Origin of the sequence: Flavobacterium sp. 38-13 (genome assembly GCF_001899155.1) — a bacterium.
Lineage (GTDB): Bacteria > Bacteroidota > Bacteroidia > Flavobacteriales > Flavobacteriaceae > Flavobacterium > Flavobacterium lindanitolerans.
Genome location: NZ_MKVG01000016.1, coordinates 1 through 57,671, shown reverse-complemented (window position 1 = coordinate 57,671; position 57,671 = coordinate 1). Strand labels below are relative to the sequence as shown.

Genomic DNA, 57,671 nt, shown 5'->3' with positions numbered 1-57,671 from the left:
GGTCAACCTTACTCGGATCTTTTCCTGAAAAAGCCCCGCCACCGTGAGCACCTTTTCCACCATAGGTGTCAACAATAATTTTTCTTCCTGTTAATCCCGTATCGCCGTGTGGACCACCAATCACAAACTTTCCTGTAGGATTAATGTGGTATTGGATTTTATCGTTGAACAGGTGTGCATATTGCGGATTATTTTTGATGATTCTTGGAATCAGGATTTCAATCAGGTCTTTTTTGATTTTAGCAAGCATGTTTGCCTCATTGTCAAAATCATCATGCTGTGTAGAAATTACAATAGCGTCAATACGTACCGGTTTGTTGTTGTCATCATACTCAAGAGTAACTTGTGACTTGGCATCCGGACGAAGGTATTTGATTTCGTTGTTCTCACGACGTAAAACAGCTAATTCCTGTAATAGTTTATGAGATAGATTCAGTGCCAGGGGCATGAAATCTTCCGTTTCATTTGTAGCATAACCAAACATCATTCCTTGGTCACCGGCACCCTGATCTTCTTTACTAGCACGGTCAACACCTTGGTTGATGTCCTGAGATTGCTCGTGAATAGCAGATAATACACCGCAAGAATTTGCTTCAAACATATACTCGCTTTTTGTATATCCTATTTTTTTGATGACATCACGGGCAATTTGCTGTACATCCAGGTATGTTTTTGATTTAACTTCTCCCGCCAGAATAACCTGTCCAGTAGTAACCAAAGTCTCGCATGCCACTTTTGAATCGGCATCAAAAGCCAAAAAATTATCGATTAGTGCATCTGAAATTTGGTCAGCAATTTTATCCGGATGTCCCTCACTCACAGATTCTGACGTAAATAAATAAGCCATATTTTTTTATGTTTTTAGGAATCGGAAAAATTGCAGGGAAAGGCTAAAGAAGGGTTTCTGCTTTAGCATTTTTATGATGTCTGTTTTGACAGCATCAGAGGTTGCAATCAGTACAAATTTTTCCTCTTCTCGATTTTGAATGCAAAGGTATAAAAGCATATTTAATTGACAAAATAGTTCTCGAGGAAACAGGAGCGGTTTCATGTATTCTAAATCTTGTAAATAATTCTTATATTTGGTTTGTTTTTTGAAACATGTCTAACTTTTTAATTAAAAAATTATGAAAAAAACTTTACCCTTTCTTTTTTTCGTTTTGGCTTCAGGATTTGCTAATGCCCAAAATGTTTACAATTTTGGTTTTAGCGGTACAACAACAGAAATGGAGACGGCCGGTTGGGTAAGAACCAACCAAAGCTCCCCGTCAACTACTACATTATGGACGGTAGCTAGCTATACTCCTGTTACAGTAAATCTGGCTGCGACACCGGCAGTTCAGGGAAATCCTTTCAATGACAGGGAATATGCCACAGGCGAAGTCAGCCCGGTACCTAATGGGCAGGCGGGTGGTGCCAATTCCTTTGCCCTGGTTAATTTTACCAGTACTACAGGAGCAGGAAATATCAGCAACTGGTTAATCAGTCCTGTGGTTACAGTAGAAAATGGTGATGTTGTTTCTTTCTGGTCAAGAAAAGGAACTTCAGGGACAACAGATTATGCAGATCGTTTGGAACTTAGAATGAGTACGGCTACTACGCATACCAATCCAACAGGTGGCTCTACCAATGTAGGCTCGTTCACCACAGTTGGGGTTACTGTTAACCCGACATTAGCAACCGGTTTCGTATACCCTAAAGTTTGGACAAGATACAGTTTTACTGTTTCCGGACTTACCGGTCCAACAGCTGTAAAGTTTGGATTTAGATATTTTGTAACAAACGGTGGGCCTAGCGGGGCTAATTCAGACATCATCGGAATTGATACTTTTGAAGTCAGCAGGGCGTTGAGCAGAGATGATTTCTTCGCAAACAACTTTAGCATGTATCCTAACCCATCTACAGGAATTGTTAACTTGTCTGGTAAGAATAATGTAGCCATTAATACAATTCAGCTTACAGACCTTAATGGAAGAGTGGTAAGAAATATAAATGCAAACGGTGTTTCTGAAACGCAAATTAATATTTCTGAACTGACTTCAGGAGTTTATTTCCTGAACATACAAACTGATTCTGGCACAGGTAGTACAAAAATAGTGAAGAACTAAATGGTTATAATGAAAAATAAAAGGGTTGGTTTATAAACCAACCCTTTTTTGTTGAAAACAAACTAATTTTGTAAAATAAATATTTTTTGTTATATTTGTTAAGTATTAACTAAACTTTTATAAAGATTGCTTTTTTGCTTGCAAGAGGCTAAATGATCAAAATTATACTTTGAAAAAGCCTGCTTTTGTAGGCTTTTTTTATTTCTTAAATCTAAGTAAACTTTATTTAACTTTAAATAATACATTATGAAAAAAACATTACTTATTTCTTTTTTAGTTTCTGTGTCAGGAATTGCCAATGCACAAAATATTTACAATTTCGGTTTTAGCGGTACAACAACAGAAATGGAAACCGCAGGATGGGTAAGAACAAACCAAAGTTCTCCTTCCACCACTACATTATGGTCTGTTGCCAGTTATACTCCAGTTACTGTAAATACTACTGTTACACCACCTGTCCAGGGGAACCCTTTCAATGACAGGGAATATGCCACAGGCGAAGTCAGCCCTGTACCTAATGGGCAGGCGGGTGGTGCCAATTCCTTTGCTCTGGTTAATTTTACCAGTACTACAGGAGCAGGAAATATCAGCAACTGGTTAATCAGTCCAGTGGTTACAGTAGAAAATGGCGATGTTGTTTCTTTCTGGTCAAGAAAAGGAACTTCAGGAAATTTGGATTTTGCAGATCGTTTGGAACTTAGAATGAGTACGGCTACTGCACACACAAACCCAACAGGAGGTCCTACAGATGTGGGCTCATTCACCACTCTTGGTGTTTCTGTCAATCCAAATTTAGCCACCGGATTTGTATATCCTAAAGTCTGGACAAAGTATAGTTTTACGGTTTCTGGACTTACAGGGCCAACAGCTGTAAAATTTGCTTTTAGGTATTTTGTTACCAATGGGGGGCCTACCGGTGCCAACTCAGATATTATTGGAATAGATACTTTTGAAGTTAGCAGAACATTAAGCCGAGATGATTTCTTTACAAACAATTTTAGCATCTATCCAAATCCAACAACAGGAGTTGTTAACTTAACTGGTAAAAATAATATAGCTATTAATACGATTCAGGTTACGGATCTGAATGGTAGAGTTGTAAAAACTTTTACTACAGATAATGTTTATGAAACCCAGATTAATATTACTGACCTAACTGCAGGAATGTACTTTCTTAATGTTCAGACAGATTCTGGATCAGGATCTTTTAAGGTTGTAAAGTATTAAATATTAATGGATTATATTTGTTGAAACTCCTGTCTTTAAGGCAGGAGTTTTTTGTTTGAAAATAAAATAAATGTTAAATTTTTATTTTTTGCATTGTCAATTCAAAAATAGTTCTGAAGTTTGTACCATCAAAAAGAAATAAAAATGAGAACTATTATTTGTCATACGTACTGCAAGATGTGGAAAATTTCCGCGGGAGGTACTATTGCCAAATTTTAAGTTTTTTAAAATATATAGCAAAAAAGCCTCTGTTGAATTACAGGGGCTTTTTTTTTGAAAATAATTCTTTGAGAAAATAAAATAAATGAACACGATGACAACGATTATTTGTAAAAAACACATGTGGATGTATTGCCACCTTAAATTCCATTGCCAAAAGCGAACGACGTAATCTCTTTATATATTCAAGTGTTGAAGTCCTTTTGGTAAACCGTCCAAAAGGACTTTTTTGTTTTAAGTCTCAATTATAAATCTCAAAAAAAAATAAAAATATGAAAGCAATAAATGTATTAGGATACTCAAGAAATAATGAGCAATTCGTAGTGAAAACACAAAATTCTGATGTCAGAATAAGCAGGAATGAAAAATTTCCGGAACTGGAAGGTCCAAGCCCGTTCGAATATATCCTTGCAGGATTCGCAGGATGTGTCAATGCGGTGAGCCAGCAGGTAGCTGCAGAATTAGGCATCAACCTAAAGTCGTTACAGGTAGAAATAACCGGAGTTATAAGTCAGGAAGAAAGAGTAGGCTTCAGCAAAATCGAAATCGTGCTAAAGCCAACAACAGATACTTCGCTTCAGGTACTCCAGAAGTGGTTAAAATTAGTACAGCAAAAAAGTCCGGTTTATGACAACCTGGTCAATTCAACACCGGTCGAGCTGATTTTATACAAAGAATATAATTATGCAGCATAAGGCATAAATCGCATTTGTTTAGTTTGTTTTATTTGTTTGTTTGTTGAAAGACTGCTTTTGATTGCCAGTCAAAAGCAGTTCTTTTAATCAAAAATCTTCAGAACCATGTCAGTTAAAAAAATAAATATCATTCTCTTTGGAATAGAAGAGACAGGGAGTTCCCTCATAACTGAGGTGCTTTCCAATCAGGAATCACTTCTTGAAAATAACAATCTTGATTTGAGATTGCCCGTAATAACCAATTCCACCGTAGCCTTCTTTGAAAAACCAACAGTAAGAAATTCCTGGGAAGCCAATTTTATCCAATTTGCAGTTCCTTTCAAAATAGCAGATATAATTAATTTCGTTCAGGAAAACGAACTCGAAAATCTTATTGCTGTCGATACCTCAAATACAGAAGACATCCTTCCTGATTATTTCGACCTGCTCCAGAATGATTTTGATATCATTAGTGCTAATCCATTGGTGCAGGCATTTTCGGCAGATTTCAAAATGGCATTAAACAATAGTATTAAAAAAACGGAAAAAGATTTTGTCTTCGTAAACCCAAATGAGAAGCATCTTTCCCCAAAACTGCTTGAACAAATCCTAAAGATGGCGGCCAAACAAAATTTTAGGATAGCGGTATAATTTCTGCAAACTATTGCAAAAACCAAACATATTGCATTACTTTGCAGTGTTCTTAAAAATATTGATTGTTATCACGAAAGGCGGAGGGATTAGACCCGATGAAGCCTTAGCAACCCTTTAAGCTTTAAAGAAGGTGCTACATTCTACCATATTATTGGATAGATAACACACGAAAAATCTACTTTTTTTCTCCCTTTTCCTGACAACATATCGATACTTTTTTTCAACCATTCATGGCCTGGGATTGTTTTTTCTATGCCATCGATTTTTGAAAAATACATTAGGACTTTTAGATTCATCAGAATCTTGAATAATTTAATAATAGTAAAAAATGTCAGGCATACAAAAAGCTATCAAAGAAAGAATTCTCATCCTTGACGGAGCAATGGGAACCATGCTCCAGCGGTATAATTTTTCGGAAGAAGATTTCCGTGGTGAAAGATTCAAAGAATTTCCATATCCGCTGAAAGGGAATAACGACCTCCTTTCATTAACCCAGCCAAAAGCAATACAGGAAGTCCACCGTCAATATTTTGAAGCCGGAGCAGATATTGTAGAAACCAATACTTTTTCGGGAACGACTATAGGTATGGCTGACTATCATCTCGAAGAACTGGTTTATGAGCTAAACTTTGAATCGGCGAGACTGGCCAGAGAAATAGCAGATGAGTTTACGGCAAAAAATCTGGATAAACCACGTTTCGTGGCGGGTTCTATAGGACCCACTAACAGAACGGCAAGCATGTCTCCGGATGTAAATGACCCTGGTTTTCGTGCCGTGACCTTTGATGAATTGCGCATTGCCTATAAACAGCAGGTCGAAGCCCTGATTGATGGAGGTTCCGATATTCTGCTAGTAGAAACCATATTTGATACCCTGAATGCAAAAGCAGCGCTGTTTGCCATCGAAGAAGTCAAAGAAGAAAGAAATATAGATATTCCGGTCATGGTTTCCGGCACGATAACAGATGCTTCAGGAAGAACACTCTCCGGTCAGACTGTAGAAGCATTCCTGATTTCCATTTCTCACATTCCGCTATTGAGCGTAGGATTTAATTGTGCTTTAGGAGCAGACCAGTTAAAACCTTATTTACAACGACTTTCGCACAATACCACATTCAATGTTTCGGCACATCCCAATGCAGGTTTGCCCAATGCTTTTGGGCAATATGACCAGACACCGGAAGATATGCAGGTTTTGATCCGGGAATATCTCGAAGATAATCTCATTAACATAATTGGAGGATGTTGCGGAACAACCCCGGAACATATCCGCCTGATTGCAGAAGTAGCAAAAGAATATTCACCCAGAATTGTAGAACCGGTTTAGACTGTAGAAAAGAATAAGAAAATGGCAGATGTCGATTGTAAAAAATACTTAAGATTATCAGGTCTTGAACCTTTAATCATAACACCCGAAAGCATTTTTGTAAACGTAGGAGAACGTACGAATGTTACCGGTTCCCGAAAATTTTTACGCCTGATAAAAGAAGAAAAATACGAAGAAGCACTGGATATTGCCAGGGCTCAGGTAGAAGGAGGCGCGCAGATTATTGACATTAATATGGATGAGGGAATGCTTGACGGTGTTCGCGCCATGACAATTTTCCTGAATCTGATCGCTTCTGAACCAGATATTTCCCGCGTTCCGGTAATGATTGACAGTTCAAAATGGGAAATTATCGAAGCAGGACTAAAAGTAGCCCAGGGGAAAAGTGTTGTCAACTCTATCAGTCTAAAAGAAGGAGAAGAGAATTTTATCCGCCAGGCAAAACTGATAAAAAAATATGGTGCAGCAGTCATTGTTATGGCTTTTGACGAGATAGGACAGGCAGATACCTATGAAAGAAGGATAGAAATCTGTAAGCGTTCGTATGATGTTTTGGTAAACAAGGTAGATTTTCCGGCAGAAGACATCATTTTTGACCCGAATATTTTTCCCGTTGCAACCGGAATGGAAGAACACCGCCGGAATGCAGTAGATTTCTTCAGGGCTACCAAATGGATTAAGGAAAATCTTCCCTATGCAAGTGTCAGCGGTGGTGTGAGCAATGTTTCATTCTCATTCCGCGGTAACGACAGGGTACGTGAAGCAATGCATTCGGCGTTTTTGTACCATGCTGTCAATCACGGTATGACTATGGGAATCGTAAATCCGGAAATGTTGGAAATCTATGATCAGATTCCCAAAGATTTGCTGGAATATGTTGAAGATGTCTTGCTTGACAGGAGAGATGATGCCACAGAAAGACTTTTGGCATTTGCAGAAAATATAAAAGGAGATACAAAAGAAGTTTCAGAAAAGCAGTCACAGGAATGGCGTTCGCTTCCACTTCAGGAAAGATTGACACACGCTTTGGTGAGAGGAGTTGATGAATTTATTGATGCTGATATTGAAGAAGCCAGACAATTGGCTACAAAGCCTATTGAAGTCATAGAAATCAATTTAATGACAGGAATGAATGTAGTAGGAGATTTATTCGGAAGCGGGAAAATGTTTTTGCCGCAAGTAGTAAAATCAGCACGTGTCATGAAAAAGGCGGTTGCTTATCTGTTGCCGTATATTGAAGCAGAAAAAGACGGAAGTTCCAGTTCAGCCGGAAAGGTTTTGATGGCAACCGTAAAAGGTGATGTTCATGACATAGGGAAAAACATAGTGGCGGTGGTTTTGGCTTGTAATAACTATGAAATCATTGACCTTGGTGTCATGGTACCGCCCGAGAAAATTATTCAGACAGCCATTGAGGAAAAAGTCGATATAATAGGACTAAGCGGATTAATCACACCTTCTCTGGATGAAATGGTTTATCTGGCAAAACAGATGGACAGGCAGAATGTCAAAATTCCTATAATGATTGGTGGAGCAACCACTTCAAGAGCCCATACAGCCGTAAAGATTGCTCCGGAATATAGGGAAACAGTCGTTCATGTCAACGATGCTTCGCGAGCTGTTACTGTAGCCGGAAATCTCATAAATAAGAACACCAATCAGGAATATTTCAAGAGCCTGCGTATGGAATATGATGAGCTTCGCGAAGGTTACCTAAGTCGAAGCCGTGATAAAAACTTCTTAAGCATAGACGAAGCCAGAAAAAATAAGCTGCAATTGGACTGGACTAATTTCACTCCGGTAAAACCAAACACAATAGGAACAAAAGTCATCGATGTAAAATTAGGAGAATTGGTCGATTATATCGATTGGACACCTTTTTTCAGAACATGGGACCTGCATGGAAAATTTCCGGAAATACTAAAAGATGAGATTGTTGGCGAACAAGCCAAAGTGTTGTTTGCGGATGCTCAGGAAATGTTGCGCCAGATTATACAGGAAAACTGGTTAGAATCAAAAGGTGTGTATGGAATATTTCCTGCCAACCAAATCAATGATGATGATATTGAATTACGGGATGAAAATGGAAAACTTCTGCAAACTTTCCTGACTTTAAGACAGCAGTCTGCAAAAACAAAAGGAGCACCCAATATTGCCCTGTCTGATTTTATAGCGCCAAAAGATTCCGGAATTACAGATTATATGGGAGCATTTTGTGTAACGACAGGTTTTGGAGTAGATGAAAAAGCAGCGGAATTCGAAAAAAATCTGGATGATTATAATTCCATTATGGTCAAAGCATTAGGTGACCGATTTGCAGAAGCCTTTGCCGAATACTTACATGAAAAAATAAGGAAAGAAATCTGGGGATATGCATCAGACGAAACATTGAGCAACGAAGCCCTGATTAAGGAAGAATATAAAGGAATACGTCCGGCACCAGGATATCCGGCTTGTCCGGACCATTTGGAAAAACCCACTATTTGGAAACTGTTAAATGTAGAGCAAAATATAGGAGTGACCTTAACAGAAAGTATGGCTATGTGGCCCGCTTCTTCGGTTTCAGGTTATTATTTCGGACATCCGGAAAGCAAGTATTTCGGACTCGGAAAAATTAAAAAAGACCAGGTCGAAGACTACGCAAAACGCAGAAATGTTTCCTATGAATATGCTGAAAAATGGCTAAACCCGAACATTGCGGATTAAATTAGTCGTCAAGTCATCAAGTTGTCAAGTCATCAAGTCGTCAAGTCAAAAATCTGAAATCAAAAATCAAAAAACGAAGATCAGAAATCTAAAATCTGAAATCAAAAACAAATGAAAGTAACAGAACATATAGAAAAAGCCAATGGCAAATCGCTTTTTTCTTTCGAAATACTACCACCATTAAAAGGACAAAACATCCAGTCAATTTTTGATAGCATTGACCCTTTAATGGAATTCAACCCGCCTTTTATTGATGTGACTTACCATCGTGAAGAATATGAATACAAGGAATTGCCAAGCGGACTGTTGGAAAAAAAGATTGTAAAAAAACGTCCCGGAACAGTAGGTATCTGTTCGGCCATACAAAACAAATACCAGGTAGATGCGATTCCTCATATCCTTTGTGGCGGATTTACGAAAGAAGACACGGAAAACTTCTTAATTGATTTGGATTTTCTCGGAATCCAAAATGTAGTTGCCTTGCGTGGCGATGCCGTGAAAAATGAAACCTATTTTAAGCCGGAAAAAGAAGGAAACCACTATGCTTCGGAGCTGGTAACACAAATTGCCAATCTGAATAACGGTATCTATCTGGATGACGAATTGCAAAATTCTTCAGCCACAAATTTTTGTATTGGCGTGGCGGGTTATCCTGAAAAACATATGGAGGCACCAAGTCTGGATAGCGATATTTATTTCCTAAAGCAGAAAATAAAAAACGGAGCTTCTTATATCATTACTCAGATGTTTTTTGATAACAAAAAATTCTTCGATTTTGTAGCCAAATGCAGAAAAGAGGGAATCACGGTTCCGATTATTCCGGGATTAAAGCCCATTTCAACCAAAAAACAATTGAATCTGGTGCCGCATCGGTTTAAGGTCGATATTCCTGACGAGCTTATTATGTCAATCGTTCGGGCTAAAGATGCAGATGCCGTGAAGCAAATAGGTATAGAATGGTGCATTAGCCAAAGTAAGGAGTTAATTAAAGAGGGAATACCCGTTTTGCATTATTATTCGATGGGGAAGTCGGAAAATATTAAGGCAATAGCCAGAGAGGTATTCTAAATTAGGTCTTGCAAGATTGTTTTAATTGGTTATTTTTGAGTCTTATAAAAAGTTTTGTATGCTGCAAAAATACCTGTCTCAAGAAAAAATCGCCTGGTTTTCTATTGTAATTGCCATTCTGGGAATTTTTATTCCCATGCTTACAATTGACTACAATACCGCTTCAAAAGAAATGGTATATACAATTGGCTTCATAAAATACATTTTCCAGTCAATTCATCTTACCATTTTTAATCTGGAAGATTTTTATACGTTCAAGTTAGGAACAGGTGACGGCATGTATATGCATTACAATCTGTTAAATGCATTTTTTTATGTTTTGCTGATTTTAGGGGCGGTGTTCTATTTGCGAAGTAAAGCCAAAGAAACAAGATTGCTACGCTTTGTTTATTCTGTAATATTCATAACAAAAGTTTCTTCTTTTATTTTGGGTCTTTTTTCCATTGTTTTAATGGAAAATACAACGAATTCTTTGGGCGTTTTCCTATATGTATTATGGTTCATGGACTACGTTGTTATGGCTTTCTATGCTTACCTCGCTTTTTCAATACTCAAGTACATTGAAATGGGAAAAACATTCGAAACCATTGAAAGAACCTATGAAACGCACACCAGTGTTACTCTGGTTGAGGCCGGACGTTGGAGAAGATTTTTCCATCTGATTATAGATGACTTCATAATGATTCTTGTATTTTCTGCCTCATTCGAATTCTTCATCAGAACAGAGAAGTTACAGACTTTTGTATCTGCTTTACAAAATGGATTAGGTGATAGAGTAGCTTTTATTATAATTTTTGCCTTTTTCAGAGTGTTCTATTATGCCATTTTTGAATCCGTTTTAGGAGTAACCGCCGCAAAAATGCTTACGGAAACCCGAGTTACAGATGAGGAAGGAAATAAACCACCTGTAAGTTCTATACTAAAAAGAACATTTTTAAGATTGGTCCCATTTGAAGCACTTACCTTTTTTACACCTTCCGGACTTCATGACAAATGGTCGGAAACCTATGTAATTAAAGAACAAAGAGCAGGAGTTAGCGGAGCATGGTATCTTTTAATTGTTCCGGTTACAATTGTGGTGGGATTACTCATCGTTTTTGGAATTTATAAATATGAATCCCTGCAGGCCGAAAAGAAAGAACAGGCTATTATTCAGCAGAATAAAGAAGTTTTTGCCCACAAACTAAAGAATCTGTCTACAAACGATTTTATAAAACTGGAATCACTGGACTATGCCAATTCCGATATCTATTTAAAAACAGAAGAAATAAAACCGGACGGAATAGTGTTCTCGATTCTTGATGCTCAAAAAGATTATTCAGAGGCAAAAGGGCCAAATTTTAACGAATACTCTGTGCCTGATTTTTTGGAAAAGATTTATGTTATTGAAAAAGAAGGTGCCAAAAAAGTGACCATTTCCAAAGGTCAGCTCGAAAAGGCAATCGAATTAAATGCAGGATACAGTTACTCAAATCAGGATACGGAAAATGCCTTAAATATTGGCGATGGTAAAAAATATTCGATAAAAAGTATTGAAACCTATTTTATGCCCCGTCTAACGCTCATTGATAATTATTCAAACGATAAAATAAAAAATGTCATAGTGACAAATGAAGGCTGGAAGGCAGAACTGATAAAAATTTCCAATGCGCAATTGTATTCCGGACAACCACCAATACTTTTATATAAACAGTCCCAGGCTGTAATTACGATTCCACAGGCTGAAAATTATAAATTTCAGATTACGATAAAAGATACCTTAGGAAGAATATTTTCCTATGAAATATCAAAAGAAAAAGAATTGGAAGCCGTAATTAAAAGGACAAAATAAGTGCTTAAGAAATTATATTTTTTTATTTTTTTGATTCCATTAGCTGCTTTTTCCCAGGAAATAAATGGGAAATATACAGTTGATGTCAATTATTTTTATGGAAACATTTTACCGCACAATAGTACTATTAAGCACCTTATTACGGAGCATCCGGAAGGTGTCCTGATAAGTTTTAACAGAAAAACATTTGGCCATAAAGAATGGGAATCTGAATATAATTTCCCGGATTATGGTGCGTCTTTTCATTATGAAAATACCAAAAATCCCGTTTTAGGTGATTTGTACGGGCTTTATGCACACTACAATTTTTATTTTTTAAACAGGAGCCTGATGTTTCGTGTTGGGGAAGGAATTTCGTATAATACTAATCCCTACGATAAAGATACCAATTTCAGGAATATGGCTTATGGAACACGGTGGATGACATCAACTTATATGATGCTGAATTACCACAAAGAGAATCTTTATAAAAATATAGGCCTGCAGGCGGGAATTAGTTTTTTTCACCATTCTAATTCGAATATGGCCTCGCCTAATACAAGTACCAACACATTGGCTGTAAATCTTGGGGTTAATTATTCTTTTGAAAAAAGTGAGAATCTGAAACGGACGACTATAATGTATGATACAATACAAAATTTTAAAGAACCGGTTCGATTCAATATTTCATTCCGTTCCGGAAGGAATGAAAGCGATATTATTGGGAGTGGAAAATTTCCATTTTACGTATTGTCTGCCTATGCAGACAAACGTCTTTCCAGAAAAAGCGCTATCCAGTTTGGAACTGATTTTTTTATGATGAAATATCTGGAAGAATACATCAGATATAAATCTGCGGCCTATCCTGATTACCATCTTGACCCGGATACGGATTATCGTAGGATAGGAGTTTTTGTAGGGCATGAGCTTTTTATCAATAGACTCTCAATTGAAGCACAGGCAGGATATTATGTATATGCTCCATTTGGTTATTTAGGGCCATTTTATCAAAGAATAGGTTTGAAATATTATTTTAGTGATACTATTTTTGCAGCACTAACGCTGAAAACGCATGCTGCAAAAGCAGAAGCCATGGAAATAGGAGTTGGGATAAGGCTATGATACATTTTTACAAACACATGACGAACAAATTTTTTTACCTGTTATATCTGTTGCCTGTACTGTGCTTTTCTCAAGAGGGAAACAGCAAATACACTCTTGATATCAATAATTTTTATGGAAAGATTTTAAAGCATACCGAGGAAATCTCACAGTTCACAGATAAAAGACAGGAAGGAATACTGATAAGCCTTAACAGGAAAACCTACGGTGAAAAACCATGGCAGTCAAGATATAACTATCCGGATTATGGTCTCTCGTTCCAATATCAAAATATGAATTATGAAGCTTTAGGGCATTTTTATGGCTTATACGGGCATTATAATTTTTACTTTTTTCAAAGAAACCTGATGTTCAGGATTGCACAAGGAGTTGCCTATAATACCAATCCATACGACGCCGTAACCAATCCGGAAAATCAGGCTTATGGAACACATTGGATGCCAGCTACCTATTTTATGCTTAACTATAAAAAAGAAAAAATCTGGAACGGATTAGGTGTTCAGGCCGGATTGTCTTTTTTCCACCATTCCAATGCGAATTTGAGAACACCCAATAAGAGTACAAATACTCTGGCACTTAATATAGGAGCGGTATATGATTTTGAAAGTAAAGAACCGCTTCAGTATATTGAACATAAAGATTCTGTCAGATATACAGAGCCCATACGCTACAATCTGGTTTTCAGAACCGGATTTAATGAAAGCGATTTGGTAGGCAGCGGCCAATTTCCTTTTTATGTATTTTCTGTTTATGCAGATAAGAGGTTGAGCCGTATAAGTGCCATCCATATTGGAGCAGATCTCTTTATCTATAAATATTTAAAAGAAACCGTAAAACGAATTGCTGCAGACCCGAATTTAAACGTCAGTCCTGATACAGATTATCGGAAAGGCGGGATATTTGTTGGTCATGAGCTTTTTGTGAATAGGCTCTCGTTAGAAACACAATTCGGATATTATGCCTATGCTCCGTTGGATTATCTGCCTCCAATTTATCAGAGATTGGGACTTAAATATTATTTGGCAGATGAAATTTTTATGGGTGTCGCTTTAAAGACCCATGCCGCAAAGGCGGAAGCATTAGAATTTGCATTGGGAGTTCGTTTATAAACAGTAATGGATAGAAGTATGATGAAAGCCAAAATAACCACAAGAATAATTGTCCTGTTTTCGATAGCTTTTTTGTCATGCGATTCGGAAAATGCAAATGATTGCTTTCAGACCTCAGGGACTCCAATTACAAGAGAATTTGTGGTTAACGATTTTAAGAAAATCAATATAGGAGAAGGGATTGAATTGATTATAAAACAAGGTCCTGAAAAAAAAGTAGTTGTAAAAACAGGAGAAAATTTGCTTGGAGGAATTACAGCTGAAGTTCAGAATGAAGAACTTTTTCTCCGGAATTCCAATGGTTGCAACTGGGTTCGCGATTACAATACGACTCAGGTTTATGTAACAACTCCAACACTAATAAACGTATATTCGTCTTCACAATTTGGAGTAAAATCCGATGGTGTTTTGGGTTTTCCATCCCTTAGCCTGCAATCAGGAATGTTTAGCGATACAGCTTCCGGAACTTTTGAAGTGGAGGTAAATTGTAATCAACTAACAATAGAAGATAATAAGGATTCTTATTTTGCGGTATCAGGTACTACTCAGGCTTTATATATTGGTTTTTATAATGGTAATGCCAGATTTGACGGTTCTGATTTGACCGCAAAAGAAGTTCATGTTTTCCACAGAAGCTCAAACGACATCATTGTAAGACCGACAGATAAAATTTCTGGAACCATATACAGTACAGGCAATGTTGTTTTAAAAAACGTGCCGCCTGTAATCGAGGTTACGCAGCTTTACCAGGGACGTTTGGTATATCCGTAAGAAGTATTATTTCTTAGTAACATCTCTGAAAATAGCTTCCAGATTCTTGCTCTTCAGATTAAGCTGTAACGTTTTAAGTCCGTTGTCGTGGGCGAAATCAAAAATTGTAGGACGCATATCTTTTGAAGTTGAAAAGGTCAGCTCCCAGGTCATATCATGAGTATTGGTTAAAGTAACCAGGTTGGGTAACGACCTTAATAGTTGCTCTTCTACAGTATGGTCAAATTCAACTTCAATAACCTGCTCCTCTTCATTTTTAAGATTAGTCAGTTTTTTGTCTGTAACAATCTTTCCATGATTAATAATAATGACACGGTCACAAATAGCTTCTACTTCCTGCATAATATGCGTAGATAAGAAAACGGTTTTGTCTTTTCCGATATTTTTAATCAAATCTCTGATTTCTACCAATTGGTTTGGGTCAAGACCCGTTGTAGGTTCGTCTAAAATCAAAACATCCGGATTGTGAAGCAGGGCTGTTGCCAGACCAACACGCTGGCGGTAACCTTTAGACAATTGCCCTATTTTCTTATGGCTTTCAGGAGTCAGGCCGGTCATCGTAATTACTTCCTCAATTCTTGATTTGGCAACTTTATACACATCAGCATTGAAAGCCAGGTATTCGCGCACATACAAATCAAGATACAAAGGATTGTGTTCAGGCAGATAACCAACAGATTTTTGTACTTCCTTTTGTGCCGTTGAAACGTCAAATCCATTTACAGAAGCCTGTCCTTCATCAGCAGTAATAAAGGTAGTAAGGATTTTCATCAACGTTGATTTTCCGGCACCATTTGGCCCCAGAAAGCCCACGATTTCACCTTTTTGAATAGAAAAGGAAATAGTATCCAAAGCTTTTTGCTCTCCGTAATTTTTTGAAATGGAAGTGACTTCGATTGACATGATTCTTGATTTTGAACAAAAGTAATAAATTGGATAATTAAAACGTGTATATGTTCGTTGAATTGCATAGCGGGAAAATTAAACGTCTTTTGAACCATTACTCAAACGTTATAGCTAAAATTTTTCTTAAAAAAAGTTTCAATTTGTAAAACGTAAAACAAAAATTTCTACTTTAGCCGAATAGCAAGACAAAAAAAATGCAAAACAACCGTTTTTATTTTAGCAACTCTTTTTACTTCTGGAAACAGGAAAGGGATTGTCGTGTTGTTATCTAAATAGAAATTATTTAAAATCAATAATAGTAAATCCCGATGCAAATCGGGATTTTTTTTTGCCTAAACTTATGGAAACAAAAATTGCAATTCAGGGAATCAGAGGCTCATTCCACCATCAGGTTGCTAAAGAATATTTTGGTGAAAATCTGGAGCTGGATGAATGCATGTCGTTTGATGCTTTAGTTAACAGCCTGGTCGAAAACAAAACACAGCATGCCGTAATGGCTTTGGAGAATTCGATTGCAGGTTCCATCATACCTAATTATGCGTTAATAGACAGGAATAACCTTCACATTATTGGAGAGCATTATCTGAATATCAATATGAACCTGATGGTATTGAAAGGTCAGAAAATAGAAGACATAAAAGAAGTTCATTCGCATCCAATCGCCTTGCTGCAATGTGGAGAGTTTTTTAAAAAATATCCCCATATAAAATTAGTTGAAAGTGGTGATACGGCTGAAACGGCACATCGGATTCAGGAAAACCAATTGAAGAAGATTGCTGCTGTCGCAAGTCCGATTGCTGCTGAAATGTTTGGCCTGGATATTCTGGCTTCCGGAATCCATACCATAAAAAGTAATAAGACGCGGTTTGTAATCTTAAAGACGCAGAACAAGGTTTTGCCAAAATCGGAAATCAATAAAGCCTCCATAAAATTTGAATTGGACGACACACCCGGCAGTCTGGCTACAATTTTAAATGTTATGAACAATTGCAAATTAAACCTGACAAAAATCCAGTCGATGCCCATTATTGAAACACCCTTTCAATATTCCTTTTTTGTGGATGTGACTTTTGAAAAGTACAAACATTATGAAAAGGCAAAATCAATAGTAGAATTGATGACCACGCATTTTAAAGTTTTAGGAGAATACAGAAAAGGAGATACAATTTAAATCGCGAAAAGATGACAGAGGATATTTTAACGGTAGAAAAAATAGAAAAGAAAGGATTTGCTAAACGATTGGAAACGGTTGAAGAGTATTATTTTTCTACAAAACTGCGACAAGTCCGCCAAATGATTTCTGAAGGGAAGCCCGTGCTGAATATGGGGATAGGCAGCCCTGATTTAACACCACCCCCAAAAGCAATTGAAGCGATGGTTAAGGCTCTTGGAGATGAAAAAGCACATGAATATCAAAGCTATCAGGGATTGCCGGAATTGAGAAAAGGAATAGCCGATTTTTACAAATCTCAATTTGATGTGGCATTAGACCCCAATATTGAAATTTTACCCTTAATGGGTTCCAAAGAAGGAATAATGCATATTTCATTAGCCTTTTTGAATGAAGGAGATGAGGTGCTGATACCAGACCCGGGATATCCAACCTACTCATCTGTCACAAACCTTGTTGGAGCAAAGTCTGTTTTTTATGATTTGAAAGAACAGAACAACTGGATGCCGGATTTGGAAGCTCTGGAAAGTAGAGATTTATCAAAAGTCAAGTTGATGTGGATTAATTATCCGCATATGCCAACCGGAACTGGCGGAAATCTTGAACTTTTCAAAAGACTGGTTGCTTTTGCAAAAAGACATCAGATTGTTTTGGTCAACGATAATCCATACAGTTTTGTGCTGAATGATAATCCGATTTCGATTTTTCAGATAGAAGGAGCCAAGGAGGTTGCTTTAGAATTAAATTCTTTGAGCAAAACTTTTAATATGTCCGGTTGGCGAATAGGAATGGTTTCCGGAAAACAGGAGTTCATCGATGTCATCCTGAAAATAAAAAGCAATATGGATAGCGGCATGTTTTACGGTATCCAAAAAGGAGCAATCGAAGCTTTGAAATTAGGAAGCGAATGGTTTGATTCCCAAAATAAAATATATAAAAGAAGAAGAAAATTAATTTTTCAATTGGCAGAAAAACTGGGCTGTACTTTTAATAAAGAAGCTGTTGGCATGTTTGTATGGGCAAAATTACCTTTTGGAAATCGGTCTTCTGAAACATTTATCGATACATTTTTAATTGAAAAAAACATTTTCCTTACACCGGGAACCATTTTTGGAAAGAATGGAGAAGGATACATTCGTTTTTCGTTATGTATCCGGGAAGAAAAAATTCAGGAAGCAATTGATAGGCTGGACTGATAAGCCTGAAAAATAAAATAACTAATTTTGGCATGAGCCGAAAAACTCAAGATAAAATGGAAAAAAATTCAAAAGAATTAAGAATGTGGCTGGACGATTTCAAATTGTCACATCCATTAATAATTGCAGGACCTTGCAGTGCGGAAACGGAAGAACAGGTATTAAAAATAGCTCATGAATTGAAAGATTCTGATGTTAGTATTTACAGGGCTGGAATTTGGAAACCCAGAACCCGACCGGGAAGTTTTGAAGGTGTTGGAACAGTAGGTTTAAAATGGCTGCAGAAAGCCAAAGCAGAAACGGGTCTTTTAATGGCAACAGAAGTAGCCAATGTTGCACACGTCCAATTGGCTTTGGAACATGATATAGATGTTTTATGGATAGGGGCAAGAACTACTGTAAACCCTTTTGCGGTACAGGAAATTGCAGATGCTTTAAAAAATACAGACAAAATTGTTTTAGTAAAAAACCCTGTAAACCCTGATTTGGCTTTGTGGCTTGGAGGGATTGAGCGCCTTTACAATGCAGGAATCAAAAAACTGGGCGTCATCCACAGAGGCTTTTCCACTTATGAAAAAACAAAATACAGAAACATACCGGAATGGCAATTGGCAATAGAATTGCAGAACCGTTTTCCGGATTTGCCTATAATTTGTGACCCCTCACACATTACCGGCAAGCGTGAAATGATTCAGGAAGTTTCGCAACAGGCTTTAGACTTGAATTATGACGGACTAATAATTGAAACCCATAATGACCCTGATAATGCATGGAGTGATGCCGAACAGCAGGTTACTCCGGAACAATTAAAAGAAATTTTCAAAAATCTGAAAGTAAGGAAAGAAACAGAAGACGGTTCAGACTATAATCAGAGGCTGGACAGGCTCCGTTTGGATATAGACGAGTATGATGCAAAAATCCTTGAGATTTTAGGAAAAAGAATGAAGGTTGCCGATAAGATTGGAGCCTTAAAAAAAGAAAAAAACGTAGCCGTCCTTCAAAACAAAAGATGGAATGAGATTTTGGGCAAAATGATATTGGAGGGCGAAGAAAAAGGTTTGAGCGAAGAGTTTATTTTAAAGATATTCAAAGCAATCCATCAGGAAAGTATCAGTCACCAGGAAAAAATTATTAACGGATAAAAGTGAGTTTTAAATTTAAATGATGAAATTACATTGTTCCGTTGTAAAACAGTAATTTTGTCGTTTAAATTTAATAAAATCAGGAAAACTGAAGTGAATGACAGGAACCGTTTATAAATCTACCGGAAGCTGGTATACCGTGAAATCCGAAAGCGGAGACTTTATCGAATGCAGGATTAAAGGCAAATTCCGAATGAAAGGAATCAAAAGTACCAATCCTATTGCAGTAGGCGATATAGTCGATTATGAACTCGATAAGAGTTCTGATAAAATCACGGGAACGATTCATAATATCCACGACCGCAAAAATTATATAGTCCGTAAGTCGGTTAACCTTTCAAAGCAGGTTCACATTATTGCATCCAATATTGACCGGGTCTTTTTGTTGGTTACGATAAATAATCCGCCCACAACAACCAGTTTTATTGACCGTTTTCTGGTTACTGCCGAAGCCTATGGCATAGAAACTATTTTGGTTTTTAATAAAATAGACACCTATGATGAGGCAATGCTTGACGAGCAGCTTTACCTGCAATATGTATATTCCAATATAGGATATCAATGCCTGAGAGTTTCTTCAACAGAAGGAAAAGGAGTGGAAAAGCTGAAAGAAATGATGATAGGTAAGGTTTCAATGTTTTCCGGTCATTCGGGTGTTGGGAAATCAACTCTTGCCAATGCCTTAGAACCAACACTGCACCTTAAGACATCCGTAATTTCGGAACAAAGCAGACAAGGACAACACACGACTACATTTGCAGAAATGTATGATTTGTCATTTGGAGCAAGAATTATTGATACACCGGGAATCAAAGGCTTTGGGATTGTAGATATGGAAAAATCGGAAGTCAGCGGTTATTTCCCTGAGTTTTTTGCTTTACAGGACCAATGCAAATTCAATAATTGCCTTCACAAGGAAGAACCGCATTGTGCCGTTAAAGAAGCATTAGAAAAGGATGAAATTGCCTGGTCACGCTACAGAAGCTATCTGCAAATACTCGAAGGCGACGAAGAACATTATCGTACTGACGACTACGCCGACGAGAAAGCAGGAAACTAGATTAGTGGATAGTTGATAATCTATAGTCGATAGTTATGAAGTAGATAAGTCATAAAGGCGGAAGTCTTAAGGTCAAAAGACACATGTCATAGAGTAACTACTCACTATCAACTACTCACTATCAACTATCCATTATCCACTATAAACTGTCCACTATAAACTGTCCACTATAAACTATCCACTAAATGAAAACCGTTATTCAAAGAGTTTCCCATGCCTCCGTAACTATTGAAGGAGAAAAAGTAAGTGAAATACAATCAGGACTGTTGGTTCTGGTTGGATTTGAAGATTCCGATACCCAGGAAGACATTCAATGGCTTTCAGCAAAAATTGCCAACCTTCGCATTTTTGGTGATGAGGATGATGTCATGAACCTATCCATTAAAGATATTGGCGGGGATATTATTATTGTTAGCCAGTTCACACTTCATGCCGCTACTAAAAAAGGAAACCGGCCATCTTACATAAAAGCGTCCAAGCCGGATATAGCTATTCCTTTATATGAGAATTTTATAAGTCAGATGGAAGCAGATTTGGGCAAAAAAGTTCAGACAGGAAGGTTTGGCGCCGACATGAAAGTGGCATTACTTAACGATGGTCCGGTTACCATCGTAATCGATACAAAAAATAAAGAATAGGCTAGGAAATCAGTTTTATTATTTTATTTTTGGAAAAATTTAACATTTAATGAAAAATTTACTTTTCCCCCTCACTATTGTTTTATTTTTCACAACAATAGCTGTTGCACAGGATCTTGAGTATACAGTTGCGAACATTCCTGCAGAACTTAAAGAAAACGCAAACGCTGTTATTCGTTTGGACCAAAAAAACATTGTTATTTCTTCCAGAAAGTCAATGATAATGACTAATAAAAGAATAGTAACTGTTCTTAATGAAAACGGATTGTCCTATATGGGGCTTTATGAATATTTTTCAGGTAGAGAGCGTGTCAAATCTATTGAGGCACAATTCTATAATGCATTTGGGAAAGAAATAAAAAAAGTAAAAAGAAAAGACTTTAAAGAAAATTCAGTTTCTGAAGGTTCAATCATAACAGACAATAAGTTGCTGCATTATGATTATACTCCTACTGAATATCCTTTCACAGTAGTTTTTTCAAGCGAGACGGAAACCTCCAATACAGCTTTTATTCCAAGATGGTATCCGGTTCCTGGTTTTTCTGTAAGCGTGGAAAAATCAACTATAAGTATAAAAGCGCCATCTGATTTAGGCTTTAAATACAAGGAATTCAATATGCTGGACAATCATAATATTATAAAGGAGGTTAAGACAGATGGAGTTTCTTTTACTGCAAATAATATGCAGGCTTACAAAACAGAGGATTATTCTCCTTCATTTGATTCCTATACGCCTAATGTAATGATGGGATTGGATTATTTTCATTTGGAAGGAGTTGATGGAAATGCAAAAAGTTGGTTGGAAATGGGAAAATGGTTTACGGATAAAATTTTGATAGGAACATCCGAGTTGTCAGATGAAACTAAAGTTAAAATTAAAACTTTAATAGGAAATGAAGAAGACCCATTGAAAAAAGCCAAAATAGTATATGGATATGTCCAGGAAAAAGTCAGGTATGTTAGTATTCAAGAAGGAATTGGAGGTTGGAAGCCAATGTTGGCAAAAGACGTTGATAGATTAGGTTATGGTGATTGTAAAGCTTTAACCAACTATACAAAATCACTTTTAGATGTAGTTGGTGTTGAGTCTTATTATGTACGGCTATATGGAGATAGGTATAAAAAAAGCGTGATTCCGGATATTGTTTCTATGCAAAGTAACCATGTAATCTTGGCAATTCCTGATAAAGAAAAGTATGTTTGGTTAGAATGTACAAGCCAAATATTACCTTTTGGTTTTCAAGGAGATTTCACGGACGATAGAAATGCACTTGTTCTTAAACCCGAAGGAGGAGAAATTGTCAGGACAAATGTATATGCAACGAAAGATAATACGCAAATTACTAAAGGTAACTATAGCATTTCAGAGGATGGAATGATTTCGGGAAAACTAGAAATTAAATCTAAGGGAATTCAATATGATAAAAAATTAAATATTAATGGAAAATCTATTGATGATTTAAAGAAAATCTATAAAAATTATTTTAATCATATAAATAATTTAAAGGTTGTAAAAACAGATATATTCAATGATAAAGATAATATCGAGTTTACAGAAAAAATTTCTTTAGAAGCGGCAGGATATGCCAATAAGACAGGTAATAGATTGGTTTTTGCGTTAAATGCATACAATCCATCATTTTCTGTTCCCCAACGTTATCGAAACAGAACTAACCCGTTTGAAATTTCAAGAGGATATTATGATTATGATGAGGTCACTATAGATTTGCCAAAAAGTTTTGTTATTGAGGCAAAGCCTGAAGACGTAGAAATAAAAAGTGTTTTTGGGGAATATAAAACAGAATATGTCATTTTGAATGAAAGTCAATTAATTTATAAAAGAATATATCAAATAAATCCCGGATTATACGACAAAAAAGACTACGAAAATTTCCGAAAATTCAGAGAGCAGATTGCCAAAAATGATAACGCAAAAATAGTACTCGTTAAAAACTAATAGACCGACAACCATGAAAAAAAACATTTTTACAATTTGTTTCGTCCTGTTTGCTTTAAACCTGTTTGCACAGAAAAAATGCGAACTGGGAAAAGTAACTGTGGAAGAATTAAAAGAGAAAGTACATCCTAAAGATACATCAGCAGTAGCGGCAATCCTGTTTAAAAAAGGGAATACTTATCTTGATTATGATATGGATGGAAATTGGGTAGCTGTTACGGAAGTCGCAACAAAAATTAAGATATATAAAAAAGAAGGTTATGAGTTTGCTAACGAACAAATACCTTATTATACAGGCGGAAAGCAAATAAAATTGTTTTTTGACGATGCCGTAACCTATAACCTGGTTGGCGATAAGGTTGAAAAAACAAAGCTGAAGAGCGATGGAGAATTTACAGAAAAAGTCAATGAAATATACAGCTTAAAAAAAATAACAATGCCTAACGTGAAGGAAGGGAGTGTCATAGAGTATAAATATACAATGAGAACACCCTATCTGACTTCTCTTAACGATTGGTATTTTCAATATCCTATTCCGGCAGATTATGTAGAATATAGAATTGCCATACCACAATACTTTAATTATAGCGTTTTTATGAAAGGCTATCTCAAGGTTAACAAAAAACCTTCGGTAGTGGCATCAGCAGCAGCCCAAAAATTTAATGAACTGGTGACGGTTTATAACATTGAGAATGTAAAAGCATTAAAAGAAGAATCATATGTCAATAATATTGATAATTACAGGTCTATGCTGCAATTTGAACTGGCCTCTACAGATTTTCCAAATCAGGGGCTGAAAAATTATGCAGCAGATTGGGCATCAGTAACCAAGAATATCTATGAACATAAAGATTTTGGAGATGAGCTAAACTATAAATCCTATTTTGAAAAAGATATTGAACCAATCATAAAAGGCGTTACATCGAGAGAAGAAAAAATAAAACTAATTTTCGACTATGTTAAGACCAGAATGAACTGGAATGAAAAGAACAGTTATTATTGTAATGTTGGGGTGAAAAAAGCATATGCAGAGAAAGTAGGAAATGTGGCTGAAATTAACCTGATGCTTGTAGCAATGCTGAGATATGCAGAGCTTAAAGCCAATCCGGTATTAATCAGCACACGCTCAAACGGAATTGCGGTATATCCTGCACCGTCAGCCTATAATTATGTTATTGCCGGGGTTGAGCTTGACAATAATCAGCAAATACTGTTAGACGCCACATCAAAAAATGCCTTGCCTAATATTTTGCCATTTCGGGCATTAAACTGGCTTGGAAGAATGATAAGAAACGACAAGACCTCTATAGAAGTAGACCTTGCACCTAAAAGCAACTCTAAAGAAATAGTCAATGTCATTGCGGCAATTGATGAAGAAGGTAAAGTTGAAGGAAAGATCAGGGCGCAATATTTTGACTACAATGCTTATGGTTTTAGAGAAATTCATTTAAAAACCTCGAAAGACAAGTACCTCGAAGAAATGGAAAAGCGTTATGGCGGGGTTGAAGTTGGAGAATACACAACAACTAACGACAATGATTTATCAAAACCTATTATAGAAACCTTTAGTTTTGTCAATAATAACTTGGCAGACCGTATCGGAAATAAAATTTATTTCTCGCCAATGCTTCATTATGCAAGACATGAAAATCCGTTTAAGGATGAGGTAAGAGAATTTCCGGTAGATTTTATGTTCCCTTATCAGGACAAGTACTCATATACGATCACTATTCCTAAAGGATATGAAGTGGAGTCAATGCCGGAGCCTATTGCAATCTATATGGAAAGTAACATAGGTTCTTTCAAATACAACATTATAAAAACGGCAAATCAGGTTCAGGTCACCACAATATTGGATATGAATTATTCTAATATTCCGCCGGATTATTATCATACGCTAAGAGATTTCTATAAGAAAATGCTGGAAAAACAAAATGAAAAAGTAGTACTTAAAAAAGTATAACCTATGGAAATAAAAAATGCACAGCTTCAGGTTGACAACTGGATAAAAGAACACGGAGTTCGCTATTTTAATGAACTTACAAATATGGCACAACTCACTGAAGAAGTTGGAGAAGTAGCCCGTATCATAGCCCGTCGTTATGGTGAACAGTCAGAAAAAGAATCAGATAAAAACAAAGACCTGGGTGAAGAATTAGCCGATGTGGTTTTTGTGGTTTTGTGTCTGGCAAATCAAACCGGAATCAATCTTCAGGAAGCTTTTGATAAAAAAATGGACTTAAAATCAAACAGAGATAAGGACCGACACAAGAATAACGAAAAACTCAAATAGCAAATCAATATAAAATGAATCTAAGTCTAAAGCCAGCAACCTGCACTGTCAAATCTGAAATTTCGATAACAGGATCCAAGTCAGAAACTAACAGGTTACTACTGCTACAGGCTTTATATCCTGCGATTGTTCTAAAAAACACTTCAAATTCTGATGATTCTGAAGTGATGACCAAAGCGCTCAATACAAAAGATTCAGTAATAGACGTACATCATGCCGGAACGGCAATGCGGTTTCTGACGGCCTATTTTGCAACTCAGGAGAATAGGGAAGTCATCCTGACCGGCTCGTCAAGAATGAAAGAACGCCCCATTAAAATTTTAGTTGATGCCTTGAACCAGCTTGGAGCTTCCATTACCTACGAAGAGAAAGAAGGTTTTCCGCCAATTAAAATCAATGGACAGCAGCTTTCTAAAAATAAGGTTTCGCTTCCGGCCAATATCAGCAGCCAGTATATTTCGGCTTTGCTGTTAATCGCACCTAAACTTGAAAATGGATTGGAACTTCAATTGGAAGGAAAAATAACATCAGTACCTTACATCAAAATGACTTTGGCGCTGTTGGAGGAAATTGGCGTTGAAACAAATTTTAAAGAGAATACAATTACAATTCAGTCCAAAAAAGAAATTCAGGCACGCCAACTCACGGTAGAATCAGATTGGAGTTCGGCTTCCTATTTTTATGCGATAGCCGCTTTGTCTGAAACAGGAACAGAAATAAAACTCTCCAGCTACAAGAAGCATAGTCTTCAAGGCGATTCGGTATTGGTAGAGATTTATAGAAAATTGGGAGTAGACACAATTTATGAGGGCAACTCCATTATCCTAAAAAAGAGTACGGCCAGGATTGTGGAAACCCTGAAGCTGAATTTGAATGACTCACCGGATATTGCCCAGACAATTGCCGTGACCTGTTTCGGATTGGGAATAACATGTCATTTGTCGGGATTGCATACGCTAAAAATCAAAGAAACAGACCGTCTGGAAGCTTTAAAAACCGAACTCGAAAAATTGGGTGCTGTAATAAAAGTAACCCAGGATACCTTAGAATTAGGCAAGTCAGAAGAAATAAAATCAGGTGTTTCAATAACCACCTATGATGACCACAGAATGGCGATGGCCTTTGCGCCTTTAGCATTAAAGGTTCCAATAATCATAAAAGATGCCGGGGTAGTTTCAAAATCCTATCCTCATTTTTGGGAAGATATAAAGTGCATTGGTTTTCAGATGAGTGAAATCTAAAATCCCAATGTTTATAGGCTTCAACACTTTGCGCTGTAACCAACATGAAAATTTCTGACTAAATAAAAGCAAAAACACTTGACAACGCCTATCGTACCATCGTATATTTGCAGCCGGTTTAAAATTTAGGGCCTTCAGAAAGCCGGTTTTATACCTCAAATCAAAATCCTATTATGAAATTATCACACTTCAATTTCAATTTACCGAAAGAACTTTTGGCGGAATATCCGGCAGAAAACAGAGACGAATCCCGTCTGATGGTAGTAAACAGAAAAACTAAAACTATTGAACACAAGATGTTCAAAGACATAATCGATTATTTCGAAGAAGGTGACGTAATGGTACTGAACAATACCAAGGTTTTCCCTGCAAGACTTTATGGGAATAAAGAAAAAACAGGAGCCAGAATCGAAGTTTTCTTGTTGAGAGAATTAAATGCCGAGCAAAGACTTTGGGACGTTTTGGTTGACCCGGCCCGTAAAATCAGAATTGGTAACAAACTATATTTTGGAGACGATGACTCATTAGTTGCAGAGGTTATCGATAATACGACTTCAAGAGGAAGAACACTTCGTTTTCTTTACGACGGTTCTTACGAAGAATTCAGAAACAAGCTGACAGAGCTTGGAGAAACTCCAATCCCAAAATACATCAACCGTGAAGTGACTCCGGAAGATGCAGAACGTTACCAGACAATTTATGCCAAAGAAGAAGGAGCGGTAGCTGCACCAACAGCAGGTTTGCACTTTTCAAAACATTTATTGAAAAGGTTGGAAATCAAAGGAATTGATTTTGCTGAAGTAACGTTGCACGTCGGATTAGGAACTTTCAACCCGGTTGAGGTAGAAGACCTTTCCAAGCACAAAATGGATTCTGAAGAATTGAAAATTACTCAGGAAGCCTGTGATATCGTTAATAAAGCAAAAGCAAACAAGAAAAAAGTATGCGCTGTAGGAACTACTTCTATGCGTGCAATTGAAAGTTCGGTTTCTTCTGCAAAAACATTAAATCCATACGATGGCTGGACAAATAAATTTATTTTCCCTCCGCATGATTTTAGTATTGCAGACTGCATGATTACAAACTTCCACACACCAAAATCAACTCTTTTAATGATGATTTCGGCTTTCACAGGACATGACCTTATGAAAAAAGCATATGAAGAAGCCATCAAAGAAGGATACAGATTCTATTCTTACGGTGATGCCATGCTAATTCTGTAATCAGAATTTCTAACTATAAAAAATCAAAATCTCGTCAGTAATGACGAGATTTTTTATTTCCAACGAATCCTATTCCGTAATCATCCTAACCCATGCCAGAATCTGCTCCCTGATTAAACTACCACACAAGTTCTCTCAAAAATCTGCGACCCTCCGCGAAATCCGTTTCAATCCGTGTCCAAACAAAATCAGCCTTTTATCCCAAACAACATAATCATCCCAATCTGCGGCAAAAAACTAATTCCGGACTAAACTACCCGCATAAGTTCTCTCAAAATCCGCGTTAATCCGCGAAATCCGTTTCAATCTGCGTCCAAACAAATTCGTCCCTTAACCAAAAAAACAATATAATCTCTTCCATTCGGCATCCAAAAACCTACTTTTTTCTAACTTCAAACCAATCACCATACTACTCAAATCTTTCCAAAATCAATCTTTTTTCCTATTTTTACGCCCATCTAAAAAACAACCAATGACCTTTCAAAATACCCGCGAATTTGCACAAGAACTGGATTCGCAAGACAAACTGCACCACTACAGAAATGAGTTTCTTTTTCCACAGGTAAATGGAAGGAAAGTAATCTATTTTACAGGAAACTCTTTAGGATTGCAGCCTAAAAGAACCAAAGCCTATATAGATGAAGTCATGGATGATTGGGCAAAGCTGGCTGTAGAGGGGCATTTCTATGCAGAAAAGCCGTGGTGGGATTACCATGAAAGATTTGCGGCACCCTTAAGTAAAATTGTAGGAGCGCTTCCGTCTGAAGTTTCCGTGATGAATACCCTGACGGTAAACCTTCACCTTCTGATGGTATCTTTCTATCGCCCAACCGAAAAAAAATACAAAATACTTTGTGAGGCAAAAGCCTTTCCAAGTGACCAATACATGTTGCAAAGCCAGGTACGTTTTCACGGTTACAATCCGGATGACGCTATCGTAGAACTGCAAAGAAGAGAAGGAGAACACAACATCCGTCTCGAAGATATACTTGCCAAAATTGAAGAATTAGGCGAAGAAATAGCTTTGGTATTGATTGGAGGTGTAAACTATTATACCGGACAGGTATTCGATATTAAGACCATAACAGAAGCCGGACACAAAGTCGGAGCCTATGTAGGCTGGGATTTGGCACATGCTGCCGGAAATATAAAACTCGAATTGCACGACTGGGATGTAGATTTTGCAGCCTGGTGCAGTTATAAATACATGAATTCAGGCCCTGGAAATGCTTCAGGATGTTTCGTCCATGAAATGCACCACGACAACTACGAACTTAATCGTTTTGCCGGATGGTGGGGACACAACAAAGAAAGGCGCTTCCTGATGGAGCCAAAATTTTCTCCTGAAACCGGAGCAAACGGTTGGCAGATAAGCAACCTTCCTATATTGTCTTTAGCGCCTTATTTGGCTTCGGTTGAAATGTTTGCCGAAGTAGGAATGGATGCCCTCATTGAAAAACGAAATAAGATAACTTCCTATCTGGAATTTATCCTGCATGAAATCGACAAAGAAGTCGACAGTACATTTGAAATCATTACTCCGGAAAACCCGGAAGAAAGAGCTTCCCAACTATCCGTATTTCTGCATGGCGAAGGACGAGCCCTGTTTGACTATCTGATGAAAAACGGTGTCATAACAGACTGGAGAGAACCAAACGTAATCCGTTTAGCACCGGTTCCGTTATATTGCTCTTTCGAAGACATGTATGAATTCGGACAGATATTGAAGCAAGGAATACTATCTCACAAATAAAAAAGCTAAGAACCGATTTGTTTCGGCTTTCAAAAAATAAATCATGACAAAAGAACAAATTATAAAAAACTTTGACCCAAGTCAGCCGGGTTTGGCAGATGCCAGCATCTTTGGACTTCCATTTTCTGCCGAAGACAGTGAAATCATTATCATTCCTGTGCCTTGGGAAGTAACGGTGAGTTATGGAGCCGGAGCTTCTGAAGGTCCTGATGCCATTTTGGATGCATCGTTTCAGGTAGATTTACACCATCAGGAATTTCCGGAATTGTGGAAACTGGGAATCTATCTTGACCAAACCGAGCAGACAGAAAAATGGGCAAAGGAAAGCGAAAAGTATAAAAGTTTGGCACAGCCTATAATCGAGGCTCTGGAAAGTGGCGAGGTTATCGAAAGCCTTCCGGGATTGCAGTCAGACCTGGATAAAATCAACAAGGTTTGTAAAAATCTGAAAGAAGAAGTAAAGGAAAGAGTATTATACTGGACTAAAAAAGGCAAAAAAGTTGCACTTTTAGGTGGTGACCACTCTACGCCATTAGGCTATTACGAAGCACTGGCCACTCAACATAACGAGTTTGGCTTACTGCATCTGGATGCCCACATGGATTTGAGAATTGCCTACGAAGGCTTTACTTATTCCCATGCCTCAATTATGTACAATGCCTTACAAATTCCAGAAATTACCAAAATTGTACAGGTAGGAATACGCGATTTCTGTCAGCAGGAAGTGGAAACGGCTTTCGAACAAGGAAATCGTGTGTTGGTTCATACTGATATGGATTTAAAAACGGAGACGTTTACAGGCAAAACCTGGGAACAGCAGTGCGAAGCTATTATTGCAGCACTTCCGCAAAAAGTAGCCATCAGTTTTGATATTGACGGTATGTATCCATGGTATTGCCCAAATACGGGAACACCGGTTCCGGGCGGATTCTCTTTTGAACAGGCCGCTTATCTTTTAAGCAAGCTGGGAGAAAGCGGTAAGGAAATCATCGGGTTTGATTTGGTAGAAGTAGCTCCGGGGGATGATGATTGGGACGGGAACGTTGGAGCCAGAATGCTTTTCCATATGTGTGGTGTTTTAGCCAAAAATAATGGACTTCCGGTAGGACAAAAGATTAAATTCAACAGATAAGAATTAAAAAGCGAGCTATTAGCCCGCTTTTTTGTTTAAGGTAAATTCGCAATAAAAGGTGCTTTTTTAAGGAATGTTTTATCACTTAGTTGTCCAATAAGAAAATCCGCCAGACTTGCAGCACTGATTTTATCACCCGGACAATCTTCAAGATTCACCGCAATTGGAGTTTTTTCATCAACAAGCTCAATTTGCGGAAGTCGCACTAAAGTCCAGTTTAGCTCACTTTTGGCTAAAAGCTCATATTCCAATTGTTTGTTTGTTGTTGACACCGGAAAGTTTTCATACATCCAGTTAGTAGCAAATGTTGCTTTTTGTCCTTTTCTGTCAGACGGAGTGTTGACATTCAATCCGGTCGTTACAATATAACGTTGCATATTGAAATGTTGCATCGCCTCAAGAATGTTGGCTGTCGCTTTGCTAAATAAAGTAGGTTCGCTGGGAGGAATGCCTAATCCCAGAGTGCTGATTACGGCATCGCAACCTTTTATTACGTGGACTATTGAATTATAATCAGAAGCATCACCAATAATAACTTCTACATTGGGATAATCTGATTGAAAATTCTTTGGGTTCCGTAACAGAAGCTTGAAAGTATAGCCCTGATTGATTAATGCTCTGACGAGGTATTTGCCGGATTTTCCGGTACCGCCAATGACGGCTATTTTTATATCTTGTTTCATTTTGTTCTTTATAAAATTTTGAAAATAGTAACTTAGCCTGAAATTATCATTTTTGGATAAACAGGCCGGCAAAAGCATAAGCTCTCGCTAAAAATCAATATTTTATAAAGAGATTTTAATAATACAAATGTAGAAGGTAGTCATAACTTATACAAGTAAATTAAAAACTTTTGCCTTAATACTCAATAGAATGGAAATCATAGAAAACAATATTCCGATAGAAATCTATCGGGAACTTCGTGTAAAATCGGGACTTTCAGGTAAAGATATAGAAGCTGCAACAATAGGACTCCAAAATTCGGTTTATTCAGTAATGATAAAAAAAGAAGAAACAATCGTAGGCATGGGACGGATTATTGGCGATGGAGGATGCTTCTGCCAGGTTGTAGATATTTGTGTACTTCCGGAATACCAGGGGCAAGGTATAGGAAAAATAATTATGGAACAGATATCCAATTTCATACAAACTCAATTGCCAAAATCGTGCTATGTAAGTTTATTGGCTGATGGTAATGCCAATCATTTGTATGAAAAATTTGGTTTTAAGGACACCTTGCCACATTCCAGAGGTATGGCTCTGAAAGTTGTATAGTAATCCGCTTTTAGTACTATAACATGAGTAAGGCAATAATCATAGAGAAGTTTGATATAGGCAGTTTGTTTGAAAAAACGGTGACAGTCGAAAGAAATCAATTTCTGAAAAAAGGTGGCAGTGCAGATACGCATATTTATTTTATAGAGAGCGGAAGCCTGAGGATTTTTATCACGGATGGAGAAGAAGAACGTATTGTTCGTTTCGGATATCAAAATAATATTGTTGTTGCACTCGATTCATTCTTTACACAAAAACCATCAGATTTTTATATACAGGCAATCAAAAAAACAACAGTCAAAATTATTTCCAAAGAAAAGTTCATGACTTTCATTAACAGTAATCCGGAAAATCTTAAGATTTGGCTTGAAATATTGGAAGATTTGGTACTGCAGCAAATTGAAAGAGAAAAAGACCTTTTGGTCCAATCACCGCGGGAGCGTTATGAAAGAGTTCTCAAACGGAGCCCGCAATTGTTTCAGGAAATCCCCAACAAACATATTGCGAATTACCTGCGCATGACGGCCGAAACCTTATCCAGGCTCAAAAAATCTTGAGTTCAATCAAGAATTTTTTTTCAGGTTCCCAAGAACTTTGTCCTAAAAAAATGAAGATTGAAACATCCCAACTGCTGCAGCAACTAATTGAGCAGGTAAAGAGCCATATGCAATATGCCGAATTGCTTGAAAAACAACCACAAAAATCACTTAACACCAGGCTAACGCCAGATAGCTGGAGCGTTCTTGAATGTATTGAACACCTCAATCGATATGGCAAATTCTACCTGCCTGAAATTCAAAAACGAATCAATGCATCCCATTCCGCGCCAGAGCCACAATTTAAAAGCGGGCTATTAGGGAATCATTTCGCAGAAAGCATGCTCCCGAAAGCAAAGCTGAACAGGATGAAAACTTTTAAAAATATGAATCCTATTCACAGTAAATTAGATGGGAGCGTACTCCAAATATTCATAAGTCAGCAAAACAAACTGCTTGCTTTGCTTGCAGATGCTGAAAAAGTGAGTCTTAACAAAACCAAAACCAGTATCAGTATCTCAAATTTGATTAAGTTAAAATTAGGTGACACATTCCGGTTTCTTATTTATCATAATGAAAGACATATTCAACAGGCACAAAGAGTTTTACAGACTATCGACTCTAAATTTTGATTTTTAGAAAAGTTATAAAGCACTGATAAGAAAAAGTTAAAGTGATTATTTTTTATTGATTGTGAAATTACGGCATGAAGTTTGTCTTGTGTGTTGCAAAATAATATAAACAGTTATGAAAACATTTAAAAGCTCAAACAAAATGAAACAGATTTTCTCTTTAAAAACGCTATTGCTATTGCTTGGTTTTGCCTTGCTTTCAACACAGGCAAAAGCAGAAAAAATACGAATGACCATCAAAGAAGAATTGGCAAGCTGTACGGGTGTTGCTCCTCAAAACTGCTATCAGGTAAAGTATAAAAAGAGTAAGGACTGGGAATTTTTCTACGATCAAATCGAAGGATTTGAGTATACTCCGGGTTACCGATATGTAATTGACGTGAAGAGAACCAAAAGAAAAAACATTCCGGCAGATGCCAGTGCCTATACCTACAAATTGAAAAAAATCATCAAAAAAGAAAAAATAACAAATGAAGCAGCTACCGAACTGGCTTTCATTACCAAACACAAATGGAACCTGATCCAAATAAACGGAACCATGCCGCCAGCTTCATCAGCCTATCTTATTTTCCAGACCGATGGTAAAAGAATAGCCGGTTCTGCAGGATGTAACAGAATTTCCGGAGGTTTTGAATTGACAAAAGACAAAATCTCTTTCTCAAAAATTGCCAGCACACTAATGGCGTGTCCGGATGAAAACAAAAACAAACTGGAAGGAACTTTATTAAAAATGCTAACCGATACTACTTTCAGATATGACATTGCAGACCAAACCCTAAACCTATACCAGGGAGATAAATTGGTATTGATGTTTGGAATGTCGCCACTGGAATAAAACCCTTTTTGCAACAAAGTACAACAACCTCCTGGAGCTATTTTGAGCTTCGGGAGGTTTTTTTATTGAAATGACACAGAATATTTACGCATACAACTTTCCGGTTTATACACCTTTGTGGAAAGCCGTAATGAATTATAGTGAATTACCTATATGTTTGTTCTGAACTAAACTTGTAATTGATCATGTCTTTGTAAGAGGAATGAATTGTTTATGGAAATTGGGATAGTCATATTTTTCATCATAGTCTTTTTTATAGCCTTTATAAAAAAAGACAGAAAATCATTTGAAATCAGTTCGGAACCTAAAAGAGGGACAAGGTCGGAAAGAAATTTAGTTTCCATACTCAAACGTTCCGGAATACCGGAACAGACTATTTTTCACGACCTGTATATAAAAAAGCACAATGGGAATTTTTCTCAGATTGATTTGGTAGTTGCGACCAAAGTGGGAATAATTGTCTTTGAAGTAAAAGACTATAGCGGTTGGATTTTTGGTACTGGTTATCAATCGCAATGGACTCAGATATTGGCTTACGGACAACAAAAATACCGATTCTATAATCCCATTCTGCAAAACAATAAGCATATATCCGACTTAAGAAAAAAGCTTACGCAGTTTGAAAACATACCTTTTTATTCCATAATCGTATTCTATGGTGACTGTATATTAAAAGATGTCAGTTTTGTACCTAAAGGAACTTTTTTAGTAAAGCCGGAACGGGTAATTGAAGCCATGAGAATTATCATCGCAAACAACGAACCCGCGCAATACACCAATAAGCATGAAGTGGTAAAAGTGTTGCAGGAAGCCGTTAACAATGGAGAAAGTCCGGAAGTTCAATGGCAGCACATTGAAAATGTGAGGGACATGTTGGGTAAGGATAGGATATTTGGATAAAAGGATTTTTATTTTACGGTCAACCGTAAAGAATCGGATCGGAATACATAAGCTTGTTTAATTAAAAAAACCTACTATGCAGACATTTCCAAATGAAAAAGTCCTGATGACTTCAGATGATAATTCTATTACGCTGACCACCCATCGAATATTTCAGAGAAATGTTGAGGCAAACAAAGATTTGCTTCTTAAACATATCGTTTCTCATCAGGTTATCAGGCGTAAAAAATTATACTATAAACTACTGACTGTTTTTTTTCTGATAATGACATTTGTAGCGTATCAAAATTTAAATCCCCGGTATGATGAAGAGGTATTTATTCTGGTGCTTATACTCGTTGCCCTGAGCATAATTTCCGCTTGTTTTTTTTTATAATCCAAAATCGATATTTGAAAATTGTTAGTTACTTTGGAGAAATAGAGTTTTCATTATCCAACATGGATCAAAGTAGCTTAAATAGTTTTTTGAATAGAATGTATGACGAAATGGAAAAACGCAAAAAGGAGGATTAAGTTGTTTCAATATAGAATTTGCATTTTTAATTCTTTGCGGCAATTCTTTTTGTCCGATTTCTATTTTCAAATTATCTGATGGTTGCAGTATCCTAAAGTTAATTATATTTATCAGCGTTTATATAATTACGAAATAATATGCCAAACCTAAAACTCCTACGGGAACAGCAAAACCTAACCCAGGAAGAACTTTCTGAAAAATCGGGAATTTCTGTCAGGACCATACAACGTATTGAAGCCGGAACACAACCAAAAGGTTATACGCTCAAAACGCTGGCAAAAGTTTTAGATGTGCGCGAAAGTGATTTATCGGATAAAAGCATAAAAACTGAAACAGCAGTCGAAAGCGAAAAAATAATCAGTTCTCAGGAACCTGCTATTGACTACTCCAAAATCAAATTAATAAATCTTTCTTCCCTGCTTTTTGTGGTGCTTCCTCCTTTGAATTGTGTTGCTCCTTTAATTCTGGCAGCCGTTTTAAAACAGAAAAACCAGCTTATCAAAGAAATCGTTTCCGTCCAGATTCTTTGGACTATTTTAGCGCCTGTCGTTTTTATGCTTGGCATATTTCTGAAACTCGGAAGGAAATTCACTTTGGTACTAATGATTGCAATTGTGCTGTCAAATGTATTTATCATACTGCGTAATGTGGCAGAAATAGATAAGAAAAAGAAGCTGTACTATCGGTTGAAATTCAATATAATATAACCTTGTCAGGTACATTGTCGGGTTTTTGTCGGGTTGATTTTTAGGTATATAAAACGATAATGCCCAACCTTTGCGAAAAATTACGGCAATGAATAAATCTGGCTATTTTACATTCTTTTTACTCTTTGCCCTTTTGCAAGGAAAGGCGCAGGTTGAAAAGACAAGTGAGTTATATAAAACTATTATGTCAAAAGACAGTCTGCTGTTCAACATAGGATTTAATACCTGCGATGTTTCGCAATTTGAAAACCTGATGAGTGAAAAATTAGAATTCTTTCATGACATTGATGGCATATCTGATAAAAAGAAATTTCTAAAAGACTTTAAAGGCGGTTTGTGCCGCAATCCGAAAAATTATCAGGCGCGGAGAGAGTTGCTTCCGGGTAGTACAGAAATTTATGCGCTTTATGAAAAGGCAAATGGAGGAAAATTATATGGTGCACTACAGACAGGAATACATCAGTTTTTTGAAAAAGAAACCGGGCAGCCTGAAAAAATTGGTAGCTCGGCCCGATTCAGCCACCTCTGGCTTTTGGAAAATGGTGAATGGAAACTCGTAAAATCCTACAGCTATGAACACGTTACAAAACAATTGGAATCAGCAGCCGCCCCGGTATTTGATGATGATATAGCTGTTGAAGAATGGCTAAAAAATAACAAAGTGCCTGTATTAGGTCTCGGGATAATCAAAAACGGGGAGCTGCAACAGCTAAAGGTTTTTGGAGAAATCAAACCCGGAGTTCCGGCGCCTTATAATACCATTTTTAACGTAGCATCACTAACCAAGCCTGTAACCGCAATGGTAGCGCTAAAATTGGTCAGTTTAGGGAAATGGGATTTAGATAAGCCCATTTACAATTATTGGACAGACCCGGATATAACCAAAGACCCGAGAAGTAAAAAAATCACAACCCGGCATGTCCTAAGCCATCAAACCGGATTCCCGAATTGGCGATGGATGAATGCGGATAAAAAACTAAGTTTTCTGTTTGAACCCGGAAACGGTTACCAATATTCCGGCGAGGGATTTGAATATTTGCGTAGAGCTTTAGAAAATAAGTTCCATAAAAGCCTGCAACAGCTGGCATCTGAATTGATTTTCCAACCTTTGAAAATGGATGAAACGAGTTATGTTTGGAATAAAAATACGGACGAATCAAGATATGCCTTAGGTTATGATAAGGAACTAAAACCCTATGCGATTGGAAAACACAATTCGCCCAATGCCGCAGATGATTTACTGACGACTGTTGAAGATTACGGTAAATTTCTGGCAGGTGTAATGAATGGCGAATTAGTGAAAGAATCGGTTTTTAATGAAATGGTAACTCCGCAAACGGCAAGCGAAAGGAGCAAACACTTTGGATTGGGTTTTGAAATTTATGATTTGGAAAATGGAGAATATGCCCTGGCACATGGCGGTGCTGATTTAGGGGTTAGGACAATGGCATTCATCCTGCCCAAAACAAAACAGGCGTTGCTGATTTTTACCAATTCCGATGTTGGTTGCAATCTTTATGAGGTCTTAGTAAAACACTATCTCGGTAAATATGGAGAAAAGATTATAGATATTGAGACAAAGTAAAAAATGGTCAGCCGAATCCGAAGATACAGAAGTCAAAAATAAAAATCCTGCAGCATAAATTGCTATAGGATTTTTATTTTTGGGAAAAACGGGGGGATTATTTTTTTGCCAGTTTGATTGCATTAAGTTTGCGTCCTTCAACTTCAGGAACTAAAAGATAAATCCCTTGCTGCCATGATGAAGAATCGATATTAATATTTTGAGAAACATCATTAGCTGCATAGGATTTAGTGAAAACTTCTCTACCGTCAATAGAATAAATACGCAATACAGTATCGCCTGGCTCATTCAGTTTTAGGTTTAAATTTTCAGTAAACGGATTTCCTAATACAGAAATTCTTTTAGTGAAAAGGAAATCCTGAGTGTCCAAATCAAAACCGGTGCTGAAAATAATCTGCCATGAGTTCAGGCTTCCTGTATCTTCTTCACCATTGTCATATAAAGTCATTGTCCAGTTGCCGTTTACTACCACACCATTTAAGAAGGTGCTCAGGTTGCATAAGGGAATGTCTGTAGGAAACGTAGATGCGCCGGCTGTTGGAGCATAGGAACCTGCAGGGATACTCTGGGTTGAGCCAGGAGTGGCAACATTAATGGTTGTCGTATTGGCCGCATTAAAGCTCAGGATATTGCCAGATGCAAAATCCGAACTATCGCCGCAACTGGTGTCAGATGTGGCTCCCATCCTTTTAATCAGAGCGCAGGACGCACCACTTGGAGTTCCTAATTTGGCAACAACATCTCCCAGCCAAGTATGAACCAGGTCCAGGTTGATTGTAACCTTTGTAGGGTCGGTAATGGCAGGCGTAAGAGGGACATTGATAGTCGTTACTACGTTGCCAATACTAGTTGCGCCCGAAGCACAGCTTGTGCCAGCACCATCAGGAATAGGCGTTACCGTATTAAAAGAATAAGTCTGGGCAGAAGCTAGTCCGCAAGACATCAAAAAGAAAAAAAGTAGTTTTGTTTTCATAGATACAATATTTAAATTAATAATAAAACTCATTACAGCATTGGTTCTGTAATTCATAGGGGAAATTTTATTTGGAACAGATAGTGGTATTTTCTGTATTTAAATATTTATTTCAGGAAATTAAGGCAAAGGTAAATTAATTTATTGTAAATTAACTAATTAAGTGAATTAAATATTTAAATTTTGCATTTTTACCTTATTTTGTTTAACGATTGTAAATAAATACTTGTTTTTATATAATTATGATGTTATTTCCTTAAATTTGAAATCTTTAATTACATTCTACACTTAATGCAAAATCCCTTAAATATTGCAATTGTAGGCTCTGGTCTTGTGGGTTCGCTTTTGGCAATATACCTTAGAAAAGCAGGTCATTCTGTTCATGTATATGACCGCAGCCCCGATATTAGAAAAATTCAATTTTCCGGACGTTCGATAAATCTAGCCATGTCACACAGGGGATGGAAAGCTCTTGATGGAGTTGGAGTAGGAGATGCAGTACGGGCAATTTCTATCCCAATGGATAAAAGAGCAATTCATTTAAAGGATAAGCTCAATTTTCAGCCCTATGGCAAGGAAGGTGAAAGTATTTATTCCATTTCAAGAGGAACCCTCAACAGAAAAATGATTGATTTGGCTGAAGAAGTGGGAACAAAATTTTTCTTTGAAAAGAAAATCTGGGACGTTACACTGGCAGATGCCACACTGCATATTGGAGAAACAGAAAGAGGCGAATGGGAAGCCGTAAAATATGATGTTGTTTTTGGTGCTGATGGTGCTTTTTCCAGAATCCGCCATAGAATGCAACGACAAAGCATGTTTGATTATTCCCAGGAATTTCTGCAAACTGGATATAAAGAATTAAACATACCGCCAAATCCTGATGGGACGCACAGGCTGGATAAAAACTCATTTCACATTTGGCCGCGGGGAGATTATATGCTTATTGCACTCCCTAATCTGGATGGAAGTTTTACCTGTACGCTTTTCATGCCATTTGAAGGCGAGAACTCTTTTGCATCGCTCACGGACAGGGAAAAGGTGGAAAGCTTTTTTGAAAAAAACCTGCCGGACACCGTTGACGTTATTCCAAATCTGGCCGAAGACTTTTTCAAAAACCCAACCAGTACTTTGGTAACTATGAAATGCTATCCGTGGACTTATGGGGACAAGGTAGCGCTGATTGGAGATGCCTGTCATGCTATCGTACCATTTTACGGACAGGGGATGAATGCAGGTTTTGAAGATATAACCGTGTTGAATGACTTTATGGAGCAATTCGGAAACGATTGGGAACGTATTTTCAAAGAATATGAACAAAGCAGAAAACCAAATGCTGATGCAATAGCTGAATTGTCCTATAGAAATTTCATGGAAATGAGTTCTAAAACGGCTGACGAAAAATTCCTGCTTCAGAAAAAAATAGAAAAAAGATTTTCAGACAAATATCCTGACAAATGGTTGCCATTATACAGCAGGGTCACTTTTAGTCTGGATCCCTATTCTCAGGCTTTGGAAGTAGGTGATTTTCAAAATCAGCTTATGGAAGAAGTTTTGAAAATGGACAATATCGAAGCAAAATGGGACAGTCCTGAAGTAGAAGAAAGAATTTTGGAACTGCTAAACAGAAAAACCAAATAAATACGTAATCAACGTACCAATAAAAAACAGGGATTAATCATTACGATTTAATCCCTGTTTTTTTATAAATACATTTTACTCCTAATTATCTACTTTTTTAGTAACCGGCTTGATGAGTACCCTTAGTGTTGAGTCATTGCTGAAATAGCTAAAAGCCCAATTCACAAAAATGGTAAGTTTGTTTTTTACACTCAGAATGAGCATTAAGTGTACAAACATCCAGGTAAACCATGCAAATCGTCCCTGAAAGCTAAAACTTGGCAGGTCAACCACCGCTTTCCTTTTTCCAATCGTGGCCATTGAACCTTTATCGTGATATTCGTATTCTTTTAAAGGCTTGTTTTTTGCCAGAAGCTTAAAGTTTTTAGCCAGAACTTTTGCCTGTTCGTTTGCTACTGCTGCCAATTGCGGATGACCATTTACATATTTGGGAGTAGTCATATAGGCAATGTCTCCAATAGCAAAAACATCTTTTAGGTTTTCTATTTCATTAAAACGGTTAACAATAAGTCGGTTGCCTCGTGTAATGGCGGTTTCCGGAATACCTTCAATTTGATTGCCGGTTACGCCTGCCGCCCAGATAACATTTTTGGCTTCTATTGTTTCTCCATTTTTCAATCGGACGGTTCGCCCGTCATAATTTTCAACCACAGTGCCGGTTTTAACGATAACCCCAAGCTGCTCCAAGTATTTCCGGGATGCTTTTTTAGAATCGTCGCTCATGGCATTTAAGACATTAGGAGAACCTTCCAGTAAATACACCGTAAGTTTTGAAAAATCCTTATCCGGATAATCCTTAGGCAAAATATTCTTCTTCATCTCTGCCAAAGCTCCGGCTAATTCTACTCCGGTTGGCCCTCCGCCTACAATTACAAAATTGAGTATGTATTGCAGTTCTTCCGGACTTTTTGTAATGACGGCATCTTCAAATGTCTGAAGTATGCGGTTTCTAAGCTGAATTGCTTCCGGAACCGATTTCATAGGAAAGGCACAATGTTCCAAATCCTTGTTCCCAAAATAATTGGTTCGGCAGCCATAAGCCAGTACCAGATAATCATAAGAAAAATCTCCGATAGAAGTTTTCAGGCATTTTTTATCCGCCTCAACAGACAAAACATCTGCAATTCTGATTTTTACGTTTTTGGAACGTTGGAAAACTTTTCGAAGCGGAAAAGAAATACTTGCCGGTTCAAGCCTTGCTGTAGCCACCTGATATAATAGCGGCTGGAATTGGTGATAATTATTACGGTCAATTAAGTATACTTCGTAGCCGGTATTTTCGAGGTCTTCAGCAAGGGTAAGTCCTGCAAATCCGGCTCCTACAATAATGATTCTTTTTTGGGTTTCCATACAGGTTTCATTTGTATGTAAAGTTACCAAATTTAAAAGGGTTAGTCTTCTCTATTAACTTTTTCTAAAGAAAAAGCAGGCAGGCAGACCGACAGGTATTCGCAAGGTTCGTCAAACGGATTGGAATACTGTACTCTGGCATTTTTTTCAATCTTAATCGATTGTCCTGCTTCCAAAATTAGAGTTTCGCCTTCAATAATAAACTGCTTTTTACCTCTTATAATATAGGTATACTCATCAAATTCGGGAACCTGAAATGGTTCGCTCCATTTTGGAGGCGCAACCATATGCGCAATAGAAACATCTGAATTGTTATTGGTGGCATTCCCGAAATGCTCTTCGATTAGTTTGCCGTCGTTTGTAGGGACAACAAAAGGGCTTTTTTGCAGGGTGTATTTTTTCATTATTTCTTAAATATAAAGTAAACCGCCAGAATAAGGAATACAAAACCTACGGCATGATTCCATCTGAAAGTCTCGTTCTTGAAAAACAGCAGTGAGAAAATTACAAAAATCACTAAAGTGATGACTTCCTGGATCACCTTGAGCTGCATTAAAGAAAATGGACCGCCATTTCCGTTAAAACCTATTTTGTTGGCAGGAACCTGAAAGCAATATTCGAAAAGAGCCAGCCCCCAGCTTATCAAAACAATAGTTATTAATCCGGCATTCTCGAACCATTTCAATTCCTTAAATTTTAAATGACCATACCAGGCCAGGGTCATAAAAATATTAGATAGCACCAACAGTCCTATCGTGATAAAGCTTTTCATTTATTTTTTAAATATTTTAGTGAGCACCCCAAAAAAGCCTCTTATAAAAGTAGCGCTAGTGACTACCTTAATAATACTTTTCGTCGTTTGACTCATCGGTTCGTTTGCGGCTTCCTTTTCTTGTTTTGCCTCTTGCTCTTTTTGGGCGGTTTCGGCAGCTTGCTGTTGGCTTTCCTGTATTTTTTTGGTCAGCATCTCATAAGCGCTTTCCCTGTCAATAACTTCATTATACTTCCGGGTTAACTTGGAACTGTTGTTGATTTCCCCAATCTCGGCATCAGTCAAAACATCCATACGGCTCATAGGTGCCCGCATCATAGTGGCAGCCAACGGCGTTGGAATTCCCTTTTCATTTAATGCGGTTACCAAGGCCTCACCCGTTCCCAGTGAAGTCAATAATTCATCGGTCTTATAATATTCTGAAATAGGATAGTTTTCAGAGGTCATCTTAATAGCCTTTCTGTCATTGGCAGTAAAAGCCCTTAAAGCATGCTGGATTTTTAATCCCAACTGCGCCAAAACAGAACTTGGAACATCCATAGGATTCTGGGTAACAAAGTAAATCCCAATCCCTTTGGAACGAATCAGTTTCACGATGGTTTCAATCTGGTCAAGCAGAGCCTTGCTGGCCTGATTGAAAATTAAATGCGCCTCGTCAATGAAAATAACCAGTTCCGGTTGTCCGGAATCGCCCTGTTCCGGCATCACATTGTAGATTTCTGCCAGAAGACTCAACATAAAAGTAGAGAAAAGTTTTGGCTTGTCCTGAATATCGGTCAGGCGGATAATGTTTACATACCCTTTCCCGTTTTCGTCAATCCGCATCAGGTCATTGACATCAAATGATACTTCACCAAAGAAAATATCGGCACCTTGTTGCTCCAGCTCAATTATTTTTCTAAGAATAGTACCGGTAGTTGAAGTGGAAATCTTGCCGTAATGCTCTTCAATTTCGGCTTTGCCCTCTTCAGTAATATAATTGATTACCTTTTTAATGTCTTTCAGGTCAAGCAATGGCATCTGGTTGTCGTCACAATACTTAAAGATTACGGCAACGACCCCAGCCTGTGTATCGTTAAGATCTAATATTCTTGAAAACAATACCGGTCCGAATTCCGAAACGGTGGCACGCAAGCGAACTCCATTTTGTTTGGACAGTGTCAGCAATTCCACCGGAAATCCCGATACCTGATAAGGAATATTTATTTTGGAATGACGTTCTGTAATAAATGGCTGTTCAACGCCTGGTTTGGCTATACCGCTAAAATCTCCTTTGATGTCCATCATCAGAACCGGTATGCCTAATAATGAAAGCTGTTCAGAAAAGACCTGTATCGTTTTTGTTTTTCCTGTTCCCGTTGCTCCGGCAATAAGACCGTGGCGGTTTAAGGTTTTTAAAGGGATTTTAATGTGTGCATCCGGGAGTGCTTCTCCGTTAAAAATAGCGCCACCCAACGTGATGCTTTCTCCTTTTGTAGCATAACCCGTGTTAATATGACTGATGAAGTCTTCTTTGGAAGCCATGAGCAAAAAAATGTTTAGGATGAATAGAAATGAACAAATATTTACAAATTTAGGATTGTTTTTATTTATTGCTACAAAATATACCTTAAATAATTGGCATATAATTTTAATATTAGGGAGTGTAATAAAATTATCATTATGAAGTTATAATTCAACGCTATAAAACAGAGTTTGTTAGGGCTGAAACAGGCTGTTTTTTTGATAAAATTGACTTAAGTTGTTTTAAACCAGAGAAATATCTCTTTTTTTGAAACTAATTATTTTAAATTTCTTATTATTTATTCGTTAAGATTGTAATAATATATAGTTAAGACGGAATAAAAAACAGCAATTTATTTTTTTTTATCCACTAAAAATATAAATTTGTCGTTCTTATAAAATATCTAGGGATAAATAAATTTATCTATTACCAAAATTAAATTCTAAAAATTAAAAAACTAAAATTAAAAAAAATGGCACAGGCATCAAACGCAAAGGTTCAAAACAATGGAGGAAGCAAAAGCTCTAACTTATTTGCAGGATTGACGATTTTATTTTGTATTGTAATTGGATTTCTAGTATGGCAGTTTATAATGGGAGACGGTTCTCACTTCCAAGGAGGAGTTAACACAGGACAGCCATTACAAGGTGATTACTTAGGAATGGTTTACAAAGGAGGATATATCGTTCCTGTATTGATGGGATTACTATTAATGACAATCGTATTCTCATTCGAAAGATTTTTTGTGATCTCTAAGGCGGCAGGAAAAGGTGATGTTGAAAAATTTGTAAAAAGCGTTCAAGGTCAGATTTCATCTGGAGATATCCAAGGTGCATTAGATGCTTGTGATAAGCAACAAGGTTCTGTTGCAAACGTAGTAAAAGCAGGTTTGATTAAATACCAGGAAGTTAAAAGAGAGAACTTCGATACTGAAAAAGCATCTGAAGTAATCCAAAAAGAAATAGAGCAGGCTACTTCATTAGAAATGCCAATGCTTGAGAAAAACTTGACTATCCTTTCTACATTGGTATCTTTAGGTACATTATTAGGATTGATGGGAACGGTATCGGGGATGATTAAAGCGTTCGCCGGATTGGCAACTTCTGGAACTCCAGACCAGGCAGAATTGGCAAACGGTATCTCTGAAGCGCTTATCAACACATTGACAGGTATTACAACTTCAGCTCTTGCGGTTGTGGTTTACAACTACTTTACTTCTAAAATTGATACATTGACTTATTTTATTGATGAGGCTGGTTTTACTATCACTCAGGCTTACAGAAGAGCTACAAACCGTGACTAATTAAAATAAGTTTCATAATATTAAAGCTATGGGAAAGGAAGTTTCTCCTTCTCGGCTTTGATTAAAAAAGTAAAAACAATGGCTAAAATAAAATTGTCAAAGAAAAGTTCCAGAATTGACATGACTGCGATGTGTGACATGGCATTCCTTCTTCTGTCCTTTTTCATTATGACAGCTACAGCAAAAGTCCCTGAAGCTTTGCCAGTAGATACCCCGGCCTCAACGGTTCAGACTAAATTGCCGGAAGAAAATCTAGCTACCTTAACAATTGGTAAAGAGAAAGTGTTTTTTGGTGTAACCGGAAGAGCAACCAGAGAGGAAACTCTGAAAAGAATGGGAGAAAAATACAATATCCAATTCTCAGACACAGATAAAAAGAAATTTGCACTTATTGACGGTTTTGGAGTTGATATCAGACAGATGAAACAGTTGATTGATATGAAAAACGAACAAAGAATGAAAGAAGGGGTGCAACCTGGAATTCCTTTTGATTCGCTCAATAATCAATTAGCTGACTGGGTAAAAACTGCAAGAGAAGTAGTTAAGGATATGGATGGTAAAGATTTGGATATCGCTATAAAAGGTGATGCTAAAGAAGAATACCCAACAGTAAAAAAAGTTTTAGATATTCTGCAAAAGCAAAATAAGAATAACTTTTTCCTGGTTACTGGTCTAAGAAGTGATGATTTTTAATAAAATAATATATTCGTAAGAAATGGCAGAATTAAATACTGGCGACGGCGGTGGTAAAAAAGGCGGTGGCAAAGTAAGAAGTAAAAAAGCAAATCCTTCGGTTGACTTAACGGCTATGGTGGATTTGGCATTCTTATTGATTACCTTCTTTATATTAACAACTACGTTGTCGAAGCCTCAATCAATGAATTTGGCAATGCCGGATGAGCCTAAAAAAGATGATCCGGTTCCGCCAGAAACACCAGCCTGGAGAACCCTGACATTAGTGTTAGGTTCTAACGATAAATTGGTTTGGTATAGTGGTAGATTTGACGGACCGCCTTTGGACGGACCGGTTGCTACCGGATATGGAAAAACAGGAGTAAGAGATTTGATCCTTAATAAAAAGGCAGCAGTTGATGCAAAAAACAAAGCAGACGGTGCTGATATTGAAAAAAGTGGTATTACCATTATCATAAAACCAAGTAAGAAATCAAATTATAAAAATTTGGTTGATATTCTGGATGAGATGGCTATTACAAAAGTGAAAAAATATGCGATTGTTGACATAACAGATGCAGACATTAAATTTTTGGAAGACAATAAAATTTATTAGTCTGATTCATTAAAATCTAAAAACATTAAAATATGTCAAATTCAAAATTAGACTTATTCGAACAAAGCTGGATTGAAAATGTTTTTGAAGGCAGAAACAAAAGCTACGGTGCGTATGAATTACGTACCAATAGCGGAAAGAGAACCTTAAAGGCATTGGCTATTGGTGCAGTTATATTTTTGTTCATGGTTTGCATTCCAATCATTTCTAAATTCATTTCTGAAAATATGACCAAAGAAGAGGAAGTATTAGACGAACAGGTGGTTTTGGTTAATGTGCAGGAGCCAATAAAGAAGGAAGAGATTATTGTTGAGCCGGTTGTTCAAAAACAGACTCAGAGTAATGTAGACATTCAAAAATACGTACCACCGGTTGTTGTAGACAAACAGGTCGTAAGAGAAGAAGTTGCCGTTGTGGAAGAGCTTAAAAAAACAGGTTCTGAAACAGTAAAGGCAAAAGAAGGTGGGGAAGTAGTTCTTGATGGTACACAAAGTGAAATCAAAGTAGATGCTGAAGTAATTGAGGAGGATCCGAACAAAATTTATACATCCGTACAAGTTTTACCGGAATTCCCTGGAGGTATCGCAGGTTTCTATGCTTATGTAAAAAAGAATTACAGAATCCCTGAAGTAGATGACGATGTAAGCGGTAACGTAATCGTAAACTTCGTTGTTGAAAAAGATGGTAGCCTTACAGACATCAAAGTTGTAAGAGACTTAGGTTATGGAACAGGTAAGGAAGCAATCAGAATGTTGAAATCAGCTCCAAAATGGAAGCCTGGTATCCAAAATGGTAAAGCAGTGCGTGTTTCATACAACCTTCCGATCAAATTAGTGATCAAATCGAATTAATGGACGGTAGTAAGTACAGGACCAATAAAGATCAGAAATCGCTCCTCGGGCGATTTCTTCTTATTTTAGGAATGCTGTTTTTTTTGATGTATTTTGTCATGGGTATGGCTATTATCTTTTGGAAAGACATACCAATCGAAATGCCTAAACCCTACAGAATAGCTTTCGGATTACTGCTAATCGTATATTCTTTTTTTAGATTTATACGTTTTATCAAAAAAGACCAACAATAAAACATTTGTACAAATGCCAAAATATCTAAGATTTCTATTATATTCTTTTGGATTTATAATGACAATTTTCTTTATTGATTCTTGTGCAGACAAGAAGAAAAAAGAAGATCAGGCGGCTACGTTTTATGTTGATGAAACCGTCATGCCAATGATGGATGACCAGCTTGCCGTTTTTCATAGCGAAAGAACAGAAAAGATAAATCTGGTTCCCAAAACAGAAGGAGCCATCCTTGACCTTTTAAAAAATGATACAACAAAACTGGTAGTGATGTCGAGAGTTTTGTCAAAAAGTGAAGAGAAAAGATTTACAGATAAAGGCATTGTTCCGAGAATAACCCAAATTGCAATTGACGGTGTTGCTCTCATTGCCAATAATAAAGCAAAAGATTCGGTTATCGATTTGCAAAATGTTATCGATTTTATGAATGGAAAACCGGTTGCTTCTATCAAGGGGCTGGTTTTCGATAATGCCAACTCAAGCACTATTGACTTTCTAAGCAGAAAAGCGTCGGTGACTAAAGTAGACAGCAAAAATATCTTTGCTTTAAAATCAAATAATGATGTTATCAAATACATCAGTGAAAATGAAGGCTATATTGGTGTTATTGGGGTGAATTGGATGACACAGCCTATGCCGGACATGTTGAATTCCACAACCAATGTTAAGGTTTTGGCAGTCAAAAATGTTAAAAGTGAACCTAATTCATCAGCCTATTACAAACCTAGTCAAACCAATCTGGCAGAGGGATTATATCCTCTGACGCGCAAAATCTATATGTTAAATTATGAAGGTTCTGTTGGTTTGGGTATGGGTTTTGCAACTTTTGTTGCAGGAGACGTAGGACAGAGGATCGTTTTAAAATCTGGACTGGCTCCTGTCAGGCTGGCTTTACGGGAAGTAAAAGTTAGAAAAGACATCGAAAATAAATAAAAATTATAAAGAACGAAGAAATGAAAAAAATTAAGTTTATCAGTTTGTCGTTATTGTTTTTCGGAACTGCTGTTTTTGCTCAGGATTTAGAGCAGGCCAAAAAAGCAATCGACGCGGAACAATATCAAAAAGCCAAAACAATCCTTAAATCACTAATCGCATCTAGTCCTGATAAAGGGAAAAATTATTTTCATTTAGGAGAAGTTTACCTTGCTTTGGATAATGCAGATTCTGCAAAGATTTATTTTGACAAAGGAATCGTTGCCAAAGATAATGGTAATTTCAATTATATCGGATTAGGAGAAATCAGTTTGGATAACGGAAACGTGTCAGAAGCAGAAGCTAATTTCAATAAAGCAATCGCCAATTTGAAAAAGAAAGATGCGGAAGAATTTCTATACATAGGTAGAGCCTATATAAATTCTGAAAAGCATGATTATAAAAAAGCAATAACTTCTTTAAAGAAAGCAATTGCTGTTGACTCTAAATATGCACAGGCTTTCTTGAGTCTGGGTGATGCTCAATTTGGGGATGCTGATGTTAACAGTGCCTACAGTTCCTACAGAACTGCCTATGATTTGGATAATTCATTATTGCGTGCTAAAATGCAGTTAGGTGTGATTACAAAAAATGCCAAGGCTTTCCCGGAAGCAATAGCAGCTTTTAACGAAGTAATCAAATTAAATGCAAACTATGGTCCTGTTTACCGTGAGTTAGCCGAGACCTATTATTTCTGGAGTACCAGCGACACATCAAAACGTGCAGAATACATCAAAAAGGCATTAGAGTATTATGAAAAATACATGAGCCTTACGGATTATTCTCTTGACTCAAGAATGCGTCATGCTGACTTCCTGATTCTTGCTAAAGATTATGAAGCTTTGCAGAAAGAAGCGCAGGCAATGCAACAGTTGGATAAGGTAAACCCTAGAATCTACAGATATTTAGGTTATGCAGCTTATGAAAACAAAAACTATGATGAAAGTATCAAAGCATTGAATGACTTCCTGGCAAAAGTTGACCCAAAAAGAATCAGTGCAAGAGATTACCTTTTCCTGGCAAAAGCAAAATTAGGTAAAGCAATTTCTGCAGAAGGTGCTATCACAGATAAAGCTCAGTTTGACAGTGCAATGGCTGACTTAACAAAAGCAACTGACATTGATCCGGCTATTGGTTCTGAATTTAGTGATTTAGGAGTGTCATTATACAAGCAAAAACTATATCTGGAATCCACTAAAGTTTTTGAAGCGGCTACAAAAGCACCAAATTCTAAAAATGCGCTTCTTGACAATTTCTACCTTGGAAACGCAGTTTTGTTTTATGTGGCAAACGACTTGAAAACCGATGCAGAAAGAAACAAACCGGAAGTACAGGAATTGCTTAAAAAAGCAGATACAGCCTATGCAGCTGTAGTTGCTGGTTCGCCAACAACTCAGGATGCACATCTGAACAAAGCAAAAATCAATAGATTTATTCTTGGTCCGGAAGCTAAAGAAGCTGCTGTTGCTGCGTACCAAAAATATATTGAAGTAGTACACGCGAAAGGCGAAGCAGAATTAGCCAAAGAAAACGTGAAATCAGGTTTGATTGGAGCTTATTCTTATATTGGTTCACACTACGCAATATCTGATAAGGTAAAAGCAAGAGAATATTTTGAAAAGGCTTTGGCGTTAGATCCAACCAGCCAATATATCAAAGAATCTCTTGACGTATTGAAAAAATAATAAAACAATAGTTTTAAAAACCGGCACACATGCCGGTTTTTTTATACCTGTTTGGAATTATCATAAACTTTTGTTTAAAGGCTTATTTTTAAAAACTGCAATCCAAAATCAAATCCGTATCTTTGCAGACTATTTTTAAAGATGATGTTGAAGAAAGAATTACAAATCGCTGTTGAAAAAGGGGTAATGCTTCCTTTGATGGAAGAATTTTATACCATTCAGGGCGAAGGATATCACACAGGAACGGCAGCTTATTTTATACGTGTTGGCGGATGTGATGTAGGATGTCATTGGTGTGATGTTAAAGAAAGCTGGAATGCAGAATTGCACCCGCCAACAGCAATTGAAGCAATAGTAGAGAATGCAAAAAAATATGCAAATACTGTTGTCGTGACAGGTGGCGAACCCCTGACCTGGGATATGGGACCGCTGACACAAAAACTGAAAGAAAAAGATTTAAAAGTACATATTGAGACTTCGGGAGCCTATCCGCTTTCCGGAACCTGGGATTGGATTACGCTTTCTCCCAAAAAAAATAAACTCCCTACCCAAACAGTCTATGACAATGCAAGCGAATTAAAAGTAATTGTCCACAACAAACACGATTTTATCTTTGCAGAGGAACAGGCAGAAAAGGTTAATAAAGATGCCATACTGTTTCTACAGCCGGAATGGAGCAAGAAAGAAGCAATGACACCTTTGATTGTTGACTATGTAATGAATAATCCAAAATGGAGAGTGTCGCTTCAAACGCATAAATATTTGAATATTCCTTAGGAGTTATGGATAATTGGGTAAAACAAGTATTTATTCTTTTAGTTTTATTATTTTTATCATCTGATGTCCGTTCTCAGGAATTATTAATGGATACGGAAGATATATACGGAGCGGAAATTTCACAATATCCCGAATTTCCAGGAGGCATGGAAGAGTTTTTCAATTTTTTCAATAAAGAATTTAAAGCTCAGAATTCAAAAACAGAAAATAAGAATCTGGTTTCGTTTAATGTAGAACCAGATGGGAGTATAAAAAAAATCAAGCTTTTGCAATTTTCAGATATCGAAACCGGAGAAGAAATCATAAGGGTGTTGAAAATGTCACCCAAGTGGAAGCCGGCAATGAAAAATGGAAAAGCGATTAGTGTAGAGATGAAAATTCCAATCGTATTTACATCTCACAGATAAATAACAACCATTAAAACAAATAAAATGAAAAAGTTAGTAGTAACATTTGCATTTGTATTAGCAACTCAAATTGGGTTTGCACAAGATGCAGCTTTTAAAAATGATGTAAAAAAAGTAATTGAGATGACAGGCGCATCTGCTCAGATTGATGTGGCAAAAAAACAAATCCTGGGAATGATTCCGGAAGCAAAACAGGCAGCATTCTTAAAAGATTTTGATGCAACAATGCCATCTTATTTTGATAAAGTTGCTGATGTTTATATGAAAGAATATACACATGCAGAGATTAAAGAAATGATTAAATTCTATGAAACTCCACTAGGAAAAAAAATAACTTCCAAAGCAGGAGTCCTGACTGAAAAAACTATGGAAGCGGCTCAGGCCTGGGGTGTAGAATTGCAAAGCATCATGATGAAATACATGCAGTAATACATTATATTTTATATACAAAACCCAAATTTATATTTGGGTTTTTTTATACCTTTTTTACCCATGAAACAGCTTTTCCTACTTGATCCATCCATCACTTTTTTAAATCACGGTTCCTTTGGCGCCTGCCCCAAACCGATATTTGAGGAATATCAAAGACTCCAATTGGAATTGGAAAATGAACCCGTTTATTTCATCCAGAAAAAAGCGGAGACATATTTGAAAAAAGCAAAAGAAAAACTGTCAGGATATATAGGCTGCCAACCCGAAGATTTCTTTTTTACACCCAATCCAACTGTTGCCATTAATACAGTTATGAGAAGTCTGAACCTTCAGCCGGGTGATGAAATCCTTGCTACAAATCATGAATATGGGGCAATGGATAAAACATGGGCTTATTTTTGTAAAAAAACAGGAGCAAAATATGTACGCCAATCTATTTCCCTGCCAATAGTTTCAAAAGAACAACTATTGGAAGATTTTTGGGAAGGCTATAATTCCAATACCAAAGTTGTTTTTATAAATCAGATTTCCAGTGCAACGGCGCTCATTTTTCCGGTCAGGGAAATTTGTAAGAAAGCCCAGGAATTGGGATTGATAACTATTGTTGATGGGGCACATGTTCCGGGGCATATTCCTTTAAATATTGAAGAGATCGATGCTGATTTTTATACAGGAACATTACACAAATGGATGCTGGCACCAAAAGGGAGTTCGTTTTTGTATGTAAAAAAAGAATTTCAGGACGATTTGGATCCGTTGGTGGTGAGCTGGGGCTATGATAACGAAACAATAGCCGGGACACAATTTCTTGATTATCATGAATACCAGGGCACTAGAGATATCTCTTCTTTTTTATGTACGCCGGCAGTTGTTGATTTTCTCGAAAGAAATAATTGGAACGAAGTAGCAGAAAATTGCAAAGAAATAGTTTTGAATAACTACCAGCGCTTTTGCGATTTGCTAAATACAACCCCAATATGTCCTATTACAAAAGAATTTTTAGGACAAATGGCAAGTATTCCGGTCAGCACAGACGAACCTCAAAAGCTAAAAGAACTGCTTTTTGAAAAATACCAAATCGAAATACCGGTTATGCCACTAAATGGGGATTTTTATATACGATATTCAATAAATGCCTATAATTCACAGGAGGATTTAGACAGGCTTTATGAAGTCTTACAAGAAATCATAGAAACAACCAATTTAGTAAAAACTTAAAGAGTCAGCCTGGCGAGATAGTCATAATGATCGCCTTCAAGAACCAGTTCGCATTGCAAACCATTGGCAAGTGCGGCGTTTTGTAATGTATTATAGTCAACATACAGCCAATCAAAAGGTTTTTCTTCTTCCTTCTTATAATAGACGGTAAAAGTAATTTCACCATAATAGTCTCTTTCAGTCGGAATCCATTTTCCACCGTCTTCATCTTCGTCAAACATATAAATGATGTCAGAAGAGTCGATAAGAATTTGTCCTGTTGGTGTCAATAAAGATTTCAGCTGTTGCAGAAAGTCAGACATATTATTTAACCTGCCGCAAATTCCTGTACCATTCATCAGAAGCAGTATGGTGTCAAACTTGTTTTCTGAATTATTGGAATCCAATTGCATCACATCCTGAACTTTTGCATTGTCAAGGCCTCTTAATCGACAGGCTTGAATTGCATTGGCAGAAATATCAATAGGAAGAACCTCCAATTTTTTTATATCCCGAAGGTATAAACTATGACTTCCGGCTCCACAACCTACATCCAGTACTTTTCCCTTTGCCAGGTTCATTGCTTTTTTTTCAATTTTTGGCATAGTAGAATAATTTCGGAACAAATAGGCAACGCTCATTTCATCGGCTTCAGAAATTGAAGTTTCAGTAATCAGGTTTTCCGGAGAGTTGTTTGTCTGATAATCTAATATGGCTTTTCCAAAAAGGTCTTTCATGATTTATAGTATAGTTTAAAAAGATAAGGAAGAAAGTGTAACTTTGTCCGCAAATAAACGAAGTTGGAACAAGTAATTAAAAATCTTCCAAAACTGGCCAAAGATAAGCATAACGAAAACAAGAAGTATTTCGATAAGCTTAAAAAGAAAGTGCCGAAGAATATTGATTATATCATGCAGGAATTGCACGATCAGGAATTTAAAAAAACAGATTGCCTGAAATGTGCCAATTGTTGCAAAACAACCGGGCCGCTTTTTACTCTTGCAGATATTGAGAGGATTTCCAAACATTTTCGGCAGAAGCCACAACAATTCATCGATCAGTATCTTCGGATTGATGAAGAGAATGATTACGTGCTTCAAAGTGTGCCGTGCATTTTTCTGGATGCTGAAAATTACTGTATGATTTATGACGTCAGGCCCAAAGCTTGCAGAGAATATCCGCATACGGACAGAAAAAAATTCCAGCAGATTTCTAACCTGACATTGCAGAATGTAGCAATTTGTCCGGCTGCTTATAATATTGTAGAAGAAATGAAAAAAAGAATGCCTTTGTAAAAACAATTGCTGTATGAAACACAAAAGAAATTTATTTTACATCTTTTTGGCTTCAGCCATTATTTCAGTTTTATTGGTTTTTGTCAACCAGGATGTTGTAGTTAGAGGTCTTTTCGATAAAATTATGGAGGCCGTTATTATGACAGCCCTGATATATATCGTTTTGATAGTACTTTACTTTTTGATGTTTATTGCAAAATCAGGTGCGAACAGGATTGCCAGAAAGCAAAAAAAAGACCTTACAAAGTAAGGCCGTTTATTAGACAAAGATATAATCTTCGGGAAGTTCGATTGATTCGTCAAATCGGCCACCTATGGCGTCAACAACATAATCGATCCCTCTTTTGATATATTCTAATATTTTTTCGACCCATTCCTTTGCGTTATGGAATAATTCAATGGCTTTGTCTACATAAGAATCAATCCATTCGAAAAATTCCTGCAGTTTGTCCATATAATCCAAAAGTAGTTGCGATGTATTCATTTTATAGCTATTTTATTAAGATTTAAATGCGACCGTTAAAAATAGCCGCACCTAAAAATACATATTTTCAGGAAGATTCCAATCAATAAATTTCATATTTTTTTCTTATTTTTTTGAAATCTTCAATTCCTTTTTCCCAGCTTTTTTTGATATCGGCTTCTGTCATTCCGGCCTCAATCTGTTCCTGTAGCTTTTTGGTTCCGGCCAATTTCGTAAAGAAAGGAATAAAAAACTTCGATTTATCAGCTGTAGTAGCATAGGCTTTCAAAAGCCATTTTAGTTCAATACCTTTTACTCTTGGAGCATTCGACAAATCTTCACCATAACATACTTTGCCATTATGTAACGGATCTTTTGAACCTAAATTAGGTTTAGGGATAAAACTAAAGTCGGTCTTTGGAAGAAAAGGAGAACCATATATCTGAAATTGCTTCTCTGTTCCTCTTCCCAGGCTTACATTCGTGCCTTCAAAAAAGCACAAGCTGGCATACAGGTTAATGGATTGGTCGTTTGGTAAGTTTGGAGAAGGCCTCACTGGGAGCGAGTAGCTCATATCCTTAGTGTAATTTACACACGGAACCACGCTCAATTCGCATTGAATTCCATTTTTAAGCCATTTTTCACCATTTATCATTTTTCCATATTCACCTATAGTCATGCCGTGAAGTACCGGAATCGTGTGCATTCCTATAAAACTCGAGTTCTCTTTTTCGAGTACGGGGCCATCAACGGTATTGCCGTTTGGATTTGGACGGTCTAAAATCAATAGTTTTATTTTATTTTCGGCACAAGCCTCCATTATATAATGTAAGGAAGAGATATAGGTATAAAAACGGGCGCCCACATCCTGAAGATCGAAAACCAGAATGTCTATCCCTGCCAATTGTTCCGGCTTTGGTTTTTTATTATCACCATAAAGGGAAATTATTGGAATTCCGGTTTTGGTGTCTTTTCCGTCTTTTATTAATTCTCCTGCATCAGCTGTGCCTCTAAATCCGTGTTCGGGAGCATAAATTTTGGTTACATTTATTTTGTTTTCAACCAGCCAATCGACCAGGTGCATAGATTTTGTTGCAGGTTCGGTGCGAAGCTCGTCTCTGTTTTTTGCATTAGAATTATAATTAACAATGCTGGTTTGGTTGGCAACAATACCAATGTTCTTGTGTTTTTTTAAAACGGGGAGATAAGTCATCCAGTCGTCAGCACCGGTTTTTATTTCAATTGCAGTAGAAGATTTGGAACTTTTGATTGTATCCTGAGCTTTTGGTTTTTCACTTCTTGCTTTTGTGTTAAATGAATTTCCGCAGGAAAGAATTGACAAAACCAAGAATAAAGCTGTATTTTTGAAAACCATATTTGATATCATACAAAATTGAATTTAGAATATTTTATAGCCAAAAGACTGATTGCTGCTAAAAATCATAAAAGTAGTATATCTGCACCAATTATAAAAATTGCGATTGCCGCTATTGCAATAGGTATGATCATGATGATCGTGTCTGTGGCAACAGGAATTGGATTGCAGCAAAAAATACGTGAAAAGGTTGCGGCTTTTAACGGACATATCATTATTACCAATTATGACGATAACCAATCCCAGGTAAGCATCAGTCCTATTTCTACCCATCAGGATTTTTATCCGAAGTTTAAAAGCGTAGATGGAATCAACCATATCCAGGCTGTTGCTACAAAAGCAGGAATCATCAGGACAGAAACTTCTTTTGAAGGTATTATATATAAAGGAGTAGGAAAAGATTACCAATGGAAGAATCTGGAGGAATATCTTGTTCAAGGTAAATTGCCGGATGTAATGCATAAATTGACACCGGATGTTTTAATATCAAGATATCTTGCTGACAGGCTCAATTTAAAAGTAGGCGATAAGTTCAATACTTTTTTCATGAAAGAAAACAGTAATCAGCTGCCTAACCTGAGAGTATTTGTAGTAGCAGGGATTTACAATTCCGGATTTCAGGAATTTGATGCTACCTATATAATAGGTGACATTCGTCATTTACAACGAATCAATAAATGGAAACCGGATCAGGTGGGTGCCTTTGAAGTTTTTATTGACGACTTTAATAAGATTGAGCAAAAAGGGCAGCAGGTTTATGATAATACCCAAAATAAAGAAGACGCATCCAAAACACTCGATACACAGACAATTTCTGAAAAGTACTATAATATATTTGAGTGGTTGCAGCTATTTGACTTTAATATAATTGTCATTATAGTAATAATGATTATTGTAGCGACCATTAATATGGTAGTTGCATTGCTGGTTCTTATATTGGAAAGAACCCAGATGATCGGAATACTCAAAGCAATAGGGGCAAACAATTGGTCAGTACGCAAGATATTTTTGTACAATGCCTTTTATTTAATTGTCCGTGGTCTGCTTTGGGGCAACGGTATTGGAATAGGTCTTATTATTATTCAGCAGCAATTCGGTATTATAAAACTAAATCCGGACAGTTATTATGTGAATGTCGCACCTGCCCATTTGGATTGGCTGTATATTTTATTGCTAAATGTAGGGACGTTGATTATCTGTCTGGCTGTTCTTTTGATTCCTTCCTATATAATAACGAAAATTTCTCCGGTGAAAGCGATCCGTTTTGAATAGGTTTATATAAGAAGAAAGTGTCTTTTGGAAGATTTCTGAAAGATTTTCTCTCTTATGTTCTTAAATAATGCTTTTTTCAGGCATTTTTTCAGGATGTTTTACCCGTCATTTAATATACTTTACAGCCCGCTTCCCTTGTTTTAGATGGTTTGTCGAATTTTGTTCTCAAAAATCTCAAAAAAAGTTCGACTATAGGCTTCTGTTTTCCAGCTCCTTGCAAAAAAGTTTGAAAAAAAGTTACGATAAAGCTTGCGGAAGCGGAAAAAGGTGCTACTTTTGCACCCGCAATAAAGGCGAAGTTCATAGGTAAATACTGGCAGGAAGCAGGTTTGAAAAAGGAATAAAAATTTCCAAAAATAAATTTGCGAGTTTCAAAAAAGGTTTTTACTTTT

The 57,671-nt window shown here is 36.9% G+C and carries 59 protein-coding genes and 1 riboswitch (1 of these 60 running past the window's edge); of the genes, 47 read left to right on the top strand and 12 right to left on the bottom strand.

Annotation, left to right across the window (positions count from 1 at the left end; genetic code table 11):
* On the bottom strand, window positions 1-847 hold the 5' portion of the coding sequence (gene metK, locus BGO88_RS10815) for a methionine adenosyltransferase (protein ID WP_056072329.1). The gene continues 404 nt to the left of window position 1, outside the view; 847 of the gene's 1,251 nt are visible here — the first part of the coding sequence; it begins with the start codon at window positions 845-847; its stop codon lies off the left edge, out of view.
* A 280-nt stretch (window positions 848-1,127) separates the two neighbouring features.
* Here metK and BGO88_RS10810 point away from each other — a divergent pair, with 280 nt between their 5' ends.
* The 11 genes from BGO88_RS10810 to BGO88_RS10760 all read left to right on the top strand — a co-directional run bounded on the left by BGO88_RS10810 (window position 1,128) and on the right by BGO88_RS10760 (window position 14,795).
* A complete protein-coding gene (locus BGO88_RS10810) occupies window positions 1,128-2,108 on the top strand; it encodes a T9SS-dependent choice-of-anchor J family protein (protein WP_286706888.1) in 981 nt (326 codons plus the stop codon).
* Between the two features lie 246 nt (window positions 2,109-2,354).
* Window positions 2,355-3,335, top strand: coding sequence for a T9SS-dependent choice-of-anchor J family protein (locus tag BGO88_RS10805; RefSeq protein ID WP_286706887.1), 981 nt, complete (start codon window positions 2,355-2,357; stop codon window positions 3,333-3,335).
* Between the two features lie 491 nt (window positions 3,336-3,826).
* Window positions 3,827-4,249 (top strand): OsmC family protein, encoded by a 423-nt coding sequence (locus tag BGO88_RS10800; RefSeq protein WP_286706886.1) that lies wholly within the window; start codon window positions 3,827-3,829, stop codon window positions 4,247-4,249.
* 105 nt (window positions 4,250-4,354) lie between these two features.
* The gene (locus BGO88_RS10795; protein ID WP_101470686.1) at window positions 4,355-4,879 is read left to right on the top strand and encodes a hypothetical protein; all 525 of its coding nucleotides are present in this window, start codon (window positions 4,355-4,357) and stop codon (window positions 4,877-4,879) included.
* 65 nt (window positions 4,880-4,944) lie between these two features.
* Window positions 4,945-5,048: riboswitch (SAM riboswitch) on the top strand.
* A 162-nt stretch (window positions 5,049-5,210) separates the two neighbouring features.
* Window positions 5,211-6,209, top strand: a complete 999-nt coding sequence (locus tag BGO88_RS10790) for a homocysteine S-methyltransferase family protein (RefSeq protein ID WP_286706885.1) — start codon at window positions 5,211-5,213, stop codon at window positions 6,207-6,209.
* A gap of 21 nt (window positions 6,210-6,230) precedes the next feature.
* The gene (metH, locus tag BGO88_RS10785; protein ID WP_502686508.1) at window positions 6,231-8,915 is read left to right on the top strand and encodes a methionine synthase; all 2,685 of its coding nucleotides are present in this window, start codon (window positions 6,231-6,233) and stop codon (window positions 8,913-8,915) included.
* Window positions 8,916-9,026: 111 nt separating this feature from the next.
* Entirely contained in the window at window positions 9,027-9,983 is a 957-nt protein-coding gene (metF, locus tag BGO88_RS10780) for a methylenetetrahydrofolate reductase [NAD(P)H] (RefSeq protein ID WP_277014618.1), read from the top strand.
* Window positions 9,984-10,041: 58 nt separating this feature from the next.
* Window positions 10,042-11,814, top strand: coding sequence for an RDD family protein (locus tag BGO88_RS10775; RefSeq protein ID WP_286706884.1), 1,773 nt, complete (start codon window positions 10,042-10,044; stop codon window positions 11,812-11,814).
* 30 nt (window positions 11,815-11,844) lie between these two features.
* Window positions 11,845-12,915 (top strand): acyloxyacyl hydrolase, encoded by a 1,071-nt coding sequence (locus BGO88_RS10770; RefSeq protein ID WP_286706883.1) that lies wholly within the window; start codon window positions 11,845-11,847, stop codon window positions 12,913-12,915.
* Window positions 12,916-12,932: 17 nt separating this feature from the next.
* Window positions 12,933-14,024, top strand: a complete 1,092-nt coding sequence (locus tag BGO88_RS10765) for an acyloxyacyl hydrolase (protein ID WP_286706882.1) — start codon at window positions 12,933-12,935, stop codon at window positions 14,022-14,024.
* A gap of 6 nt (window positions 14,025-14,030) precedes the next feature.
* Window positions 14,031-14,795: a head GIN domain-containing protein gene (locus tag BGO88_RS10760; protein WP_286706881.1), complete on the top strand. Its 765-nt coding sequence runs from the start codon at window positions 14,031-14,033 to the stop codon at window positions 14,793-14,795.
* A gap of 6 nt (window positions 14,796-14,801) precedes the next feature.
* Here BGO88_RS10760 and gldA read toward each other — a convergent pair whose 3' ends face one another.
* Window positions 14,802-15,698, bottom strand: coding sequence for a gliding motility-associated ABC transporter ATP-binding subunit GldA (gene gldA, locus BGO88_RS10755; protein WP_286706880.1), 897 nt, complete (start codon window positions 15,696-15,698; stop codon window positions 14,802-14,804).
* A gap of 343 nt (window positions 15,699-16,041) precedes the next feature.
* Between gldA and BGO88_RS10750 the strand changes: the two genes are divergently transcribed.
* From BGO88_RS10750 to BGO88_RS10690, 13 genes are all read left to right on the top strand, one after another.
* Window positions 16,042-16,872: a prephenate dehydratase gene (locus tag BGO88_RS10750; protein ID WP_286706879.1), complete on the top strand. Its 831-nt coding sequence runs from the start codon at window positions 16,042-16,044 to the stop codon at window positions 16,870-16,872.
* Window positions 16,873-16,883: 11 nt separating this feature from the next.
* Complete coding sequence (locus BGO88_RS10745; protein ID WP_286706878.1) at window positions 16,884-18,068, top strand: pyridoxal phosphate-dependent aminotransferase; 1,185 nt, start codon at window positions 16,884-16,886, stop codon at window positions 18,066-18,068.
* A 56-nt stretch (window positions 18,069-18,124) separates the two neighbouring features.
* On the top strand, window positions 18,125-19,210 hold the full coding sequence (locus BGO88_RS10740; RefSeq protein ID WP_286706877.1) for a bifunctional 3-deoxy-7-phosphoheptulonate synthase/chorismate mutase type II: 1,086 nt from the start codon (window positions 18,125-18,127) through the stop codon (window positions 19,208-19,210).
* Between the two features lie 97 nt (window positions 19,211-19,307).
* Window positions 19,308-20,270, top strand: coding sequence for a ribosome small subunit-dependent GTPase A (gene rsgA / locus BGO88_RS10735; RefSeq protein ID WP_101470677.1), 963 nt, complete (start codon window positions 19,308-19,310; stop codon window positions 20,268-20,270).
* A 185-nt stretch (window positions 20,271-20,455) separates the two neighbouring features.
* Entirely contained in the window at window positions 20,456-20,908 is a 453-nt protein-coding gene (gene dtd, locus BGO88_RS10730) for a D-aminoacyl-tRNA deacylase (RefSeq protein ID WP_286706876.1), read from the top strand.
* Window positions 20,909-20,957: 49 nt separating this feature from the next.
* A complete protein-coding gene (locus tag BGO88_RS10725; protein WP_286706875.1) occupies window positions 20,958-22,865 on the top strand; it encodes a DUF3857 domain-containing protein in 1,908 nt (635 codons plus the stop codon).
* Between the two features lie 13 nt (window positions 22,866-22,878).
* A complete protein-coding gene (locus BGO88_RS10720; protein WP_286706874.1) occupies window positions 22,879-24,828 on the top strand; it encodes a DUF3858 domain-containing protein in 1,950 nt (649 codons plus the stop codon).
* 3 nt (window positions 24,829-24,831) lie between these two features.
* On the top strand, window positions 24,832-25,158 hold the full coding sequence (locus tag BGO88_RS10715) for a nucleotide pyrophosphohydrolase (protein WP_056072385.1): 327 nt from the start codon (window positions 24,832-24,834) through the stop codon (window positions 25,156-25,158).
* A gap of 14 nt (window positions 25,159-25,172) precedes the next feature.
* Window positions 25,173-26,399: a 3-phosphoshikimate 1-carboxyvinyltransferase gene (aroA, locus tag BGO88_RS10710; protein ID WP_286706873.1), complete on the top strand. Its 1,227-nt coding sequence runs from the start codon at window positions 25,173-25,175 to the stop codon at window positions 26,397-26,399.
* 173 nt (window positions 26,400-26,572) lie between these two features.
* Entirely contained in the window at window positions 26,573-27,622 is a 1,050-nt protein-coding gene (gene queA, locus BGO88_RS10705) for a tRNA preQ1(34) S-adenosylmethionine ribosyltransferase-isomerase QueA (RefSeq protein WP_056072391.1), read from the top strand.
* Window positions 27,623-27,662: 40 nt separating this feature from the next.
* Window positions 27,663-27,836: a hypothetical protein gene (locus BGO88_RS10700; RefSeq protein ID WP_286706872.1), complete on the top strand. Its 174-nt coding sequence runs from the start codon at window positions 27,663-27,665 to the stop codon at window positions 27,834-27,836.
* Between the two features lie 258 nt (window positions 27,837-28,094).
* On the top strand, window positions 28,095-29,375 hold the full coding sequence (kynU, locus tag BGO88_RS10695) for a kynureninase (RefSeq protein WP_286706871.1): 1,281 nt from the start codon (window positions 28,095-28,097) through the stop codon (window positions 29,373-29,375).
* 43 nt (window positions 29,376-29,418) lie between these two features.
* Window positions 29,419-30,507 carry an agmatinase family protein gene (locus BGO88_RS10690; RefSeq protein WP_286706870.1) on the top strand — a complete coding sequence of 363 codons (1,089 nt, stop codon included), beginning with the start codon at window positions 29,419-29,421 and terminating at the stop codon, window positions 30,505-30,507.
* Between the two features lie 35 nt (window positions 30,508-30,542).
* Here BGO88_RS10690 and BGO88_RS10685 read toward each other — a convergent pair whose 3' ends face one another.
* Entirely contained in the window at window positions 30,543-31,190 is a 648-nt protein-coding gene (locus BGO88_RS10685; RefSeq protein WP_286706869.1) for an NAD(P)-dependent oxidoreductase, read from the bottom strand.
* Between the two features lie 190 nt (window positions 31,191-31,380).
* Here BGO88_RS10685 and BGO88_RS10680 point away from each other — a divergent pair, with 190 nt between their 5' ends.
* From BGO88_RS10680 to BGO88_RS10645, 8 genes are all read left to right on the top strand, one after another.
* Window positions 31,381-31,782 carry a GNAT family N-acetyltransferase gene (locus BGO88_RS10680; protein WP_286706868.1) on the top strand — a complete coding sequence of 134 codons (402 nt, stop codon included), beginning with the start codon at window positions 31,381-31,383 and terminating at the stop codon, window positions 31,780-31,782.
* A gap of 23 nt (window positions 31,783-31,805) precedes the next feature.
* The gene (locus BGO88_RS10675; RefSeq protein ID WP_286706867.1) at window positions 31,806-32,339 is read left to right on the top strand and encodes a Crp/Fnr family transcriptional regulator; all 534 of its coding nucleotides are present in this window, start codon (window positions 31,806-31,808) and stop codon (window positions 32,337-32,339) included.
* 50 nt (window positions 32,340-32,389) lie between these two features.
* Window positions 32,390-32,950 carry a DinB family protein gene (locus tag BGO88_RS10670; protein ID WP_286706866.1) on the top strand — a complete coding sequence of 187 codons (561 nt, stop codon included), beginning with the start codon at window positions 32,390-32,392 and terminating at the stop codon, window positions 32,948-32,950.
* Window positions 32,951-33,065: 115 nt separating this feature from the next.
* A complete protein-coding gene (locus tag BGO88_RS10665; protein ID WP_286706865.1) occupies window positions 33,066-33,785 on the top strand; it encodes a DUF4377 domain-containing protein in 720 nt (239 codons plus the stop codon).
* 213 nt (window positions 33,786-33,998) lie between these two features.
* Window positions 33,999-34,685: a nuclease-related domain-containing protein gene (locus BGO88_RS10660; protein WP_286706864.1), complete on the top strand. Its 687-nt coding sequence runs from the start codon at window positions 33,999-34,001 to the stop codon at window positions 34,683-34,685.
* A gap of 76 nt (window positions 34,686-34,761) precedes the next feature.
* Window positions 34,762-35,061, top strand: a complete 300-nt coding sequence (locus tag BGO88_RS10655; protein ID WP_286706863.1) for a hypothetical protein — start codon at window positions 34,762-34,764, stop codon at window positions 35,059-35,061.
* 275 nt (window positions 35,062-35,336) lie between these two features.
* Complete coding sequence (locus BGO88_RS10650; RefSeq protein ID WP_286706862.1) at window positions 35,337-35,906, top strand: helix-turn-helix domain-containing protein; 570 nt, start codon at window positions 35,337-35,339, stop codon at window positions 35,904-35,906.
* A gap of 184 nt (window positions 35,907-36,090) precedes the next feature.
* Window positions 36,091-37,491, top strand: coding sequence for a serine hydrolase domain-containing protein (locus BGO88_RS10645; protein WP_353743402.1), 1,401 nt, complete (start codon window positions 36,091-36,093; stop codon window positions 37,489-37,491).
* Window positions 37,492-37,588: 97 nt separating this feature from the next.
* On the opposite strand, the gene BGO88_RS10640 is transcribed toward BGO88_RS10645, so the two are convergent.
* Entirely contained in the window at window positions 37,589-38,464 is an 876-nt protein-coding gene (locus BGO88_RS10640; protein ID WP_162239707.1) for a proprotein convertase P-domain-containing protein, read from the bottom strand.
* A gap of 291 nt (window positions 38,465-38,755) precedes the next feature.
* Between BGO88_RS10640 and BGO88_RS10635 the strand changes: the two genes are divergently transcribed.
* The gene (locus BGO88_RS10635) at window positions 38,756-40,105 is read left to right on the top strand and encodes an FAD-dependent oxidoreductase (protein WP_056072429.1); all 1,350 of its coding nucleotides are present in this window, start codon (window positions 38,756-38,758) and stop codon (window positions 40,103-40,105) included.
* A gap of 81 nt (window positions 40,106-40,186) precedes the next feature.
* Here the strand turns inward: BGO88_RS10635 and BGO88_RS10630 are convergent, their stop codons facing one another.
* Genes BGO88_RS10630 through BGO88_RS10615 form a run of 4 tightly spaced genes read right to left on the bottom strand, consistent with a single transcriptional unit; the run spans window position 40,187 to window position 43,751 of the window.
* Window positions 40,187-41,455 carry an NAD(P)/FAD-dependent oxidoreductase gene (locus BGO88_RS10630; protein ID WP_056072432.1) on the bottom strand — a complete coding sequence of 423 codons (1,269 nt, stop codon included), beginning with the start codon at window positions 41,453-41,455 and terminating at the stop codon, window positions 40,187-40,189.
* Between the two features lie 41 nt (window positions 41,456-41,496).
* The gene (locus BGO88_RS10625; RefSeq protein ID WP_056072435.1) at window positions 41,497-41,859 is read right to left on the bottom strand and encodes a cupin domain-containing protein; all 363 of its coding nucleotides are present in this window, start codon (window positions 41,857-41,859) and stop codon (window positions 41,497-41,499) included.
* Window positions 41,859-42,227, bottom strand: a complete 369-nt coding sequence (locus BGO88_RS10620; protein WP_056072438.1) for a DMT family protein — start codon at window positions 42,225-42,227, stop codon at window positions 41,859-41,861. The genes BGO88_RS10625 and BGO88_RS10620 overlap by 1 nt, the downstream gene beginning before the upstream one ends.
* Window positions 42,228-43,751 carry a helicase HerA-like domain-containing protein gene (locus tag BGO88_RS10615; RefSeq protein WP_286706860.1) on the bottom strand — a complete coding sequence of 508 codons (1,524 nt, stop codon included), beginning with the start codon at window positions 43,749-43,751 and terminating at the stop codon, window positions 42,228-42,230.
* A 452-nt stretch (window positions 43,752-44,203) separates the two neighbouring features.
* Here BGO88_RS10615 and BGO88_RS10610 point away from each other — a divergent pair, with 452 nt between their 5' ends.
* The 11 genes from BGO88_RS10610 to BGO88_RS10560 all read left to right on the top strand — a co-directional run bounded on the left by BGO88_RS10610 (window position 44,204) and on the right by BGO88_RS10560 (window position 52,895).
* Window positions 44,204-45,034: a MotA/TolQ/ExbB proton channel family protein gene (locus BGO88_RS10610; RefSeq protein ID WP_101470658.1), complete on the top strand. Its 831-nt coding sequence runs from the start codon at window positions 44,204-44,206 to the stop codon at window positions 45,032-45,034.
* A 78-nt stretch (window positions 45,035-45,112) separates the two neighbouring features.
* Window positions 45,113-45,727: an ExbD/TolR family protein gene (locus BGO88_RS10605; RefSeq protein WP_101470657.1), complete on the top strand. Its 615-nt coding sequence runs from the start codon at window positions 45,113-45,115 to the stop codon at window positions 45,725-45,727.
* Between the two features lie 22 nt (window positions 45,728-45,749).
* Window positions 45,750-46,322, top strand: a complete 573-nt coding sequence (locus BGO88_RS10600; protein WP_101470656.1) for an ExbD/TolR family protein — start codon at window positions 45,750-45,752, stop codon at window positions 46,320-46,322.
* A gap of 32 nt (window positions 46,323-46,354) precedes the next feature.
* On the top strand, window positions 46,355-47,173 hold the full coding sequence (locus BGO88_RS10595) for an energy transducer TonB (protein WP_101470655.1): 819 nt from the start codon (window positions 46,355-46,357) through the stop codon (window positions 47,171-47,173).
* Window positions 47,173-47,406 (top strand): hypothetical protein, encoded by a 234-nt coding sequence (locus BGO88_RS10590; RefSeq protein WP_056072456.1) that lies wholly within the window; start codon window positions 47,173-47,175, stop codon window positions 47,404-47,406. Before BGO88_RS10595 ends, BGO88_RS10590 begins: the two co-directional genes overlap by 1 nt.
* Before the next feature lie 13 nt (window positions 47,407-47,419).
* Window positions 47,420-48,337 (top strand): PstS family phosphate ABC transporter substrate-binding protein, encoded by a 918-nt coding sequence (locus BGO88_RS10585; RefSeq protein ID WP_286706859.1) that lies wholly within the window; start codon window positions 47,420-47,422, stop codon window positions 48,335-48,337.
* A gap of 20 nt (window positions 48,338-48,357) precedes the next feature.
* Window positions 48,358-50,061 (top strand): tetratricopeptide repeat protein, encoded by a 1,704-nt coding sequence (locus tag BGO88_RS10580; RefSeq protein WP_286706858.1) that lies wholly within the window; start codon window positions 48,358-48,360, stop codon window positions 50,059-50,061.
* Between the two features lie 144 nt (window positions 50,062-50,205).
* Window positions 50,206-50,838 (top strand): 7-carboxy-7-deazaguanine synthase QueE, encoded by a 633-nt coding sequence (locus BGO88_RS10575; protein WP_056072465.1) that lies wholly within the window; start codon window positions 50,206-50,208, stop codon window positions 50,836-50,838.
* 5 nt (window positions 50,839-50,843) lie between these two features.
* Window positions 50,844-51,245, top strand: coding sequence for an energy transducer TonB (locus BGO88_RS10570; RefSeq protein WP_286706857.1), 402 nt, complete (start codon window positions 50,844-50,846; stop codon window positions 51,243-51,245).
* Between the two features lie 24 nt (window positions 51,246-51,269).
* Window positions 51,270-51,674 (top strand): DUF2059 domain-containing protein, encoded by a 405-nt coding sequence (locus BGO88_RS10565; RefSeq protein ID WP_101470652.1) that lies wholly within the window; start codon window positions 51,270-51,272, stop codon window positions 51,672-51,674.
* Between the two features lie 63 nt (window positions 51,675-51,737).
* Window positions 51,738-52,895, top strand: coding sequence for an aminotransferase class V-fold PLP-dependent enzyme (locus BGO88_RS10560; RefSeq protein ID WP_286706856.1), 1,158 nt, complete (start codon window positions 51,738-51,740; stop codon window positions 52,893-52,895).
* On the opposite strand, the gene BGO88_RS10555 is transcribed toward BGO88_RS10560, so the two are convergent.
* Window positions 52,892-53,611, bottom strand: a complete 720-nt coding sequence (locus tag BGO88_RS10555; RefSeq protein WP_056072475.1) for a class I SAM-dependent methyltransferase — start codon at window positions 53,609-53,611, stop codon at window positions 52,892-52,894. The two genes, BGO88_RS10560 and BGO88_RS10555, sit on opposite strands and share 4 nt — an antisense overlap.
* Before the next feature lie 63 nt (window positions 53,612-53,674).
* Between BGO88_RS10555 and BGO88_RS10550 the strand changes: the two genes are divergently transcribed.
* Both BGO88_RS10550 and BGO88_RS10545 read left to right on the top strand, forming a co-directional pair.
* Window positions 53,675-54,169 carry a YkgJ family cysteine cluster protein gene (locus BGO88_RS10550; RefSeq protein WP_286706855.1) on the top strand — a complete coding sequence of 165 codons (495 nt, stop codon included), beginning with the start codon at window positions 53,675-53,677 and terminating at the stop codon, window positions 54,167-54,169.
* A 13-nt stretch (window positions 54,170-54,182) separates the two neighbouring features.
* Window positions 54,183-54,419, top strand: a complete 237-nt coding sequence (locus BGO88_RS10545; protein ID WP_056072481.1) for a hypothetical protein — start codon at window positions 54,183-54,185, stop codon at window positions 54,417-54,419.
* Window positions 54,420-54,428: 9 nt separating this feature from the next.
* Here the strand turns inward: BGO88_RS10545 and BGO88_RS10540 are convergent, their stop codons facing one another.
* Both BGO88_RS10540 and BGO88_RS10535 read right to left on the bottom strand, forming a co-directional pair.
* On the bottom strand, window positions 54,429-54,653 hold the full coding sequence (locus BGO88_RS10540; RefSeq protein WP_143394973.1) for a hypothetical protein: 225 nt from the start codon (window positions 54,651-54,653) through the stop codon (window positions 54,429-54,431).
* An 82-nt stretch (window positions 54,654-54,735) separates the two neighbouring features.
* Window positions 54,736-56,019 carry an exo-beta-N-acetylmuramidase NamZ family protein gene (locus BGO88_RS10535; protein WP_286706854.1) on the bottom strand — a complete coding sequence of 428 codons (1,284 nt, stop codon included), beginning with the start codon at window positions 56,017-56,019 and terminating at the stop codon, window positions 54,736-54,738.
* A 6-nt stretch (window positions 56,020-56,025) separates the two neighbouring features.
* On the opposite strand from BGO88_RS10535, the gene BGO88_RS10530 reads away from it, so the two are divergent.
* Window positions 56,026-57,279: an ABC transporter permease gene (locus BGO88_RS10530; RefSeq protein WP_286706853.1), complete on the top strand. Its 1,254-nt coding sequence runs from the start codon at window positions 56,026-56,028 to the stop codon at window positions 57,277-57,279.
* Between the two features lie 109 nt (window positions 57,280-57,388).
* On the opposite strand, the gene BGO88_RS10525 is transcribed toward BGO88_RS10530, so the two are convergent.
* Window positions 57,389-57,671, bottom strand: a 283-nt coding sequence (locus tag BGO88_RS10525) for a hypothetical protein (protein WP_286706852.1), incomplete at its 5' end; no start/stop codon positions are given.

Coding starts and splice junctions, on each gene's coding strand:
- BGO88_RS10810 (WP_286706888.1), top strand. CDS start 1,128: ATGAAAAAAACTTTACCCTTTCTTTTTTTCGTTTTGGCTTCAGGATTT.
- BGO88_RS10765 (WP_286706882.1), top strand. CDS start 12,933: ATGACGAACAAATTTTTTTACCTGTTATATCTGTTGCCTGTACTGTGC.
- BGO88_RS10805 (WP_286706887.1), top strand. CDS start 2,355: ATGAAAAAAACATTACTTATTTCTTTTTTAGTTTCTGTGTCAGGAATT.
- BGO88_RS10675 (WP_286706867.1), top strand. CDS start 31,806: ATGAGTAAGGCAATAATCATAGAGAAGTTTGATATAGGCAGTTTGTTT.
- BGO88_RS10650 (WP_286706862.1), top strand. CDS start 35,337: ATGCCAAACCTAAAACTCCTACGGGAACAGCAAAACCTAACCCAGGAA.
- BGO88_RS10610 (WP_101470658.1), top strand. CDS start 44,204: ATGGCACAGGCATCAAACGCAAAGGTTCAAAACAATGGAGGAAGCAAA.
- BGO88_RS10605 (WP_101470657.1), top strand. CDS start 45,113: ATGGCTAAAATAAAATTGTCAAAGAAAAGTTCCAGAATTGACATGACT.
- BGO88_RS10615 (WP_286706860.1), bottom strand. CDS start 43,751: ATGGCTTCCAAAGAAGACTTCATCAGTCATATTAACACGGGTTATGCT.
- BGO88_RS10580 (WP_286706858.1), top strand. CDS start 48,358: ATGAAAAAAATTAAGTTTATCAGTTTGTCGTTATTGTTTTTCGGAACT.
- BGO88_RS10795 (WP_101470686.1), top strand. CDS start 4,355: ATGTCAGTTAAAAAAATAAATATCATTCTCTTTGGAATAGAAGAGACA.
- BGO88_RS10660 (WP_286706864.1), top strand. CDS start 33,999: ATGGAAATTGGGATAGTCATATTTTTCATCATAGTCTTTTTTATAGCC.
- BGO88_RS10595 (WP_101470655.1), top strand. CDS start 46,355: ATGTCAAATTCAAAATTAGACTTATTCGAACAAAGCTGGATTGAAAAT.
- dtd (WP_286706876.1), top strand. CDS start 20,456: ATGAAAACCGTTATTCAAAGAGTTTCCCATGCCTCCGTAACTATTGAA.
- metF (WP_277014618.1), top strand. CDS start 9,027: ATGAAAGTAACAGAACATATAGAAAAAGCCAATGGCAAATCGCTTTTT.
- queA (WP_056072391.1), top strand. CDS start 26,573: ATGAAATTATCACACTTCAATTTCAATTTACCGAAAGAACTTTTGGCG.
- BGO88_RS10690 (WP_286706870.1), top strand. CDS start 29,419: ATGACAAAAGAACAAATTATAAAAAACTTTGACCCAAGTCAGCCGGGT.
- aroA (WP_286706873.1), top strand. CDS start 25,173: ATGAATCTAAGTCTAAAGCCAGCAACCTGCACTGTCAAATCTGAAATT.
- rsgA (WP_101470677.1), top strand. CDS start 19,308: ATGACAGGAACCGTTTATAAATCTACCGGAAGCTGGTATACCGTGAAA.
- BGO88_RS10600 (WP_101470656.1), top strand. CDS start 45,750: ATGGCAGAATTAAATACTGGCGACGGCGGTGGTAAAAAAGGCGGTGGC.
- kynU (WP_286706871.1), top strand. CDS start 28,095: ATGACCTTTCAAAATACCCGCGAATTTGCACAAGAACTGGATTCGCAA.
- BGO88_RS10585 (WP_286706859.1), top strand. CDS start 47,420: ATGCCAAAATATCTAAGATTTCTATTATATTCTTTTGGATTTATAATG.
- BGO88_RS10540 (WP_143394973.1), bottom strand. CDS start 54,653: ATGAATACATCGCAACTACTTTTGGATTATATGGACAAACTGCAGGAA.
- BGO88_RS10630 (WP_056072432.1), bottom strand. CDS start 41,455: ATGGAAACCCAAAAAAGAATCATTATTGTAGGAGCCGGATTTGCAGGA.
- BGO88_RS10655 (WP_286706863.1), top strand. CDS start 34,762: ATGCAGACATTTCCAAATGAAAAAGTCCTGATGACTTCAGATGATAAT.
- BGO88_RS10720 (WP_286706874.1), top strand. CDS start 22,879: ATGAAAAAAAACATTTTTACAATTTGTTTCGTCCTGTTTGCTTTAAAC.
- BGO88_RS10750 (WP_286706879.1), top strand. CDS start 16,042: ATGGAAACAAAAATTGCAATTCAGGGAATCAGAGGCTCATTCCACCAT.
- BGO88_RS10575 (WP_056072465.1), top strand. CDS start 50,206: ATGTTGAAGAAAGAATTACAAATCGCTGTTGAAAAAGGGGTAATGCTT.
- BGO88_RS10590 (WP_056072456.1), top strand. CDS start 47,173: ATGGACGGTAGTAAGTACAGGACCAATAAAGATCAGAAATCGCTCCTC.
- BGO88_RS10620 (WP_056072438.1), bottom strand. CDS start 42,227: ATGAAAAGCTTTATCACGATAGGACTGTTGGTGCTATCTAATATTTTT.
- BGO88_RS10665 (WP_286706865.1), top strand. CDS start 33,066: ATGAAAACATTTAAAAGCTCAAACAAAATGAAACAGATTTTCTCTTTA.
- BGO88_RS10545 (WP_056072481.1), top strand. CDS start 54,183: ATGAAACACAAAAGAAATTTATTTTACATCTTTTTGGCTTCAGCCATT.
- BGO88_RS10560 (WP_286706856.1), top strand. CDS start 51,738: ATGAAACAGCTTTTCCTACTTGATCCATCCATCACTTTTTTAAATCAC.
- BGO88_RS10680 (WP_286706868.1), top strand. CDS start 31,381: ATGGAAATCATAGAAAACAATATTCCGATAGAAATCTATCGGGAACTT.
- BGO88_RS10645 (WP_353743402.1), top strand. CDS start 36,091: ATGTCAAAAGACAGTCTGCTGTTCAACATAGGATTTAATACCTGCGAT.
- BGO88_RS10800 (WP_286706886.1), top strand. CDS start 3,827: ATGAAAGCAATAAATGTATTAGGATACTCAAGAAATAATGAGCAATTC.
- BGO88_RS10640 (WP_162239707.1), bottom strand. CDS start 38,464: ATGAAAACAAAACTACTTTTTTTCTTTTTGATGTCTTGCGGACTAGCT.
- BGO88_RS10745 (WP_286706878.1), top strand. CDS start 16,884: ATGACAGAGGATATTTTAACGGTAGAAAAAATAGAAAAGAAAGGATTT.
- BGO88_RS10635 (WP_056072429.1), top strand. CDS start 38,756: ATGCAAAATCCCTTAAATATTGCAATTGTAGGCTCTGGTCTTGTGGGT.
- BGO88_RS10700 (WP_286706872.1), top strand. CDS start 27,663: ATGACGAGATTTTTTATTTCCAACGAATCCTATTCCGTAATCATCCTA.
- BGO88_RS10790 (WP_286706885.1), top strand. CDS start 5,211: ATGTCAGGCATACAAAAAGCTATCAAAGAAAGAATTCTCATCCTTGAC.
- gldA (WP_286706880.1), bottom strand. CDS start 15,698: ATGTCAATCGAAGTCACTTCCATTTCAAAAAATTACGGAGAGCAAAAA.
- BGO88_RS10670 (WP_286706866.1), top strand. CDS start 32,390: ATGAAGATTGAAACATCCCAACTGCTGCAGCAACTAATTGAGCAGGTA.
- BGO88_RS10775 (WP_286706884.1), top strand. CDS start 10,042: ATGCTGCAAAAATACCTGTCTCAAGAAAAAATCGCCTGGTTTTCTATT.
- BGO88_RS10555 (WP_056072475.1), bottom strand. CDS start 53,611: ATGAAAGACCTTTTTGGAAAAGCCATATTAGATTATCAGACAAACAAC.
- BGO88_RS10725 (WP_286706875.1), top strand. CDS start 20,958: ATGAAAAATTTACTTTTCCCCCTCACTATTGTTTTATTTTTCACAACA.
- BGO88_RS10760 (WP_286706881.1), top strand. CDS start 14,031: ATGGATAGAAGTATGATGAAAGCCAAAATAACCACAAGAATAATTGTC.
- BGO88_RS10535 (WP_286706854.1), bottom strand. CDS start 56,019: ATGATATCAAATATGGTTTTCAAAAATACAGCTTTATTCTTGGTTTTG.
- BGO88_RS10565 (WP_101470652.1), top strand. CDS start 51,270: ATGAAAAAGTTAGTAGTAACATTTGCATTTGTATTAGCAACTCAAATT.
- BGO88_RS10715 (WP_056072385.1), top strand. CDS start 24,832: ATGGAAATAAAAAATGCACAGCTTCAGGTTGACAACTGGATAAAAGAA.
- BGO88_RS10625 (WP_056072435.1), bottom strand. CDS start 41,859: ATGAAAAAATACACCCTGCAAAAAAGCCCTTTTGTTGTCCCTACAAAC.
- BGO88_RS10685 (WP_286706869.1), bottom strand. CDS start 31,190: ATGAAACAAGATATAAAAATAGCCGTCATTGGCGGTACCGGAAAATCC.
- BGO88_RS10570 (WP_286706857.1), top strand. CDS start 50,844: ATGGATAATTGGGTAAAACAAGTATTTATTCTTTTAGTTTTATTATTT.
- BGO88_RS10740 (WP_286706877.1), top strand. CDS start 18,125: ATGGAAAAAAATTCAAAAGAATTAAGAATGTGGCTGGACGATTTCAAA.
- metH (WP_502686508.1), top strand. CDS start 6,231: ATGGCAGATGTCGATTGTAAAAAATACTTAAGATTATCAGGTCTTGAA.